This is a genomic window from Neorhizobium galegae, assembly GCF_017877135.1.
GTDB classification, from domain to species: domain Bacteria; phylum Pseudomonadota; class Alphaproteobacteria; order Rhizobiales; family Rhizobiaceae; genus Neorhizobium; species Neorhizobium galegae_A.
Genome location: NZ_JAGIPH010000013.1, coordinates 1 through 56,481 on the forward strand (window position 1 = coordinate 1; position 56,481 = coordinate 56,481).

At 61.2% G+C, this 56,481-nt stretch carries 57 protein-coding genes (1 of these 57 only partly in view); 19 read left to right on the forward strand and 38 right to left on the reverse strand.

Going from position 1 to position 56,481, the window contains the following annotated elements; genetic code table 11:
* Nucleotides 1-321 precede the first annotated feature (321 nt).
* Genes minE through minC form a run of 3 tightly spaced genes read right to left on the reverse strand, consistent with a single transcriptional unit; the run spans nt 322 to nt 2,155 of the window.
* Nucleotides 322-582, reverse strand: a complete 261-nt coding sequence (minE, locus tag J2858_RS23135) for a cell division topological specificity factor MinE (RefSeq protein WP_210107241.1) — start codon at nt 580-582, stop codon at nt 322-324.
* On the reverse strand, nt 579-1,394 hold the full coding sequence (gene minD, locus J2858_RS23140) for a septum site-determining protein MinD (RefSeq protein WP_210107242.1): 816 nt from the start codon (nt 1,392-1,394) through the stop codon (nt 579-581). Before minD ends, minE begins: the two co-directional genes overlap by 4 nt.
* 29 nt (nt 1,395-1,423) lie before the next feature.
* Nucleotides 1,424-2,155, reverse strand: coding sequence for a septum site-determining protein MinC (gene minC, locus J2858_RS23145; RefSeq protein WP_210107243.1), 732 nt, complete (start codon nt 2,153-2,155; stop codon nt 1,424-1,426).
* Nucleotides 2,156-2,623: 468 nt separating this feature from the next.
* Between minC and J2858_RS23150 the strand changes: the two genes are divergently transcribed.
* Entirely contained in the window at nt 2,624-3,112 is a 489-nt protein-coding gene (locus J2858_RS23150) for a nucleoside deaminase (RefSeq protein ID WP_210107244.1), read from the forward strand.
* A gap of 185 nt (nt 3,113-3,297) precedes the next feature.
* On the opposite strand, the gene J2858_RS23155 is transcribed toward J2858_RS23150, so the two are convergent.
* The 10 genes from J2858_RS23155 to J2858_RS23200 all read right to left on the reverse strand — a co-directional run bounded on the left by J2858_RS23155 (nt 3,298) and on the right by J2858_RS23200 (nt 13,611).
* Complete coding sequence (locus J2858_RS23155) at nt 3,298-4,908, reverse strand: FGGY-family carbohydrate kinase (protein WP_210107245.1); 1,611 nt, start codon at nt 4,906-4,908, stop codon at nt 3,298-3,300.
* Nucleotides 4,909-4,941: 33 nt separating this feature from the next.
* Nucleotides 4,942-5,670: an SDR family oxidoreductase gene (locus J2858_RS23160; RefSeq protein WP_210107246.1), complete on the reverse strand. Its 729-nt coding sequence runs from the start codon at nt 5,668-5,670 to the stop codon at nt 4,942-4,944.
* A gap of 28 nt (nt 5,671-5,698) precedes the next feature.
* The gene (locus J2858_RS23165) at nt 5,699-6,736 is read right to left on the reverse strand and encodes an NAD(P)-dependent alcohol dehydrogenase (RefSeq protein ID WP_210107247.1); all 1,038 of its coding nucleotides are present in this window, start codon (nt 6,734-6,736) and stop codon (nt 5,699-5,701) included.
* A gap of 17 nt (nt 6,737-6,753) precedes the next feature.
* Nucleotides 6,754-7,836 (reverse strand): ABC transporter ATP-binding protein, encoded by a 1,083-nt coding sequence (locus J2858_RS23170; RefSeq protein WP_210107248.1) that lies wholly within the window; start codon nt 7,834-7,836, stop codon nt 6,754-6,756.
* A gap of 53 nt (nt 7,837-7,889) precedes the next feature.
* Entirely contained in the window at nt 7,890-8,894 is a 1,005-nt protein-coding gene (locus J2858_RS23175; protein ID WP_245367199.1) for a sugar-binding transcriptional regulator, read from the reverse strand.
* 12 nt (nt 8,895-8,906) lie between these two features.
* Complete coding sequence (locus J2858_RS23180; RefSeq protein ID WP_210107249.1) at nt 8,907-9,812, reverse strand: sugar phosphate isomerase/epimerase family protein; 906 nt, start codon at nt 9,810-9,812, stop codon at nt 8,907-8,909.
* Nucleotides 9,809-10,627 (reverse strand): carbohydrate ABC transporter permease, encoded by an 819-nt coding sequence (locus J2858_RS23185; RefSeq protein WP_210107250.1) that lies wholly within the window; start codon nt 10,625-10,627, stop codon nt 9,809-9,811. The genes J2858_RS23180 and J2858_RS23185 overlap by 4 nt, the downstream gene beginning before the upstream one ends.
* Nucleotides 10,627-11,541, reverse strand: coding sequence for a carbohydrate ABC transporter permease (locus J2858_RS23190; RefSeq protein ID WP_210107251.1), 915 nt, complete (start codon nt 11,539-11,541; stop codon nt 10,627-10,629). Before J2858_RS23190 ends, J2858_RS23185 begins: the two co-directional genes overlap by 1 nt.
* Before the next feature lie 66 nt (nt 11,542-11,607).
* Nucleotides 11,608-12,159 (reverse strand): SIS domain-containing protein, encoded by a 552-nt coding sequence (locus J2858_RS23195; protein WP_210107252.1) that lies wholly within the window; start codon nt 12,157-12,159, stop codon nt 11,608-11,610.
* Between the two features lie 102 nt (nt 12,160-12,261).
* A complete protein-coding gene (locus tag J2858_RS23200) occupies nt 12,262-13,611 on the reverse strand; it encodes an ABC transporter substrate-binding protein (RefSeq protein ID WP_210107253.1) in 1,350 nt (449 codons plus the stop codon).
* 304 nt (nt 13,612-13,915) lie between these two features.
* Here J2858_RS23200 and J2858_RS23205 point away from each other — a divergent pair, with 304 nt between their 5' ends.
* Nucleotides 13,916-14,725, forward strand: a complete 810-nt coding sequence (locus J2858_RS23205) for an inositol monophosphatase family protein (protein WP_210107254.1) — start codon at nt 13,916-13,918, stop codon at nt 14,723-14,725.
* A gap of 95 nt (nt 14,726-14,820) precedes the next feature.
* Here the strand turns inward: J2858_RS23205 and J2858_RS23210 are convergent, their stop codons facing one another.
* From J2858_RS23210 to J2858_RS23240, 7 genes are all read right to left on the reverse strand, one after another.
* Nucleotides 14,821-15,690 (reverse strand): sugar phosphate isomerase/epimerase family protein, encoded by an 870-nt coding sequence (locus J2858_RS23210; RefSeq protein ID WP_210107255.1) that lies wholly within the window; start codon nt 15,688-15,690, stop codon nt 14,821-14,823.
* A 54-nt stretch (nt 15,691-15,744) separates the two neighbouring features.
* On the reverse strand, nt 15,745-16,410 hold the full coding sequence (locus J2858_RS23215; RefSeq protein WP_210107256.1) for a nucleoside triphosphate hydrolase: 666 nt from the start codon (nt 16,408-16,410) through the stop codon (nt 15,745-15,747).
* Nucleotides 16,411-16,442: 32 nt separating this feature from the next.
* Nucleotides 16,443-17,291, reverse strand: coding sequence for a sugar phosphate isomerase/epimerase family protein (locus tag J2858_RS23220; protein ID WP_210107257.1), 849 nt, complete (start codon nt 17,289-17,291; stop codon nt 16,443-16,445).
* A gap of 1 nt (nt 17,292) precedes the next feature.
* Nucleotides 17,293-18,288, reverse strand: coding sequence for an ABC transporter permease (locus J2858_RS23225; RefSeq protein WP_210107258.1), 996 nt, complete (start codon nt 18,286-18,288; stop codon nt 17,293-17,295).
* Entirely contained in the window at nt 18,285-19,301 is a 1,017-nt protein-coding gene (locus J2858_RS23230; RefSeq protein WP_210107259.1) for an ABC transporter permease, read from the reverse strand. The genes J2858_RS23225 and J2858_RS23230 overlap by 4 nt, the downstream gene beginning before the upstream one ends.
* On the reverse strand, nt 19,294-20,787 hold the full coding sequence (locus tag J2858_RS23235) for a sugar ABC transporter ATP-binding protein (RefSeq protein ID WP_210107260.1): 1,494 nt from the start codon (nt 20,785-20,787) through the stop codon (nt 19,294-19,296). Before J2858_RS23235 ends, J2858_RS23230 begins: the two co-directional genes overlap by 8 nt.
* A 113-nt stretch (nt 20,788-20,900) precedes the next feature.
* Complete coding sequence (locus tag J2858_RS23240) at nt 20,901-21,881, reverse strand: substrate-binding domain-containing protein (RefSeq protein WP_210107261.1); 981 nt, start codon at nt 21,879-21,881, stop codon at nt 20,901-20,903.
* Nucleotides 21,882-22,123: 242 nt separating this feature from the next.
* Here J2858_RS23240 and J2858_RS23245 point away from each other — a divergent pair, with 242 nt between their 5' ends.
* Nucleotides 22,124-23,191, forward strand: a complete 1,068-nt coding sequence (locus J2858_RS23245; RefSeq protein ID WP_210107262.1) for a LacI family DNA-binding transcriptional regulator — start codon at nt 22,124-22,126, stop codon at nt 23,189-23,191.
* Nucleotides 23,192-23,747: 556 nt separating this feature from the next.
* On the opposite strand, the gene J2858_RS23250 is transcribed toward J2858_RS23245, so the two are convergent.
* The 5 genes from J2858_RS23250 to J2858_RS23270 all read right to left on the reverse strand — a co-directional run bounded on the left by J2858_RS23250 (nt 23,748) and on the right by J2858_RS23270 (nt 29,721).
* Nucleotides 23,748-24,890 (reverse strand): alpha/beta hydrolase, encoded by a 1,143-nt coding sequence (locus J2858_RS23250; protein WP_210107263.1) that lies wholly within the window; start codon nt 24,888-24,890, stop codon nt 23,748-23,750.
* 100 nt (nt 24,891-24,990) lie between these two features.
* Nucleotides 24,991-25,374 (reverse strand): hypothetical protein, encoded by a 384-nt coding sequence (locus J2858_RS23255; RefSeq protein WP_210107264.1) that lies wholly within the window; start codon nt 25,372-25,374, stop codon nt 24,991-24,993.
* Nucleotides 25,375-25,417: 43 nt separating this feature from the next.
* Entirely contained in the window at nt 25,418-27,277 is a 1,860-nt protein-coding gene (locus J2858_RS23260) for a mechanosensitive ion channel family protein (RefSeq protein WP_210107265.1), read from the reverse strand.
* A gap of 5 nt (nt 27,278-27,282) precedes the next feature.
* Nucleotides 27,283-28,230, reverse strand: coding sequence for a formylglycine-generating enzyme family protein (locus J2858_RS23265; protein WP_245367212.1), 948 nt, complete (start codon nt 28,228-28,230; stop codon nt 27,283-27,285).
* Between the two features lie 24 nt (nt 28,231-28,254).
* A complete protein-coding gene (locus tag J2858_RS23270) occupies nt 28,255-29,721 on the reverse strand; it encodes an arylsulfatase B (protein WP_245367215.1) in 1,467 nt (488 codons plus the stop codon).
* Between J2858_RS23270 and J2858_RS23275 the strand changes: the two genes are divergently transcribed.
* A complete protein-coding gene (locus J2858_RS23275; RefSeq protein WP_210107267.1) occupies nt 29,707-30,759 on the forward strand; it encodes a helix-turn-helix domain-containing protein in 1,053 nt (350 codons plus the stop codon). The genes J2858_RS23270 and J2858_RS23275 overlap by 15 nt on opposite strands.
* 27 nt (nt 30,760-30,786) lie before the next feature.
* On the opposite strand, the gene J2858_RS23280 is transcribed toward J2858_RS23275, so the two are convergent.
* Nucleotides 30,787-31,743 (reverse strand): alpha/beta hydrolase family protein, encoded by a 957-nt coding sequence (locus tag J2858_RS23280; protein ID WP_210107268.1) that lies wholly within the window; start codon nt 31,741-31,743, stop codon nt 30,787-30,789.
* Between the two features lie 189 nt (nt 31,744-31,932).
* Between J2858_RS23280 and J2858_RS23285 the strand changes: the two genes are divergently transcribed.
* Complete coding sequence (locus tag J2858_RS23285) at nt 31,933-32,832, forward strand: AraC family transcriptional regulator (protein WP_210107269.1); 900 nt, start codon at nt 31,933-31,935, stop codon at nt 32,830-32,832.
* A 101-nt stretch (nt 32,833-32,933) separates the two neighbouring features.
* Here the strand turns inward: J2858_RS23285 and J2858_RS23290 are convergent, their stop codons facing one another.
* The gene (locus J2858_RS23290) at nt 32,934-33,878 is read right to left on the reverse strand and encodes an NmrA family NAD(P)-binding protein (RefSeq protein WP_210107270.1); all 945 of its coding nucleotides are present in this window, start codon (nt 33,876-33,878) and stop codon (nt 32,934-32,936) included.
* A gap of 73 nt (nt 33,879-33,951) precedes the next feature.
* Between J2858_RS23290 and J2858_RS23295 the strand changes: the two genes are divergently transcribed.
* Nucleotides 33,952-34,785, forward strand: coding sequence for an AraC family transcriptional regulator (locus J2858_RS23295; protein WP_210107271.1), 834 nt, complete (start codon nt 33,952-33,954; stop codon nt 34,783-34,785).
* Between the two features lie 50 nt (nt 34,786-34,835).
* On the opposite strand, the gene J2858_RS23300 is transcribed toward J2858_RS23295, so the two are convergent.
* On the reverse strand, nt 34,836-35,387 hold the full coding sequence (locus J2858_RS23300) for a helix-turn-helix domain-containing protein (RefSeq protein ID WP_210107272.1): 552 nt from the start codon (nt 35,385-35,387) through the stop codon (nt 34,836-34,838).
* Nucleotides 35,388-35,749: 362 nt separating this feature from the next.
* Here J2858_RS23300 and J2858_RS23305 point away from each other — a divergent pair, with 362 nt between their 5' ends.
* Entirely contained in the window at nt 35,750-36,958 is a 1,209-nt protein-coding gene (locus tag J2858_RS23305) for a sensor histidine kinase (protein WP_210107273.1), read from the forward strand.
* 133 nt (nt 36,959-37,091) lie between these two features.
* Here J2858_RS23305 and J2858_RS23310 read toward each other — a convergent pair whose 3' ends face one another.
* The 5 genes from J2858_RS23310 to J2858_RS23330 all read right to left on the reverse strand — a co-directional run bounded on the left by J2858_RS23310 (nt 37,092) and on the right by J2858_RS23330 (nt 41,516).
* A complete protein-coding gene (locus J2858_RS23310) occupies nt 37,092-38,285 on the reverse strand; it encodes an MFS transporter (protein ID WP_210107274.1) in 1,194 nt (397 codons plus the stop codon).
* A complete protein-coding gene (locus tag J2858_RS23315) occupies nt 38,285-39,139 on the reverse strand; it encodes an MBL fold metallo-hydrolase (RefSeq protein ID WP_210107275.1) in 855 nt (284 codons plus the stop codon). Before J2858_RS23315 ends, J2858_RS23310 begins: the two co-directional genes overlap by 1 nt.
* A gap of 174 nt (nt 39,140-39,313) precedes the next feature.
* On the reverse strand, nt 39,314-40,354 hold the full coding sequence (locus tag J2858_RS23320) for an MBL fold metallo-hydrolase (protein ID WP_210107276.1): 1,041 nt from the start codon (nt 40,352-40,354) through the stop codon (nt 39,314-39,316).
* A gap of 161 nt (nt 40,355-40,515) precedes the next feature.
* Nucleotides 40,516-40,794: a XapX domain-containing protein gene (locus tag J2858_RS23325; protein WP_210107277.1), complete on the reverse strand. Its 279-nt coding sequence runs from the start codon at nt 40,792-40,794 to the stop codon at nt 40,516-40,518.
* A gap of 65 nt (nt 40,795-40,859) precedes the next feature.
* Nucleotides 40,860-41,516: a hydrolase gene (locus J2858_RS23330; RefSeq protein WP_210107278.1), complete on the reverse strand. Its 657-nt coding sequence runs from the start codon at nt 41,514-41,516 to the stop codon at nt 40,860-40,862.
* On the opposite strand from J2858_RS23330, the gene J2858_RS23335 reads away from it, so the two are divergent.
* The 3 genes from J2858_RS23335 to J2858_RS23345 all read left to right on the forward strand — a co-directional run bounded on the left by J2858_RS23335 (nt 41,515) and on the right by J2858_RS23345 (nt 43,309).
* Entirely contained in the window at nt 41,515-41,733 is a 219-nt protein-coding gene (locus J2858_RS23335; protein WP_210107279.1) for a hypothetical protein, read from the forward strand. The genes J2858_RS23330 and J2858_RS23335 overlap by 2 nt on opposite strands.
* Before the next feature lie 116 nt (nt 41,734-41,849).
* Complete coding sequence (locus J2858_RS23340) at nt 41,850-42,671, forward strand: alpha/beta fold hydrolase (protein ID WP_210107280.1); 822 nt, start codon at nt 41,850-41,852, stop codon at nt 42,669-42,671.
* Nucleotides 42,668-43,309 (forward strand): response regulator transcription factor, encoded by a 642-nt coding sequence (locus J2858_RS23345; RefSeq protein ID WP_210107281.1) that lies wholly within the window; start codon nt 42,668-42,670, stop codon nt 43,307-43,309. The genes J2858_RS23340 and J2858_RS23345 overlap by 4 nt, the downstream gene beginning before the upstream one ends.
* A 2-nt stretch (nt 43,310-43,311) precedes the next feature.
* On the opposite strand, the gene J2858_RS23350 is transcribed toward J2858_RS23345, so the two are convergent.
* Nucleotides 43,312-43,665, reverse strand: coding sequence for a response regulator transcription factor (locus J2858_RS23350; protein WP_210107282.1), 354 nt, complete (start codon nt 43,663-43,665; stop codon nt 43,312-43,314).
* A gap of 577 nt (nt 43,666-44,242) precedes the next feature.
* Here J2858_RS23350 and J2858_RS23355 point away from each other — a divergent pair.
* The 7 genes from J2858_RS23355 (at nt 44,243) to J2858_RS23385 (ending at nt 49,941) form a co-directional block, all read left to right on the forward strand.
* Nucleotides 44,243-44,869: a hydrolase gene (locus J2858_RS23355; protein ID WP_210107283.1), complete on the forward strand. Its 627-nt coding sequence runs from the start codon at nt 44,243-44,245 to the stop codon at nt 44,867-44,869.
* 52 nt (nt 44,870-44,921) lie between these two features.
* Complete coding sequence (locus J2858_RS23360) at nt 44,922-46,799, forward strand: amidohydrolase (RefSeq protein WP_210107284.1); 1,878 nt, start codon at nt 44,922-44,924, stop codon at nt 46,797-46,799.
* Between the two features lie 13 nt (nt 46,800-46,812).
* Nucleotides 46,813-47,262 carry a DoxX family protein gene (locus J2858_RS23365; RefSeq protein ID WP_210107285.1) on the forward strand — a complete coding sequence of 150 codons (450 nt, stop codon included), beginning with the start codon at nt 46,813-46,815 and terminating at the stop codon, nt 47,260-47,262.
* A gap of 20 nt (nt 47,263-47,282) precedes the next feature.
* Nucleotides 47,283-47,480, forward strand: coding sequence for a hypothetical protein (locus J2858_RS23370; RefSeq protein WP_210107286.1), 198 nt, complete (start codon nt 47,283-47,285; stop codon nt 47,478-47,480).
* Nucleotides 47,477-47,995 (forward strand): Dps family protein, encoded by a 519-nt coding sequence (locus J2858_RS23375; RefSeq protein ID WP_210107287.1) that lies wholly within the window; start codon nt 47,477-47,479, stop codon nt 47,993-47,995. Before J2858_RS23370 ends, J2858_RS23375 begins: the two co-directional genes overlap by 4 nt.
* A 214-nt stretch (nt 47,996-48,209) precedes the next feature.
* A complete protein-coding gene (locus J2858_RS23380; protein ID WP_210107288.1) occupies nt 48,210-49,187 on the forward strand; it encodes an alpha/beta fold hydrolase in 978 nt (325 codons plus the stop codon).
* A 73-nt stretch (nt 49,188-49,260) separates the two neighbouring features.
* Entirely contained in the window at nt 49,261-49,941 is a 681-nt protein-coding gene (locus J2858_RS23385; protein WP_210107289.1) for a YoaK family protein, read from the forward strand.
* Between the two features lie 15 nt (nt 49,942-49,956).
* On the opposite strand, the gene J2858_RS23390 is transcribed toward J2858_RS23385, so the two are convergent.
* From J2858_RS23390 to J2858_RS23400, 3 genes are all read right to left on the reverse strand, one after another.
* Nucleotides 49,957-50,838, reverse strand: coding sequence for a helix-turn-helix domain-containing protein (locus tag J2858_RS23390; RefSeq protein ID WP_245367217.1), 882 nt, complete (start codon nt 50,836-50,838; stop codon nt 49,957-49,959).
* 35 nt (nt 50,839-50,873) lie between these two features.
* Nucleotides 50,874-51,779 (reverse strand): helix-turn-helix domain-containing protein, encoded by a 906-nt coding sequence (locus J2858_RS23395; protein WP_210107290.1) that lies wholly within the window; start codon nt 51,777-51,779, stop codon nt 50,874-50,876.
* Between the two features lie 241 nt (nt 51,780-52,020).
* On the reverse strand, nt 52,021-52,725 hold the full coding sequence (locus J2858_RS23400) for an alpha/beta fold hydrolase (RefSeq protein WP_210107291.1): 705 nt from the start codon (nt 52,723-52,725) through the stop codon (nt 52,021-52,023).
* A gap of 271 nt (nt 52,726-52,996) precedes the next feature.
* On the opposite strand from J2858_RS23400, the gene J2858_RS23405 reads away from it, so the two are divergent.
* On the forward strand, nt 52,997-53,890 hold the full coding sequence (locus J2858_RS23405; RefSeq protein ID WP_245367219.1) for a glyoxalase: 894 nt from the start codon (nt 52,997-52,999) through the stop codon (nt 53,888-53,890).
* Nucleotides 53,891-54,022: 132 nt separating this feature from the next.
* On the forward strand, nt 54,023-55,780 hold the full coding sequence (gene poxB, locus J2858_RS23410) for a ubiquinone-dependent pyruvate dehydrogenase (RefSeq protein WP_210107292.1): 1,758 nt from the start codon (nt 54,023-54,025) through the stop codon (nt 55,778-55,780).
* Between the two features lie 63 nt (nt 55,781-55,843).
* Here the strand turns inward: poxB and J2858_RS23415 are convergent, their stop codons facing one another.
* Nucleotides 55,844-56,481 carry the 3' end of an ATP-binding protein gene (locus tag J2858_RS23415; RefSeq protein ID WP_210107293.1) on the reverse strand. It continues 2,005 nt past the right edge of the window, so only the last 638 of its 2,643 coding nucleotides appear in the window; the start codon falls outside the window, past its right edge; the stop codon is at nt 55,844-55,846.

Consider the following 56,481-nt stretch of genomic DNA (forward strand, 5'->3'; position numbering starts at 1 on the left):
GGGCTTATAGATCCACCACCCCCAAAACGTCAACACTCAAAAATCATAAATCTCACAAAATCTCGCAAGACATTGATTTTATAGGGGAAATTTCGACACAACAGCGACATAACCCTGCGGGAGGCGGAAACAGGCACCGGAGACGCCGGCGCAACAGGCCGGATACGGGTAAGCGAGCGGGGCGTTGGACCTCCAAGGCTGAATATCGGGGCGCCCCCCCTCCCCGTCAACGCCTTCCTAGGGTCTAGCCGCCATCCGGAAACGGAAAAAGGCCACCCGCGAACGAATGGCCTTTTGCAGAATTTTGGTCGGATTGGGCGGTCAGGCGGCGATCAGGCCGGCATCCCGCGGGATTTCCACATCGATCTCCAGGATCGACACGTGCTCGTCGCGGTCCACCTTGACGCGCACCTTGTCGCTGTCGACCTGCACATGCTTGGCGATGACGGCCAGAATTTCCTCGCGCAGGATCGCGACAAGATCCGAACCGGCAGAGGCGCGCTCATGCGCGAGCAGCAGCTGCAACCGTTCCCGCGCCATCGGCGCCGAGACCTGCTTGCGGAAAAGCTTGAAAATGCTCATGCGGCTCTCCGTGCGAAAATCTTGCTGAGGATGCCGCGCTTCTCGCCCGGCATGGAAACCGGCAGCGCTTCGCCGGCCAGACGACGGGCCGCTTCGAAATAGGCCATGGCAGGAGCCGAACGGGCGTCGGCCAGCGTCACCGGTGCCCCGATATTGGAAGCGCGCAGCACATCCGAGCTTTCCGGAATGATGCCGAGCAGCGGGATGGACAGGATTTCCAGCACATCCTCGACCTTCAGCATATCGCCGCGTTCGGCGCGGTTGGCATCGTAGCGGGTGAGCAGCAGATGCTTTTCCATCCGCTCGCCACGTTCGGCCTTCAGCGTCTTGGAATCGAGGAGCCCGATGATGCGGTCGCTGTCGCGCACGGACGAGACTTCCGGATTGGTAACGACCACGGCGACATCGGCATGGCGCATGGCAAGGGTTGCGCCGCGCTCGATACCGGCCGGGCTGTCGCAGATGACCCAGTCAAAATAACGCTTCAGCTCGCCGATCACCTGCTCGACGCCTTCGGCCGTCAGGTTGTCCTTGTCACGGGTCTGCGAGGCCGGCAGCAGGAACAGGGTTTCCAGCCGCTTGTCGCGGATCAGCGCCTGCGGCAGCTTGGCGTCGCCCTGGATGACGTTGACCAGATCGTAGACGACCCGGCGCTCGGCGCCCATGACGAGATCGAGATTGCGAAGCCCGACGTCGAAATCCACGACGACGACCTTTTCATTGCGCTGCGCAAGCGCGGCTCCAAGGGCTGCTGTCGAAGTGGTCTTGCCTACCCCGCCCTTGCCTGACGTGACGACGATTACCTTGCCCATCTTGCTCTCCTGTTCTTGCCGCATGCGGCTCACATCAGTTTTTCGGCGATGATCGCGTCGCCCTCGAGCCATAGCTGGACCGGTTGTCCATGAAGCTCGGGGGCCAGATCCTCGGCCATTTTGTAAACACCGTCGATCGCCACCAGCTCGGCTTCGAGCTTGCGGCAGAAGATGCGGGCCGATGCGTTCCCCACCGATCCCGCCATGGCCCGCCCGCGCAGCGCGCCGTAGATATGCACCGAGCCGCCGGCGATGATTTCCGCGCCCGAGGCCACCGAGCCGACGACGGTCACGTCTCCCTCGGTAAAGATGATCGATTGCCCGGACCTGACCGGTTCGCGGATCACCAGCGATTGCAGCGTCTGCCGGGGCTCTGCGATCTCGGGCCGGTTGTCGGCCTTCGCCGTCTCAACAGGTGCCTCCTGTTCCGGCACCTCGACATCGCCGGCCGGACGCCCGCCCTTCAGTGCCGGCGGCATGCCTGGGCCGATGGCGGAATGACGCGCCCCTTCGATGCCCATGATGCTGACATTGCGCTCGCCAAGGGCTGCGATCAATTCCTTCATCTGTGCCCGGTCGAGGCCAAGGTCAGTGACATCGAGCACCACCGGCCGGCCGAGGAAAAACCCGGCCGAGCGCTTCGCCAGATCGTCAAGGCGCGTCAGCCAGTCGTCGAGCGGCATGTCCGGAGACAGGACCACCGCCAGGAATGAGCGGCCTTTGATGCGGATGGAGCGGGCGTCTGTTAGCACTTTGGTCATCTACGTAAACAAATCGTTGATCATGCCTAGCGCCGGCATGGTTAACAAAGGGTTAACGATGGAGCATGGGCGAAGCTTGCGCAGACCTGCAATCCTTGCGGGCTCCCTTGATTTCATGAGGAAATTTCGCGCAAGCTTCGGGTTAACGATCGAGTGAACCCTGCCGGCTCGGGACGAAAGCCTTGTATGGCAGGGGGTTGGAGCTGCCTGTGTCATCGTAACAACAGACGGGACGCAATCACGTCCGCAAGCGCCTCTGCCACCGCATCGTGCCTTCTGTCTGATGCACGATGGTCAAACGAATCGCGGGGCGACCTTGTGGCGCGCTCAGCAGGCCGAGATCCTCTGCCTGCCACGGCCGTCCGTCGTGTTGCGTTTTTCCGAACGATACGGGCGAGAATTGGTGCTTGTCAGGGGTGTTCTTCTCGCGCAGGTTTCCCCCGAAACAATGGAGGCGGGAGCGACGGCATGGCGCAAGACACACCAGCTGGCTGGGATCACGACGGCTTCCTACGCCAGGCATTTGCCGTGGCGATGCGGGCAAGAGAAGCTGGCAATCATCCGTTTGGTGCCATCCTCGTCGGTCCGGATGGGGTCGTCCTGATGGAACAGCAAAATGCCTATCACCCGAACCATGACATGACGGGCCATGCCGAGCGGGTGCTGATGACGCGCGCCTCGCAAGCCTATCGGCCGGATTTTCTGGCGCACTGCACGATGTACACGTCCGCCGAGCCCTGCGCGATGTGTGCTGGTGCCGCCTACTGGGCGGGCATCGGCACCGTCGTCTTCGGCCTTGCCGAAAGCGACCTCAAAGGCATAACCGGCGATCATCCGGAAAATCCGACACTCGACCTGCCCTGCCGCATGGTGTTCGACGCCGGTCAGCGGCGGGTCAACGTCATCGGCCCGCTCCTTGCCGAAGAGGCGGCCAGACTGCACGAGGGCGTCTGGTAAAAGCCTTAGCCAAGGGCTATATCGCCCCGCTCCTTCAGATACGCAGCTGATTTTTTTGACGCGCCGGGCGCAGTGTCGCGGCAAGGTGCAGATGTCCATCACGAACGCCAAACGGAACCGGGAAACGGTCAGCCAGCCTGGCGTTCGTGCGTGTCATCGCCTTTGCTTACCTGGGGGAAGCGACGTCAAAAGTCCCGCATTTTCCGCAGTTCGAGTTGCAGAGTGCAGAAGGCGGAATAGCGGTTCTTGTGGGTTGTCCGTATCTGTCCGACAGCGGGCTGGTAGACGCGGCCCGGCCGGCTCAAGGCTTGCATCGCCTGCTTCAGATCAGCAAAGCTTTTCGCCGCCGTAGCACCCAGCAAGGCTGCGCCCATGAGAACAGGCTCAAGGGTCTGGGGCGCGATCACCGGCTTGCCGCTGGCATCGGCAAGAAGCTGCCGGGTGAAATCATGCTGACCAGCACCGCCGCTGATGATGATCTGCTGCACGTCTGCGCCTGCCTGCGCCTGCGCCTCGATGATCTGGCGCAGGCCATAGCCGATGCCGCAGACGCCGGCGACGTAAAGCGCGATCAGGCTGTCGAGATCCCGTTCCATGCCGAGGCCTGCAATCGCGGCACGTGCGGCGGGATCTGCAAATGGCGCGCGATTACCGAGAAACTCCGGCACGACATGAAGCCCCCTGGCAAGGGACACTGCCTCAGAGGCGTCGGCCTGCTTTGCAACCGCCAGATCCGCCAGCATCACCGGAAGCGGCACGCCCAGCGCGCGCGCCCGTTCGCTAGCCTCTGGGAAAGCCGGATGAAAACTCACCAGTTGATCGATCGCCGCACCGGCGGCGCTCTGTCCGCCTTCGTTCAACCAGAGGCCAGGAACCATGGCCGAGAAATAGGGTCCCCAGACACCGGGCACGAATTTCGGATCGGTGGTCGAGGTCAGCGTGCAGGAGGACGTGCCGAAGACGTAACCCATGTTGAGCTCAGGCGTCCCGCCAATGCCGACCGTGCCGATACCGCCCGCATGGGCGTCGATCATCCCGGCGGAAACCGCCGTTCCGACAGGCAGGCCAAGATCGTGCGCTGCAGCTTCCGTGAGGCCCTGCCCGACCGGCGTACCAGGCTCGACGATCTCCTGTCCGATCCGGGAAAACGCCTCGTCGGCCAGTTCGCTGAGGCCGATCTGGCGGAAATAATCCGGGTCCCAGCGACGTTCATGGGCAAGGTAGGTCCATTTGCAGGCAAGCGTACAGGTGGAGCGCGCAAGGCTTCCCGTCGAACGCCAGGTCAGGAAATCCGCCAGATCGAAGAATTGCCAGGCGCCGGCAAACGTGTCCGGCCGATGTTCCTTCAGCCACAGCAGCTTGGGCGTCTGCATCTCGGGAGAAATACGACCTCCGACATAACGCAGGACGTCATGACCCTGCGCATTGATCCGCTCCGCCTGCCCGATGGCTCTGTGGTCCATCCAGACGATGATATCGCGTTCCGGCCGCTCCGAGGGGCCAACCGCCAGGGATTTGCCCCCCTCACCCAGCACGACAAGCGAGCAGGTGGCATCAAAGCCGATGCCCACGACGCTCTGCGAGGAAATCCCGGCCGCCTCCACGGCAGCCCGCACCGAATGGCACACGGACTGCCAGATATTGGCGCTCGACTGCTCAACCATATGCGCGTGATCGCGATAGATCTCGATGTCGCGCTTGCCGGTTCCAAGGCATTGGCCTTCTTCATCGAAGACACCGGCGCGTGCACTGCCCGTGCCGACATCAACCCCGATAAAATACCTGGAACCACTCATGCCCTACTCCTTCGGCGACTCACTGCAGTTCCGCTATAGATCGACGCTATTGGGCAAGATCACAAGATCCCGAATGACCACATTGCGTGGACGAGACACCATGAAATGAACCGCCTCGGCCACCTCCTGCGGCTGCATGAGGCTGCCATTGGCGAGAGCCTCCTCCATTTTCTCCTTCGGCCAGTCATCGAGAAGCGCGGTCACCACAGGCCCTGGAAGAACGGCACCGACGCGCACGCCATGCGGTGACACCTGGCGGCGGGTGGTGTGCACGAAGGCCTGCACGGCAAACTTGGACGCCGTATAGATCGGCTCCCAGACCACCGGCACGACACCTGCCACCGAACTGGTAAACAGGATATCGCCGCTTTTCCTGGCGATCATATGCGGCAGGACCGCGTGCACGCTGCGGAAGGCGGCGTTGATGTTGAGGTTCAGCATGCGGTCCCAGACGTCGGGATCACCCTCTGCCACCGCGCCGCCCACATAGGCACCGGCATTGGCGTGAAAAATGTCGAGGTCTCCGGCGACATCCAGAATCCGCGGCAAAAGGCCGGAAACCTGCGGACCATCGAGGAGATCGACAACCAGCATGCGGCTGCGCTCGCCAAGCTCGGCACACAGCGAGCGCAGCTTGTCTTCTGCCCTGTCGATGAGCACGACCGTCGCGCCCTCGTCTATCAGCTTGCGGGCACAGGCAAGTCCGATCCCCGACGCTGCCCCTGTGATCGCCGCGACCTTGCCGTTCAAACTACTCGTCATGATGACACTCCCGTCGAGTTCGCCGCCTTCAATCGATAAGCCGAATTTGCAGCTTCACATCGTCCGCCAGGCCCTTCGCCGCCCGCTCGAAGGCCACGATGCTCTCGGAAAATGCATAGGTGTCGGTGATCAGCGGCTTCAGATCGACCTTGCCGGAGGCGATGAGGTTGACCGCGCGGTCAAAATTGTTGGCATAGCGGAAGACGGTTTCGATGCGTGCTTCCTTGAAGATCGCGGCGGGAATATCAAAGGCCACCGGCTCGACCGGCAGGCCCACCAGCACCAGCGTTCCGCCCGGACGCAGGAGATCGAAAATTCCCGCATAGGCCTTCGGGCTGCCGCTTGCCTCAAACACGATATCGGCACCCCAGCCATCCGTGGCGTCGGCAACGGTTTGCGGGAGCGACGTCTGCGTGATGTCGACGGGCGTAATGCCGGCATATTGCCCTGCGATGGCAAGCTTGGGAGCACTGAGATCCGATATGATCACCCGTGAACAACCGCCGGCCAGGGCGGCAATGGCCGTCATGATGCCGATCGGACCGCATCCGATCACCACGGCCACGTCTCCAGGCGTGATGCGGGCGCGGGTTGCCGCCTGCATGCCGACGGCAAAGGGCTCGATCATCGCGCCTTCGGCAAAGGAAACGTTATCGGGAAGCTTGTAGGTAAAGGCTGCCGGATGCACCACTTCCGGCGTCAGCACGCCGTGGATGGGGGGCGTTGCCCAGAAGCGTACATCCGGGTCGACATTGTAGAGGCCGAGCTTGGAGGCGCGCGAGGCCATGTTGGGGACACCCGGCTCCATGCAGACCCGGTCGCCCACCTTCAGCGTCTTTACCGCGGAACCGACTTCGATGACCGTACCGGCTGCTTCGTGGCCGAGAACCATCGGCTCTTTCACCACGAAAGACCCGATGGCCCCGTGGGTATAGTAGTGCACGTCACTACCGCAGACGCCGACCGTGTGGATGGCAATCTTCACATCCTCGGGACCAACCGCGCGGGGCAGATCGATATCGCGAATGGCCAGTTCACCTTTGCGTTCCAGAACTAGAGCTTTCATGTTTTTCGTTCCTGAGGTCAGAGTGCCAGCCCATCCAGCGTAAAGAGATAGATGTGGCGGGGGTCTATTCCAGCCGTGATCGGGCCGCCGGAGTGAAGCTCCGGCCTGCCGTTGGCGAGGATGATCACCGTCTCATCGCCTGTGCGGGCATAAATCTGCGTCGAGCCGCCCAGGTTTTCCGCAAAATCCGCCGTCAACCGCAACAGCGGCGTTGCGGAAGCCACATCGAGATGTTCGGGGCGAAGGCCGACGGTCAACGTATCGCCGGGACGAACCTTGGAGGCCGAGCCCTGAGCCAGAGAAAGCGTGCCGCCTTCGAAAGCGGGATGTTCAAGCTGAAGGCTCGATGCATCGGCACCCGAAACCTTCGCCGTCAGGAAGTTCATTTTCGGCGAACCGATGAAGCCGGCAACGAAGGTATTGGCAGGGCGATCGTAGAGGTCCGTCGGTGACCCGATCTGCTCCACAAGACCGGCCCGCAGGACGACGATGCGATCCGCCAGCGTCATGGCCTCGACCTGGTCATGCGTCACATACACCATGGTCGCGCCCAGCTTGCGGTGAAGCTTGGCAATTTCGACGCGCATCTGGCTGCGCAGTTCCGCGTCGAGATTCGAGAGCGGCTCGTCGAACAGAAAGATCTTCGGATTGCGAACGATGGAACGGCCGATCGCCACGCGCTGGCGCTGGCCACCGGACAGTGCACGCGGCTTGCGCTCCAGAAGCGCCTCGATCTGCAGAATGCGGGCGGCCTCGCTCACCCGACGCTTGATCTCGTCCTCCGGCAGCTTTGCCATCCGCAGGCCGAAGGCCATGTTCTCGAACACGCTCATGTGCGGATAGAGCGCATAGGACTGGAAGACCATCGACACTTCGCGCTTTGCCGGCTCCTCGTAGGTCACCACCTTGCCATCGATGGAAAGCGTGCCGGAGGAGACGTCTTCAAGGCCTGCGATCATGCGCAGCAAGGTCGACTTGCCGCAGCCGGAAGGCCCCACGAACACGACGAATTCCCCCTTGGAGGCGGATATGTTCACACCCTTGATGACGCTCAGCTCTCCAAACGTCTTCTTGATGTTGTCCAACTGCAGGAACGTCATGCTCTTTCACTCCCAATCACGTCGTATCCCGGCAGGGCGCGGGACAAGTTCTTCTATTGGCTATCGTTTCGAGGGGGATGCGCCGCATCCAGAAGGGCACTGGCGCATTTTTCGTCCGTCACCAGACGCTTGATGTAACCGCCGCGCAGGATGGCGCGGATGATATTGACCTTGTACCAGCCGCCGGAGGCGAGAATGGAATGGCGCACCGATTTCAGCTGCTCCGGCGAGACGGACAGCACGCGCTCGTTGAGGGGATGGTCCACCGGCTTTCCCTCGCCATCGAGGAAAACGCCCAGCAGATCTCCCACGGCACCGGCCGCCAGGATCCCCTCGAGGTTCTCGGAAACCGTCGGTGTCTGCACCAGAAGCGAACGGGCGGTCATATCGCCGCAGGAGACCAGGGCGACATCCACCGAGCGGGCCCGGCGCATGGTCTCGCGAATGCCGTGATGGGAGAGCAGTGCCTCCCGGCTCTCGGCGGACGGGAAATAAAGCGGCGCTGTGAGATAATAGCATTCCGCCGAAATCGCCCGCGCATAGCCTGTCGCGACCTCGAACGTGCTGGAGCCCGACCCGCGCGTCAGCCCGCCCATGATGGAGGTGACCCAGCTGTTGGGAAGCGGGCGGGGCGTCAGACGTTTCAGCCCGGCCGTCAGAGTCTTGCCCCACCCGACCCCAAGACCCATGCCGTCTTCCAGAAGCCTGTCGAGCATGCCGCCGGCTGCATCACCGACAGCACGCTGGTTTTCCAGATCGTCGGCGAGCGTGGGAACGACGCAGACGTCCTCCAGATGAAACCGTTCGCGGAGCCTCTGCTCAAGCTCAATGCACTTGGCCATGGGCAGGCGGATATCGACGACCACCGAGCCGTCGTTTCGCAGCTGGCCAAGCGTCTTGTTGACACGCAGCCGCGTCAGACCGAGCTGGTCGGCGATCTCCTGCTGGGTCAGACCGCCGATGAAATACAGCCAGGCGACGCGGGCGCGGATCTGCTGCGCGTCCATGTCCTCAAGGATTGCATTGCTGTTGTCTGATCCCTTGGCTGCCATCGTCATTCGTCTCCTTGATCAGGCAAAAGCCTGCTTGAGAGACAGGACCGATGCCTTGAGTGCGTCCAGTATGGATTTGCTATCCCGTTCGAAGGGATAGAACACTTCAAGGAATACCGGAGATTGTGCAAGCCCCGTGCGAGCCAAGAGGTTGCGGGCCTCGATCGGATCCACCCTGCCCGCCTCGGTAAAATCCCAATGGCGGTCGAACTGATAATCCGTCTGCTGAATATGCACGGCGGTGATGGCGTCGGTCAGCCCGGCAAACCACGGCTCCATGGTATCGGCATCGGAGCCGTAAAGCGGCTGGAAGGTCCCGTGGCCCCAATCGACGCAGAGGCTCCACGGCGTTGCGCTCCCGGCCACGTCCGTCATCATCTGCCGCGCCTGATCGACCGTCCACGGCCATTCCCGGCGCATCGGCGTCGGCTCGACATAGAGTTCGCTGAGGCCTGCGGCCTTTGCCTTGTCACCAAGCCGCAGCATGCGTTCGACCAGGCTTTTATAATCGCGCTCGTCGATGCTGGCAGCCTCGCTGCCATCCACGCGGGAGGCGATTGCCCCCAGCGGCCCGCCAACCCGGGCAATGCCCGCTTCGGCGGCAAATCCATAGGCGCGTTCCATCCATTGTTCGGCGTAATCACGCACCGCTTCATCCGGATGGAGCAGCTGGTTGAAGGTGTAATGGGCAAGGCCGATGAAGGCGCTGTGAATGGTGATGCCATGGTCACCTGCGGCGTTGCGTATGTCGCGCGCATGCCGGGAGACGAGAGGCGACGGCCACATGGGATCGAGAAGATCAAACGAGAACTGGATGAGGTCGAGGCCCAACTGGTCGCGCACAACGGGCGCCCAGAGTTGCGGCGTCACCCACCGTTTGACGCAGAAGGACAGATTGATGCCGAGCGGGTTTGCACTGCTCATTTGGTCGCTCCCATGGTGAGGCCACGCACCATGTGCCGCGATACGATCAGTGCAAAAATGGTGACGGGCAGAACGATGACCGTGCCGGTCGCCATGATCTTGCCCCAGGGCAGTTCATAGCCGGACATGAAGCTGGTCGCGACGACGGGGGCTGTCTGCACGTCGCGGCGTGTGAGCACGAGCGCGTAGAGCAACTCGTTCCAGGAGAAGATGAAGGAGAAGATGGCCGAGACCGCGATGCCCGGCGCGCCGAGCGGCAGATAGATCTTGCGGAAGATGGTGAACTGGTCGGCCCCATCCAGACGTGCGGCCTGTTCCAGATCCGGCGGAATGGATTTGAACTGGTCCGTGCAGATCCACACCACGATCGGCAGGTTGAACGTGAGATAGATCAGGATCAGCACGAGATGCGTATCCAGCATCTTCAATTGCAGCGCCAGGATATAGACCGGCAAGGCCAGAACAATCGGGCTCGTCATGCGGTTGGAGATGAACCAGAACCAGAGATCGGATTTGCCGCGAAATTCATAGCGGGCCAATGCAAAGGCGGCCGGCGCACCGAGGAGGACGGCAAGGGCGGTCGTCGCCGTTGCGATGATCAGCGAATTGCCGACAGCGCCCAGGACCTTGGAATCCGCAAAGATTTCCCGGTAATGATCGAGCGTCGGCGCAAACACCCAGACGGGTGGCGATGCGAGGATATCCGCCTGCGTCTTGAAGCTCGCCGACACCATCCAGTAGAACGGAAACAACGTGAACAGGATAACCGCGGTCAGCCCGATGGCGTGGAGGATCTTGCCCGAGGAGAAGCGCATCAGTTGACCTCCTTATAGAGTACGCGGATGTAAAGACGGCTGATCAGGATGGTGATGATGAGGAGCAGGATGGCCTGAGCCGAGGCCGTTCCAAGATCAAAGACGCGGAAGCCGACACGCTGGATGTAGACGGACACCAGATCGGTTGCCGAACCGGGACCGCCGCGGGTCATGACGAACACCATGTCGAACAGCTTCAGAACATCGGCCGAGCGCAGGATGAGAAGCGCGGTCAGGCCCGGCATCAGGTAGGGCAGTTGCACATGTTTCAGCATTGCCCATTTGGAGGATGTTTCCAGACGCGCCGCTTCCTCGATTTCCCCCGGCACCATCGAAAGGCCGGCGAGGAAGATAAGGGCGCAGAACGGTGTCCACTGCCAGATATCCATGATGACGATCGCAGCAAAGGCACCGGTCTGGGAGCCAAGCCAGTCCAGGGCACCGATACCGAAGAGATCAAGAAACCAGTTTGCGACGCCGAAATCACGGTTGAAGATGAGGCGGCCGATGAGACCGACCACGGCATAGGTGGTGGCAAGCGGCACCACCAGCGTGACGCGCGCCAGCGACTTCAAGAAGCCCATGCCCGGCTTGTGCAAGAGAAGCGCAATTACCAGACCCAGCGCGATCTCGATCGGCAGCACCGTGACGTAAAATTGCCCGGTGAGAAACAGAGAGGCCCAGAAGGTGCCGTCCGTCAGCACGGATGTGTAGTTTTCCAGGCCGACAAACGGGAAGCCATCCCGCGGGCGCGCGATGTTGTAGCGCCTGAACGACGTGACCAGCGCAAAGATGGTGGGATAGATGCCGATGATAAACAGCGTGAAGACAGCCGGCGCCAGAAACCAGAACGGTGTCCATCGGCCGTAACCGCGATTGGGTCTGACCTGGGGTGGCGGCGTGATGCTCGTCATCGACTTATCCTGTTCATGCCCTGATGGAAGGGGTGCGGAGCCCATGAGGGAGCCGCGCCTGTTTTCTCATTCCAGATTGGTATGGTTGGCGCGCATGGCAGCAGGCGTCACGCCGAGCGTGTCGCGGATGCCCAGCACCAGCAGTTCGAAGGCAACATAAAGCGCGCCCTCGTAAAGCGACCCCATGGGCAACACCGAGGTGCCGGCACCTTGATCATTGGCCATGGTCTGTGCCGGCACATGCAGCACGAGATCTGCGCGGGCTGCAGCGGCACCGGCCGGTTGTGCCGTCACCACGAGAACGCGGGCACCGGCAGCCTTCGCCACTCCCATCAGCGCCGAGACCGTGGAAAAGTCGCCGGGGCCTGCCGAAACGATCAACAGATCGCCCTTGCCAAGCGGCGGGGTCGTCATATCCCCTACCACCGATGCGTTGAGGCCCAGATGGAACAGGCGCATGGCGAGCCCCTTGATCTGGAGCCCCTCGCGGCCCACCCCATAAAGAGCGATACGATTGGCCGTGGCGATCGCATGGATTGCCGCGTCGAATTGGCTGCCATCGATACCGGCGAGACAATCGCCAAGTTCCGCCAGCGCCTTTTCATGAAGATGAAGCATGATGTGGTTCCGCAGGATCCAGAGAAGGCAGCAGATGGTGGCGACGGAGCGCCACCATCTGCCTTAGCAAACACCCTGGGAGGTGTCGGAGGATGTCAGGGGTTACTGCAGCAGCTTCTTCTTGCCGTCGTAGTAGCCTTCCTTCTTCAGGATATCTTCCATGCGGGTGCCGATTTCCTTGGAGCCTGCTTCGACAGACACCTGGCCCAGCATGATCTTGGAGCCCCATTCGGCAACCACTTCCGAAATGGCCGGCCATGCCGGGAAGCGCGGACGGAATTCCGGCACGCCCTTCTGCCAGGAAGCAACCATGGGCTCTACGAACTTGTACTTCGCCTTGATGGCCGGGTCGTTATAGACCGACATGCGGCCGGAGACGCCGCCTGCTTCCACGTAGGACTTGGCAATATCCTCCGAGGTGGCCCACTGGATGAAGAGCCAGGTGGCTTTCTTCTGCGCTTCGGAGGCCTGTGCTGCGACCGCCAGCGAGAAGCCGCCAAGCGCCGGCAGACGACCGGCGGGACCGGCCGGTTCAGGACCGACGGCCAGGCAATCGCCGAGCTTGGATGTCGCCGGATCGACCAGCGTGCCGTAGAAAGCCGACCATTCGGTGATCATCGCGACCTGGCCCTGGGCCAGCGCGTTGACGGCTTCTGCATGGTCGAAGCTGACGATGCCCGGCGGCATGTATTTCATCAGGTCCTGACGGAAGTTGAGGCCGGTCTGGCTTTCCTTGCTCATCAGGTTCGACTTGAACTGCTTGTCGAGCAGCGAGCCGCCGAACGGCCACAGGAAGCGCATGAAGCTGTCAGCCGACTGGGTTTCGCCGCGCAGCGATTGCAGCGCATAGGCATACTGGTTCTTCGAAGCGTCCGTCAGCTTGGGGGCGTAGACCTTCATCAACTCGTCCCAGGTGGCCGGCGGCTTGTCGAAACCGGCTTCCTTCAGCTTGCAGGAATTGTAGAACAGCAGGCCGGAATAGTTGTCGAAGGGAAGGCCGTAGGTCTTGCCGCCCCAGGAGCCGAAGGCATCCAAGAGAAGCGGGAAGAAGCCATCCAGCTTCAGGTTCGGGTCGGTGATCGACTTGTCCTTGGTGTATTTTTCGATCGGATCGATCCAGCCGTTTTCGGCAAACTCGCCGATCCAGACCAGGTCCACCAGCGCCATCGTCAGGTCGCCCTGCGAGGTGAAGTTCAACACTTCCTTCTCGCGGGTGTTTTCGTAAGGGACGATTTCGTAATTGACCTTGATGCCGGTCTTCTTCTCGAACTCCGGCAGGAGCTTGATGATGGCGCGGTAGCCGGGGCGATCCAGGAAGATGCCGCTGATTTCGGTGCCCTTCAGGGGCTTGGCCGCATCTTCAAGCCAGTCTGCATGGGCGACAAGCGGCATGCTCGCAGTTGCCGCCGTCAGGGCCAGCACGCTTGCGCAGATTTTCAACAGACGTTTCATTCCACTCCTCCTATGGTGAAGGCGGCCTCCCCGGCAGCCCTGTTCAATCTTCAGACAAACGGGAGCCGTCAGGCGCGCCTCAGCGCCTCCATCCAGCACACCCAAAACCGTCTTCGTGCCCGCAAACCTACCAAAAGACACAGCTTCGCCGCCCGCACTTCACATGCGTATATTGCGCTACATCAATGTGTTAGGCCCGTTAATCCTCCCGGCGGGACGCATTATCGATACATCTGTATTTTTACATTTGCAATAGCATTGATTGCCGATTTATGCTGTCTCGACGTCAGGGAGGGAGGTCACCATGAACCATCAGCACGGCAATTCCAGCGAACTGGCTGCCCGCGCAGCGCTTGCCGAACGGATGGCGCGTGCGGCAGGGGAAATGGCGCGCTCATTCCTGGCGCATCCGGAAAAGCTGGAATGGACCGAAAAGGCATCCTCGCAGGATATCGTCAGCGCCGCCGATGAAGCGACGGAAGCCTATCTGCGCGCGACGATCCAGCAACACTTCCCCGCCGACGGCATCGTGGGCGAAGAAGCGGGATCAACGAGCGGCAGTTCCGGCTACGATTGGGTGATCGATCCGATCGATGGCACCATGGCCTTTCTGGTCGGCCAGCCGAACTGGACGGTCTCGGTGGCCGTGATGCATGCGGGTGAACCGGTGATCGGGGTGGTTGCGGCCCCGATGTTCGACGAGATCTATGTGGGGCGGTCAGGGGGAGGCGCAACGCTGAACGGCAAGCCGCTCTCCATCAATCCGGACTGGACGATCCGTTCGACGACAGTCGGCTTTGGCGGCACAGAGAGAGCCGATCCGCGACAGGCCGGTGGTTTCGTCACCCGCCTTTATCAGGAGGGCGGCGTCCTCTTCCGGGTCGGGTCGGGCGCCCTGATGCTGGCCTATGTCGCGGCCAACCGGTTGGCCGGCTACTACGATCCGACCCTGTTCTGCTGGGACTGCATGGCCGGGATCGTTCTGATCCGCGAGGCTGGCGGATTGGCCGAATTTGCCGGCAGCCTGACGGAACCGGGAGAGATCTGGGCCGGAAACAAGCATGTCTTCGACGACCTCAAGCGCATCAGCGTAGCGCGCGAAGACGATCGGTGACGGATCGCCTGAAAAGGTCGCGTTGCCCCTGCGCAAGCTTGGCTCTTCTTATCGGAAGAACCAGTCTTGCGCAGGAACGGATTCAGGCCGGCAAATCAGCCGCCGAGGACGAATCTCGAAAACGCCAGCGAATTGCGTGCATCCTCATCCATCCGGGCTTCGTCGGCCCCATTGCTCAGGTCACGCCAGACGCGGATGTCGGAACCGATCGTGCCACCGGTCTTGACGAAGGGCTCCATCACGACTGCGCCGGTGTAGTTGATCTCGCGAAGCGCCGCGCCGATCTCATGCCAGGGCATGCGGCCCTTGCCGGGAACGCGGCGATTGCTTTCGCCGGTATGGAAATGGCCAAGAAGCGGGCCTGCGGTGCGGATCGCATCGCCAAAACTGTCTTCCTCGATGTTCATATGGAACGTATCGAGCATGACCTTGACGTTCGGCTTGCCGACCTGCTTGACGAAGGCGACGCCTTCGGCGGCCGTGTTCAGAACGTGGTTTTCGAAGCGGTTAAGCACTTCGATGCACAGATTGATGCCGAGATTGTTGGCGAAATCGGCAATGCCGTGAATGCCTTCAACACCGCGCGCCCAGTCGCCTTCCTTGTCCACCGGCTGTGAATAATCGATCGGCCAATAGGAATGCAGGGCGCCGCCGATCGTCTTGATATCCAGCTTGGCAACATTGGTGAGCGTCTTTTCAAAGAACGCCTTGCCGGCTGCACGAACATCCGCATCAGGGGACGACAGATACTTGCTCTTCGAAGGACCAATGCCGGCCGTCAGAATGATGTTGTTGTCGATGGCGCTCTGCTTGATGGTGGCGAGCTCGGCATCGCTGTACTCATTGATATGGTGCGCAGCCACCTCGATGAGGTCGAAGCCAAGCTTGGCGACCTTCTCGACGTAAGGGCCGAACTTCGCGCTCCATTCATGCTCCCAGTACGAATAGTAAATTCCGTGTTTCATGGATGACTCCCTTTGATAGTGACGCCCAAGGGGCTGCCGGACGTTGAGGCAGGCTCAGGCGCTGTTATTCACGCGCAGATCGGGCTCTGCGCTGTTTGACATGATGAAGAGCCCGTTCGGCAGGTCGTTCTTCTCGACCTTCTGGGCGATTTCCTCTGCGGGCAAACCGAAGCCGCGCCAGCGCTCCTGAAGACGACGGCGCAGTTCATCGACGTCAACGTCAACGAAAACGGTGAGGTCGAAGATCGGCTTCAGCCGGTCCCACGGCGCCTGCTGCGCCAGGAGATAGTTGCCCTCGCAGACGATGATCTCCGTCGATTGCGCAATAAGCCGGCCGCCGGCCCGCGCGATCTCGATCGACCGGTCGAAAACGGGAACGGCGATGACATCGTCTTCATTGGCCTTGAGACGCTGCAGCATATGGCGGAAGCCATGCGCATCGAAGGTATCGATGGCGCCCTTGAAGGGCCGCCGACCCATCTCGTTCAGCACGGCATCGTCGTAATGATAGCCGTCCATGGGAAAGAGCGCGGCTTGCGCGCCAAAATCTTTTCCCAGGAGATCGACGACATGTTCGGCCAGCGTCGATTTGCCAGAGCCCGGCGCACCGGCAATGGCGACCAGAATCCGCCGCCGACCGAACGCATTGAAGCGCTCGAAAGAGGCCTCGGCGATGGCCTTTGCCGTTGCCGCGATCCCAGTTGAACCCGTATCAGCCATTGAATACCTCCTCGCTATCTGTCCGGCCCGGCTCACGCCAGCCCGTACTGAACCGCCTTGTTGCGCAGGAATGAAAGGCCATCTTCGAAGACCTGTTCGGCATCGCGGGCAACCGGACGCCATGTGGAGATGGCGCCCGCCATCTCGGTCGGCATCGCCGCAAAACTCTCCAGCGTCAGCGCACCCTTGAAGCCGATGGCGGCGAGTGCCGCGAAGATCGCATCCCACGGCACGTTTCCGTAGCCCGGCGTTCCCCGGTCGCTCTCCGACATATGCATGTATTTGAGGTGGTCACGGGCCGCGATGATGCCGTTCGCAACGCCCTTCTCCTCCATGTTCATATGGAAGGTGTCGAGGTGGACGAAGACATTGTCGAGACCGATCCGCTCGACCAGCGCAACGGCCTGGGCCGCGGAATTGACGAGATGGTTCTCATAGCGGTTGACCGCTTCGATGCCGAACTGAAGTCCGAGGCTTTTGGCGTGTGTCGCTGCAGCCCCGAGCGCACGCGTCAGGTTGTCGTATTCCGCTTCCGTCGGCGGAAAACCGGTCCGCTCGTTGGTGCCGCCATAGGTGACGCCGGTCAGCGCCTCGGCGCCCATCGCGGCCGCCGTGTCGAGGGCTGACTTCAGGTGCTCGATTGCCGCATCCGGACGCCGCGAGGGCCAGGCATGCTCTGGCATGACCAGCGAGCAGGCAGCGCGAAGCGCGTGCTTTTCCAGCAGGCCGCGGCTGTGTTTGGCATCGACGGACGGAATATCGATCAGAGGGATCTCGATGAAATCCTGTTTGTAGCGGGCGGCACCTTCGATGGCGCGCTCTGCCCCTGCGTGGTCCCACACCGTGGTCCACATCATTGCATGTATGCCAAGTCCCTGCACGTCAGGCCTTCTTTCTCGTGAAAATGCGATAGTGGGATGCCAGTGTGCGCGCAGCCATGACAACGATCATCAACACGCCCCAGAGAGCCGTCGCAAGGTGCTGGTTGGCGCCCATCAGGTTGAGGCCGGACGACAGAAGCTGCAGGACGACCAGGGCGACGAAGACCGGCAGCACCCGACCGAACCCGCCGAACGGATTGACGCCGCCCAAGAAGGCCGCAAGCACGGTAATCAGCAGATAGGATTCGCCGTGGCCGACGCGCACCGAATTGAACCGGGCAAGCATGATGATGCCGGCAACTGCGCACATGATCCCCGACAGCGTGTAGACGAGGACAACGATCTTGCGCGTGTTGAGGCCGGAATAGTCTGCCGCGTCCATGTTGGAGCCGATCATCAGCAGGCCGAAGCCGAGCTTGCTGCGCGTCAACAGGACATGCCAGACGGCCACGCAGACAAGGAAGATCAGGAGCGGGATGGGAAGGCCGAGAAACGATCCATGGCCGATGGGCGCGACATAGGCGGGAAAGCCCGACACGTCGCCGCCACGGGTGAGGAACTCGCCGAGCCCCCGCAGAAAGATCATCATCGACAGGGTGACGAGGATCGGATGCGCGCGGGTATAGGCGATGGCAGCACCGGTCAAGGCGCCGGCAGCAGCGCCGGTCACAAGCGCGGCCACACAGGCGAAGACGAAGGCGCTCAGCGGAGCGTCCGCACCACCATGCGCCTGCAGCACCCATGCCGCCGCAAGTCCCGAAAGATTGGCGGTAAAGGTGATCGACAGGTTGATACCGCCGGTCAGAAGCGGCAGCAGCATGGCAAGCGTCAACAGGCCGAGTTCGGGAAGCTGGAACGCAACCGACCCAAAGGTCCCGAATGACAGGAAATTATCCGCTGCGAGGCCAAAGATCAGCATCACGGCGATAAATGCAATCACCGGGCCGCCCATATCCGCGCCGAACGTGGCATTGAACTTCTGGACAAAGGTCTTCATGAGCGCTGGCTTCCTTTGCGTGCGGAGCTTTTCAGGGCATCAGGCAGGAGTTTGTCGAAGCGGGCCGACGAGAGCGTGATGGCTGCAAGGATGATGGCGCCGACAATCATCTTGAAGGCAAAGGGAGAGACGCCCATCAGGTTGAGGCCGTTCTGGGTAATCGAGACCAGAAGCACGCCAAGCACGCAACCCAGCACCGAACCCTTGCCGCCGCCGAGACGCGCCCCGCCAAGGACGGTCGCGGCCAGAACATCAAGCTCGCGGCCATAGAGGGCGTTCGGCACCACTTCCTGCGCGTAATGCGCCTGCATGAGCCCGGCGATACCCGCCATCAGACCCATCCAGCCAAAGGAGATGTAATGCATGGCACCGATATTGATGCCGAAGCGACGGGCACCTTCCGGATTATCGCCGAAGGCATAAAGCTTGCGGCCGGTCGTCGTGCGCGAGATCATGAAGGAGGTGGCAATGCAGCAGAGCACCATCACCACCACCGGCAGCGTGAGTTCCACCCAGGAGCCATCCGCCATCTCGTGTTCGTAAAACACGACACGGTTGGAGAGCCAGTCCGGCAGGTTGTAGATCGACACGCCCTTGGTGAAGAACATCAACAGGCCAAAGAAGATGTTGAAGGTCGAGATGGTCGCGACGATCGAAATGATCTGCAGGCGATAGACCAGAAAGGCATTGATCAGCCCAAGGCCAATGCCGACCACGCCGGCAATGATGAAGCCTTCGGCCCAATTGCCGCCGCCGAGTGCTGCAAGCGCGAGAACCGCAACATATTGGACGACCGAGGCGGCGACGGCGAAGGAAATATCGATGCCGCCCGAGATCAGCACAACCAGCAGTCCGACCGCGAAGATGATGTTGACGGCCGAGACGTTCAGCACGTCAAAGGCGTTGGAGATGGTGAAAAACCGATCGGTGCCAAAGGACAGCCCGATGCAAAGCAGGACCATCACGGCAAGCAGGGTAAATTCGGTCGTATGACCTGAGACGAGCCTACGCATAGACGGCGGACTCCAATTCTGTAAGCGAGATTTGACGCGGGTCGTAAACCGCCTGGAAGCGGCCTTCCGCCATGTGGATGACGCGGTCGGTGTTGAAATAGACTTCCGGCGCTTCGTCGGAAATGACGATGATCGACAGACCTTCGGCTGCCAGCTTTCGGACGATCTCGAAGATGCCGGCGCGCGCGCCGACATCGACGCCGACGGTCGGGGCATCGAGGATCAGGATCTTGGGGCTGATCGCCAGCCACTTGGCAATCGCCACGCGCTGCTGATTGCCGCCTGAAAGGGTGCGGATCGGGTCATCCGGCGTGCCGATCTTGACGCCGAGTTCCGAGATCCAGCGCGAAACGACCTTTGCCTTTCGCGATGGCGAAATGAGGCCACCCGACAGGATACGGTCGAGCGACGCCATGACAAGATTGTCGGCGATGGACTGCGGCTGATTGAGGCCGAGCGACAGTCGGTCCTCGGAAAGATAGGCAATGCCCGCGCGGATCGCATCGCGGTTGGAGCCGAAGCTGACCGCCTTTCCCTCCAGCAGGATCTCGCCGGAATGGGCGGCGCGCATGCCGAACAGGGTGAGCGCCAGTTCCGTGCGGCCCGCCCCGAGAAGGCCGGTGATGCCGAGTGTTTCGCCGCGCTTCAAATCGAAGGAAACATCGCTGAATTCGCCATGGCGCGTGAGGTTGCGGACCGAGAGAACGACGGGTGCGTCGTCATGATCGGTGGCAATCACGGCATTGTCGAAGTTGCGGCCGGTCATCAATTCGGTCACGCGGGATTGGGTCATGCCTTCGACCGGATAGACACCGACGAGCGAGCCATCGCGCAGCACTGTCATGCGGTCGGAGATTTCCAGCACCTCCGCCAGGCGGTGAGACACGAAAACCACGGCAACACCGGAAGCCGAGAGATTGCGCACGATCTCGATCAGGTAATCGGTTTCCGATTGCGTGAGAGACGCCGTCGGCTCATCCATGAAGACGAGGCGCGCTTCGCCCACCAGCGCACGGGCAATCGCCACGATCTGGCGCTGGGCGATCGGCAGATCTTTCAACGGCTGATGGATATCGAGATTGACGCCGAGACGCGCCAAGGCCTTTTCCGCCGCAGCGTCGATGGCGCGCTTGTCGATGAGGCCGTATTTGCCGTTCACGGCAAGCTGGAAACCGATGTTTTCGGCAACAGACATTTCGCCGAAAAGCGCCAGGTCCTGCCAGATCACCTGAATCCCTAAGGACTGGGCGAGTGTCGGCGTCATCGCGGCAATCGGCTTGCCGTCGAACAGGAACTCGGCGCCCTCTTCCGGCTTGTAAACGCCGGTGATGACCTTGATGAGCGTGCTCTTGCCGCAACCGTTTTCACCGGCCAGACAATGGACCTCGCCCGGATTGACCTCGAAGGAGACGCCTTTGAGGGCACGCACGCCGCCAAAGGTAACCTTGATATCTTTCAGGGAGAGAAGCGGATGTGCGCCCGACATAACGTGTACTCCGTCTGACCACGCTTGCCGTGACCATTCGACTGTCTTGTTTTTATTGAAAATGGGGTCGCGCGGACGCTGTCGCCCGCGCGACCCCTGCAGCTCCGGGAGGATCAGAGCCCCATCGACACCAGTTTGTCGATGCTTTCCTTGTCGATCTTCAGAAGCTGATCGACGATGATGGTGTTGCCTTCGGGCGTAATGGTGCCGAGACCGTCGATGGTCTCACCCGCCTTCGGTGCCTGCCCCTTGGCAATGCGGTCGGCAAGCGTCACGAAGACTTCGCCGGCCTGCTTCGGGTTCCACATGAAGCCGCCCGTCAATGCGCCGCTCTTGATCAGCTTGGCGCCCTGCCCCGGCGAGAACGGCCCGACGACAAAGACCTTGCCGTCCTTGCGGCGCTCTTCGACGGCGCGTCCGGCGCCGATCGGACCCTGCGACCCAAACGCCATGAAGCCTGCGAGATCCGGGTTGGCCGACATCAGGTCGAGCGCCGTGGAGCGGCTCTTGTCGAGATCTTCGGCAACGCCGTAACGGTCACCGACGAGCTTCATGTTGGGATAATTGGCCTTGATATAGGCGATTGCCGCATCGGCCCAGGCATTGTGCAACGGCACCGTCAGCGAACCGACGAACACGGCATAGGAGCCCTTGCCGCCCATCTTTTCGGCCAGAAGCTTGCCGTGGGCCTCACCGAAACCCTTCGCGGATGCCAGTTCGAAATCCCAGTCCGCACCCGCCTGCTTCGGCGATTCGTGCGTGATGACCTTGATGCCCGCGGCCTGCGCCTTCATCAGCACCGGCTCCAGCACCTTGGAGTCGTTCGGAACGACGCCGATAAAATCAACCTTCTGAGCGATCAGATCCTCGATGGCGCGAACCTGCAAGGCCGGGTCGGCACTGGTGGGGCCCACCATGAAACCATTGACCCCGAGCTTTGCGCTCTGCTCCTTGATGCCGGCTTCCATGGCGTTGAACCACGGAATGCCACCAATCTTCACGACGACGCCAATCTTGGTTTCGGCAGCGAATGACACGGTGGAAGTAAAGAGCGCCAGCGAAAGGCCAAGCGCGACTGACATAATTCTCTTCATGGGGTCCTCCTCTTCAAAACTATCCCTGACGCGTAAAGACATGCCTGCAAGAGCTCGCGCCCTGGCGTTGGATCTACGATGCCTGTCACAGGCCCCTCCAGCGTCGCTCCTCAAGCGAACCACCTGCACAATCGATATTTCTAGGTTGCACAATCGATGGTGCACGCACATTATCACCAAGCGGGCTTTCGTCAAGAGGGGCTGGCATCTACAACGTACAAGACGGGGGAGGTGATTCCGGCATGACTGAGAAGGAACAGAGGAAGGCAACGATCTACGACCTGTCGGTCAAATCGGGTGCGTCGGCCTCGACGGTGAGCGCTGTGTTGAATGGCACCTGGCGCAAGCGGAGGATCTCGGAAGAGACGGCCAACCGGATCATCTTGCTGGCGCAGGAGCACAAATACACCGCAAACCAGCAGGCCAGGGCGCTGAGGAGTTCCCGGTCGGGACTGGCGGGACTGCTTCTGCCCATCTACGACACGCGCTTCTTTTCCACGATGGCGCAAACGTTCGAGGCGCAGGCGCGCAAACGCGGCTTGATGCCGGTGGTGGTCGCGGGACGACGCGATCCGGAAGAAGAGCGCCGGACCGTCGAATCGCTTGTCGCCTATTCGATTGATCTCCTGTTCATCGCGGGCGCAACAGATCCCGATGGCGTTCACAAGGTGTGTGCGCGGGCAAACCTGCCGCATATCAACATAGACCTTCCGGGGAAACTCGCCTCGTCCGTCATTTCCGACAACCGGCAGGGCGCCAAGGCGCTCACGCTGGCAATCATTCGGCATGCCCAGCAGGCAGGCCCTCTGACGGCCGACGATGTCTATATGTTCGGCGGCCGCGACGACCATGCCAGCCGCGAACGCATCATCGGCTTTCACGCCGCAAAGGCCGAGATCTTCGGAACTTGCCTCGGCGACGACATGGAGAGCACCGGCTATTCGCCGAGCATCACGGCCCTTGCCTTCGAGCGCTTCTACGAACGCCACGGCCTCCTGCCGCGGTGCTTTTTCATCAATTCATCGGTCAATTTCGAAGGGCTGCTTCGCTTCATGAGCAAGCACGACGGCGAAGTTTTTGGCGATATCGTCGTGGGTTGCTTCGATTACGACCCCTTCGGCTCCTTCCTTCCCTTCCCCGTGTACATGATCCGGCCGAACATTTCCGAGATGCTGGAAAAAGGGTTTGAACTCTTGGACTCAGCAGAAGATGCGCCCCGCATCGTCCTCATCGAACCGCAGCTTGTCCTGCCCCGCACGGCGCTCGAAGGACCGCTGGACGAGTTGAAGGATAGCGTCACATCCGTTTAGAATGTTGCGCAGACCGCTGGGACGAGCTCAAGACGGGCCAAGGCTCAAGGTCGGCTATAGGACCGCGTGAACCTGACTGGCGACGTCCGATTGTAAACGTCGACCTTATCGTTGACTGCTCTTTGACATTGTTCGAACAATCAGGCACTTAAGGGCAAGAGGTTCCTCCGCATGCGCGGAGATAGACCCAGGCAGGAGCCGAGGCTTGCACCGCGCAAAATGGTTCCTCCGCATGCGCGGAGATAGACCCGTATGGCTGACCTCGTAGCCGCGCCCGAACGAGGTTCCTCCGCATGCGCGGAGATAGACCCTGGACACGGTTGGAAACCGGTGCGGCAATTATGGTTCCTCCGCATGCGCGGAGATAGACTCGTCGTTGTCAGTTCCGGTTGAAATCTGCTGTGAAAGTGTCCGGTTGTCTGAGGTGTTCCGGCTCCCTCCGTAGGACAATCGGCTGCGGCGCGTCCCGGAAAGGCGCGCCTCCTCTATTTTCCGAGAATCGAAGCACCTTCCCAGAAGCCTTAAGGCCTGCGCCCGGCCACCCCTGCCCCCGATGTCACGGGCCTGGCTGTCCAGCCTTGGGCAGCAGCAGCAAGGGCGAGGTGAGCGTGGCGCTCAGTGTGTCCAGCACGAAGGTTCCGGGGCTGCGTTTGACGCCGGACGAATCTGCCTCGACCGGCGCCAGGATGGGCGCGAGAGCAGAGACCTGGGCGAAGCGGTTGTGGTTGAATTGATCCTTTGTCGAGAGCGCGGATATATCGATGATCTCGAGCTTGCCGAGGTCGGCTGCCTGTTTGACACGCGGATCACTGACATCGAGCGCACCGATGCGCCGCCGCTGACCCGCCAGGAGACGCGAAACGGCGAGTGCTCGATCGTCTTTGGAGACGAGCACCGTCATCGGTGGGGAGAGTGAACCGATCACGGCGAGTTGCGATCGGAAGACCTGCACGTCGATATCCGGCGCCGCCAGAAACACCGTGAGCTTTGTAAAAATTGCCGATTTCTGCGAGAGGCGCAGCTGCCGGAGCGCCTCGGCGGACAGCCATCCGCCCATGCTGTGGCCAATCAGTGTTACCTTGCGCACCGCCGGGTTGCGGCCGAGGTCATCGAGCAGTTGGCTCAATCCGTCACGCGAAGCGGTGGCGGCATCCTTGTCGGCAAGATAGCCTGTCACGCTTGCCTCTGATGGCCAGGAAAAGAGGATGGGGGTCCGGCTGCCATCGTCGGAATCGGCGTTGATCTGCGCAAGGCGGAACAGAGCCTCTTGGAAACTCGTGTTGAAGCCGTGCACGAAGACGCCCACCTGAGATCGGCTCCCTGTCTGGGCAAGGCTGATCGCTTTATGAAAACTTGCCGGATCGAGAACCTTCTGCTGGATCGTCACGAAGCTTGCGGCAGGATCAGGCGTGCCTTCCTTGGGCCATTCGATCTCGCCCGGACGATGCACCGGGGGGATCGAGATGGTGAAGGCGGCATAGTTGAGCTTGTCTGCCGTTTCATTGGTAAAGACATTGCGATCAGGATCCGGACGCGCGCGCATGGTCGCGACATAGACGGTGACCTGGCGTGTGCCGGTCACGCGGGTGCTGATCTTCGGCACGTCGAGGACTTCCGGCCCCGGGCGTGTGACGCAGGCCGACAGCATCGCGACCATTGAGAGACACACCGCAAGCCTGCCGATCATGGACATGCTCATTCTCTTAAACCTCCTGCGCGCATCGGGCCGGATCTTTCGGAGCTCATCCTTTGACGGAAACTCCATGACCGGGCGCTCTGATACGGCCTAACGCCTCGTCTCAATGCGGTTTGCAATAATCCCAATAGCCCCGGTTCTGCTGTGGGCTGGACCAGTACCAGCATAGCTGCGGACTGGGCGCAGGCGGCACGCTGGAGGCAACGATGATCGTCCCCAAGACTACGCCGGCAACCACGGCACCGTAATAGGGGCGCCGCACCCAGGGGCGAACCGGCCGGACCACGACGACCCGCGTGTGATGATGATGGACGACACGCGCCTCATCGGCGCAGAACACGCGCAGGCAACCACCGCTTGCCTGGAACGCCGGATCCTGGAGTAGTGGCGAAAACAGGGGGGCGGCCGATACCGGAGCGGCCAGAGCCTGGACGACGCACAATCCGAGGAGGATCGAACGCGTCCCACGTCTTTTTCTGTTGATCATGCGTTCTTTCTCCGGACCGTTTGAAACTTTAGCGAGGTATGGGTCATGCGGCATCGCCATGCGGCGGCGTCTCATTGAGGAGCGGCTTCGGCACGGCTTTGATGCCATGTTCCTGAAAACCTTTTTGCACGGCGGCCAGCACGGCGCGGCGGATCAACCAGGGGCGACCGGGCCGGGCCTTGAACTTGCCGCGAATAACCAGCGTGCCATCCTCCACCAGGGCGATCCCCTGGCTCTTGAAGGGCTCGATCAGGTCGACGGCGATGGCCGGATCCGTAGAAATCTCCTGGCCGATCTTCTTGAAAAGCCGCCGCACTTTCTCGATGTCCGTATCGAAGGCAACGCGGAAGGCCAGCTTTTCAATCATCCAGTCGCGGCTGTAGTTCTCGACCTTGTCGATCTGGCCGTAAGGAATGGTGGTGAGAGCGCCGCGATGGTGGCGCAAGGAGACGGAACGGATCGATATTTTCTCCACCGACCCCTTCGACCCTGAGATTTCGATGTATTCTCCGAAGCGGAAGGCATCATCGATCAGGAAGAACAGCCCCGAGACGATGTCCTTGACCAGCGCCTGCGAGCCGAAACCGATGGCAAGGCCAAACACCGAAAAGCCGGTGATGATCGGCCAGACATTGACACCGAGCGATAGAAGCACCGACAAGGCAGCGAGCGCAAAGATCACCGATCGTGCGAGGCGGCTCAAGAGCGGGACCAGCGTTTCCAGTCGCGAACGCGGCGCAGCCGGGGCATCCTCGTCGCCGTCGGCCGCTGGCTCACCGGTCGCCCGGGTGGCAACACTGCCGGTGACATTCCAGAGATAGGCGGCAAGCAAGGCAATGGACGCCGCCTGCAGCGCGTCGGCGGCGACGCTCCACGTGTCGAAGCCGAGACTGGCGGCAAGCGGCGCGATCCACAACGTGCCGATGGCGGCAGAGGCGACAACCAGCACCATGAAGCGAAGGGTCTCGCGTGCCGCCGCAGCCATCACCGACACTCGTTCAGAGAGAACCCCCAGGCGCGCCCATTCCCCGATCAGGGCATCCAGATGGGGTGTCGCCACGAAGATGACGGCGGTCATCAGTACGGCCGTCGCAGGCAGCGGCGCCCCGACGGTTATCGCCGTCTGCGTGCTGGCCAGGGCGGTGAGCAGAAAGCCGATGACGATGGCCGGCCAGCGGCGCGCCAGGTGTTTGCGAAGCAAGGAGCGCGGCCGCGGTCCGGCGACCGCAAGGGCAAGCGCCCGCCGGTTGCGCCGGGCGACCAGTGAAAATAGGAGAACGCTCGGCAGCGAAACAAACAGCGTCACCAGACTGTCGGTCAGGGCAGGACCGGCCTGCCACAGGCGTAGCACCATCTGGAGACCAATCCCTGCGAGCGGCCAGGCGAGGCTGAGGGTCAGATCCCGCCGCAGCCGTTTTACCCGCGCCGGCGGCGGTTTTGCACCGCTTGCGAGCCCCGCTGTCATGATCTGGCGCAACATCATCACGAGCAGGCATCCGGCAGCGGTGATCACCGCACCCTGTCTCAAGGTCTGCCCGACCGCGCCACCCGATGCCAGCATGGAGGCTGCCGCCAGGCCCACGATCAATGCGACGAGCGTGATCAGAGGCAAGCGCAGAGCCATGCCCAGTCGAGACAATCTCGACTGGCAAAACCAGAAGACGATGATCGTCAAAAAGGCGACAGACGCGAGAAGGAAGAAGATGCCGGTTGCAGACGTCCCTGCGTCCCGCATTCTCTCCGCAAGCGCAATTGCCTGTTCGGGAACCCGATCAAGCGCTTCGATCCGCGCCGAGAAGCCGGACGTCACGCGCGTCGTCACCGTCTCCAGGGTGGTGACCAGCGCAGCCATGTCCGGCGGTGGCGGTGGCGCAGCAGCCAGCGGAAGGGCTTGGTTTGCCATGATATTCACCCGTTGAATGGAACGATCACGCTCGGACGCAGGACGCATCGAAATCCGACATGACTGGTCGTGGTGTCTATGGTCTGGGCGAGGCGGGCCGCCGGGCGGTAGCGATGGCAATAATTGGGGGCGCAAAGATGCGAACCACCCTTCAGCACCTTGCGTGGTTTTCCCAGGTAAAGCATGCTTTGATCTATGCTATCCGCCAGACTGCCGCCGCGCGGATTGTCGATGGTACAGCAGGCCTTGGCGGCCGGTTGATGCGGTCCGAACCAATCCTCGGTCCACTCCCAGACATTGCCGGTCATGTCGTAAAGACCGTAGCCATTCGCGGGAAAGCTGCCGACTGGCGATGTGCGCTCAAAGCCGTCCTCGGCGAGATTTTCCCAAGGAAAGCGACCTTGCCAGGTATTGGCCATATGCACCCCGTTGGGACTGAATTCGTCTCCCCAGGCATAATCGGCGCCGTCCAGTCCGCCCCGCGCGGCAAACTCCCACTCCGCCTCGGTCGGCAGACTTTTTCCGGCCCAGCGCGCAAACGCCAGCGCATCCTCATAGGCCACATGCACGACCGGATGATCCTCACGTCCGGCCAAGCTGCTCTGCGGACCTTCGGGGTGGCGCCAGTCCGCGCCATCGACATAGGTCCACCATTGATAGGCATCGTCGGGTTCACGCGCGGACTGCGGAGCGGTGAAGACGGCCGAAGCCGGTTGCAGGGCCTCAGGCGGAACGCCGGGATAGAGGTCCGGGTCGGCCGGGCGCTCGGCAAACGTGACATAGCCGGTCGATGTCACGAAACGGGCAAAGGCCCGGTTCGTGACAGGCGTTGCATCCATGAGAAAGGGACCGACGGAGACACGGCGCACCGGCGCCTCCTCCGGATAAAACCGGTCCGATCCCATCAGAAAGGTCCCCCCACTCACGGGGACCATCGTTTCGAGCATGGTCATGCTGCGCTTTCCCAAGGCTCAGAGCTAGTTATCAGCATCGAAGACGGCAGCAGGATCCCAGGATTTCGGCGGCGCGCCGAAGGTCAGCTTGATGGCCTCGCCCAGCAAAAGCGGTGGCGCCATCTGGGCGGACAGTTCCCGAATGCGCTCCTGGAGCTTCCTGACGATGCGGGGATAGCGTTCTGCCAGGTTGGTGGTTTCGCTCTTGTCCTTGGAGAGATCGAAAAGCTCCACCCGACCGGGCAAGGCGGCCGTCCAGATCAGCTTCATGTTGCCGTCCCGGATGGCACCGCCCATGGGATCGACATTATACACCATCTCGTGGCGCGCCGAAGGCTTGCCCTGACTGATCGTCGCCCAGGCGTTGATGCCATCGAGCGGCTTGTTTCGCCCGAGTTCGACGCCGGCAAGGGCCGCGAGCGTCGGATAGATGTCGGTGACATGGATGACGCCATCGACCTTTTCCGAGGCGATCTTGCCCGGCCAGTTGGCCAGCGCGGCAACGCGGGTTCCGCCTTCGTACAGCGTCCCCTTGCCGTCGCGGTAGGGACCGTTCTGCGCAGGCAGTTCCCCCGTCACCTTCGATTCGCCGGCGAACATGGCCGAGCGCACGCCGCCATTGTCGCTCTGGAACATGATGATCGTGTTTTCGCGCATGCCGCGCTTCGCCAGCGTCTCCACCAGCGCGCCGATGCCGTCGTCGATGATGGAGATCATCGCGGCATAGGCACGCCGCTGCGGATCCGGGATCGCGGAGTATTTGTCGAGATACTCCTGCGGCGCCTGAAGCGGCGTGTGCGGTGCCGTGTAAGCCAGGTAGAGAAAGAGCGGCTTGTTCGCATCATGCGTATCGACGATCTTCAAAGCTTCCTTGCTGAAGAGCAAGTTGTCGACCCCCTCTTCCTGAAGCGGTTCATTGTCGCGATACCAGTCCTTCACGCCATGAGAGGCATGTTCGAAGTGGTCGATCTCGCCCACCAGGGCGCCATAGAAGCTCTCGAAACCGCGCTGTGTCGGCCAGAATTCCTTCTTCGCATGGCCGAGGTGCCATTTGCCGACCATGGCGGTGCGGTAGCCGGCATCCTTCAGCATCTGCGGCAGAATATACTCGTCCGTTGCCAGCCCATAGCTGCCGCCGCTCGGGATGACACCCGTCTGCAGGCCGTAGCGCAACGGATAGCGGCCCGTCATAAGGGCTGCGCGGGTCGGCGTGCACATGGGCTGGGCATAGAACTGCTCCAGCCGCGCACCATTGGCGGCCAGCGCGTCGATATGCGGCGTGCGGATATCAGAACCGTGGTAGCCGACATCCTTCCAGCCAAGGTCGTCGGCGACCACGTAAATGATATGGGGCGGCTTCTCCGTCGGTTTTGCCTCGGCCTGCGTTCCGATCCCGAGCGTCGCCAGGGCAGAGGCGGGCGCGGCACCACCGATCGCCAGGCGGCTGATGGCAAGCGCTGCTCCACTCAGAAGGGTTTGGCGACGGGTCAATCCTTCATCATCGCCTGCTTCCGGCTCATTCACCATGCCGAACAATCATTTAGCCGAAGAGCTTATCTGACCACTGACGAGCTGTGCGATGTGGCGTCCCGCACGAGTCTGGAGATCGACTGCCTCTCAGCAGCCGATCAGCTCTCGCACTTCCACCAGGTCGGCCGCCCGGGCCGGTGGGGGCTCGATTGTCTCGAACTGGCGGCCCATGTGAGGGCGGACGGTGCCATCGAAGACGGTGCTGTCGCTCTGGTCTTCATCGAGCGCTCGTGCGGCTCCAGCATCGCAGGCATCCCGCTCAACGATAATGTTGTCATAAGCTTGCCGCCTGGCAGCGAGATACGGGCCAGCATGCGCGCCGGCACGATCTATCGCGGCATCGTCGTGCCCGTGACGGATTGGCTGGACATTCAGCACCAGACGGTCGGCTTCGTTACGTCCGACACGCCAAAGCCTTCGATGTTTTCCCTGAACGGCAACCAAGGCTCGGCCCTGATAAAGGAGACATCTCTTCTTGGCGACCGACTTGAAGCAGCCCTCATTCCCGATACCTCAGATGCTGCGGCTCAACAGCGCCTGCCGCTTCCCATATCCGATTGCCTGGCGCATCTGGCGGACATTCAAGCGCACACCGAATCCCGCTACGAGGCCGTCAACAAGTCGGTTGACGCGCGTCTGCGTCAGGCCCTGCGGGCCAAGGACTTCATTCTCGCACATCTGACTGAGGACCTCTCCGTCGACAGGCTGTGCGGCGCGGTCGGTGTCAGCCGGCGCCAACTGGAATATGCCTTCAGGACCACGTTTGATTGCAGCCCCTACGACTTCATCCAGTCCGTCCGCCTGAACGAAATCCGGCGGCAATTGCAGCGCGCCGATGGCCGAACCGTCACCCAGATCGCTCTGGACAACGGCGTCCAGCACCTCGGCCGTTTTTCCGCAGCCTATCGCAACCTGTTCGGGGAACTGCCCAAGGAGACGGCGCGCCAGAATTTGACGGCGCTGGCACGACATTATAAGGCCGGTTACAGAAAGGGTTGAGGCGTCAGACGTTGACGGCGCTGTGCCTCATGCCCTTCTGGACGGCCGGGACACGACATGTCCGAGCGACGCAGCCGGGCCATCAAGAGCCGTACGGCTCTTCATCCAGGCGTTCGGATCGACATCGAGAGCCGTCTGAAGCCAGGCGAGTGTCAGGCGTCTCATGGCCTCCAGTGCATCGGGGCTTTCCGTCTCCGTTTCCTTCGCGTCGAGACCCGCGATGCCGCCGAGCCCGTGGCCGACACCACGCAGCGTCAGGAGATCGCCGTTTGCGCCTGTTGCGTCGTGGAAAGCATCAGCATACCATTCTGGGCCGCGTGTCGTGAAACGGGGGTTATCCTCATCACCGCAGACGACGAGGATCGGGCGCGCAATGCCCGAAAAGTCGAGATCGAAGAACGGGAAACGCGCGGCGTTTTCTTCTGTCAGGTCGGCTCCGCCCCGGCCGGGCGCAGCGAGCAGGATACCGGCTGAAATCCGCGGATCGGAGAAATCCTCGCCATGCAACGTCGCACCGAGCAGGAGCGAGACCGTGTGACCGCCGAAGGAATGGCCAGCCGCTGCGATCCGCGTCCTGTCAAGGCGCCCCGCGATGCCACCCGCCTGCTGCTCCACCGCGTCCAGATGGTTGAGAATGGTCTTGAGTTCTTCCACCCGTTCGCGCCAGAAGAAGGGTGCACCCTCGCTATCTGCAGCCAGCCCGCCGACGCGGGAGCTGGCATGGGTGGGCTGGATGACCGCAAATCCACGTTCTGCCCAGAACTGTGCCACCGGCGCATAGCCGTCCTTGGAGGGGATATAATAGGACGGACCGTAGCCGTGAGACAGAAGGACTACGGGAAGCCCGCTCCCGCTCGCTGGCGCCGTCAACCGCAATTCCAGCGGCTGTCGCCCCGCCATCTCAAGGCAGATGGGGGTATAAGCGACGGTCAGCGCCGCCTCCGGCGTCGGAATGTGCCGGGCGAAGTCGATGAGATTGTTCATAGGGGAAAACTCCTGGACGGATTGTGAAAGGCAAATTCCAGCGGCCGCTGGATGTGCAGCGTTGAAGAGGGACTGCCGGACGGCAGCCGCCAAATCCTGCGGCGTCGTGAACAGGGCATCAGGATGGACGTTTCGTTCCGGACATTCTATGTTCAAATATCCACTATCCTTTAGCGAAAGTCCGATTTTGTGAGCGATCCCTTCGCAGATGTTGTTTCCCTGCTGAAGCCCAAGCCCTCCATTGCCAAACAGGTGACCGGAAGCGGGCGGTGGCTTGTGGAGCGCACGGAGCTTGGCAGCCCCTTCTATTGCGCGATTGTCGAGGGGGAATGCCATCTCACCATCTCGGGCAGCCCCCCTCTGCTGCTGACGACCGGTGACTTCGTGCTCATCCCCGAAGCCTATTCCTTCACCATGAGTAGCCTTGAACCACCGCCGCGCGGAGCGCTGCCAGAGCGGCTGGAAACCAGTCCCGGCGTCTTCAGGCTTGGCGATGCCGATGCGACCGCCAATGTCCGGGCGATGATCGGTCACTGCGCGTTCGGTTCGGACGACAAGGCAATCCTCGTTTCGCTGCTGCCGGACCTTATTCATGTACGCGGCGCCGAAAGGCTCATGCGTCTGGTCCAGATGATCAACGAGGAGACCGGCGCTCAACGGGCCGCGCGCGAGATCGTGCTGTCGCGTCTGCTGGAAGTCCTGTTCATCGAGGCCCTGCGATCCGCGGGCGGCGCTGATGCCACGCCGGGCCTCCTTCGCGGCATGGCCGATCCGCACCTTGCCCCGATCCTCCGGCGCATTCACGAGAACCCCGCCCAGAGCATCAGTGCCGAAAGCCTCGCAAAGCATGCCGCCATGTCGCGCTCCACCTTCTACGCCCGCTTCCAGCGCGAAATCGGTGTCACACCCATGGACTATGTGACGGGCTGGCGCATGGCGCTCGCCAGACAGCTTCTGCGAGAGAAAGTCGCGACGGCTGACATTGCCGAACAGGTCGGCTACGGCTCGGTCAGCGCCTTCAGCGCAGCCTTCAGCCGCCACGCCGGCATGCCACCCGGCGCCTATGCGCGGATCGATGCAGCCGAGTAGGATGACCTACATACCGCATTTCGCGGCGCCCGTTCGGCAGGCTGCATGAAGAGAGGCTGGGGATGTTCGCAGGCAGTCGGGGTAAACTGCCTGCGAAGGGGTCAATCCTTGGCGCACCAGAGAGCAAAGGTCTCCGGCTCATCCTCCAGAGGTGCAGCGTTTGCGTGGTAACTCGGCTTCCAGACGTTGCGGATGAACGCTTCCATCGTCGTCGGCAGGTGCGGGCGGCCCTCGTGCTGCCCGTGGAAGGTCACGAGGCCGCTGTTCATCGCATCCGCCGTCAGCACGTCGTCCTGCCATCGCTCCGGCGTCCCGAACCGCACGAGAAACACGGTTTTCACCTCTTCGCGCCGGATGTCGATCACGCGATAGGCGACAGGCTTGCCGATCTCGGCACCGATGATCGCGACGAGGTCATGCATGGAGACGTCCTGCGAACCGACCTCGAGAGCCACGCGGTGTTGCCCTCTCGGATGTGTCAGTTCCCGCGCTGCCAGCTCCGCAATGTCATCGATGGCGACCCATGGCATCTTCACATCCGGCAGGCAGGACCAGCCGATGCGGCCATATCGGGCGATCGGCCTTATCCATGCAAAGGTGTTCTCCATGAACCATGCCGCACGCAGGTGTACCAGATCGATGGATGTGAGCTCGTTGAGCTTCGTCTCGAGCTGGTGAAAACTCTCGAAATGACCGGTCTTCGCCTCGACCTCGGAGCCCATCGATGTCAGGCTGAGGACGTGCTTGACGTCCGATGTCTTCAGCGCATCGACAAAACGCTGCGCCACGGCGCGGTAGTGACCCTCGATATTGTTCCAGTCCGTCTTGACCATCAGAAAGGCGGCATCCATGTCGCGGAAGAAAGCATTGAGTTCTCCCGTCCCATTGTCGAAGCTCCCGATGAAGGGCTCTGCGCCCAGCGAAACCAGTTCGTCCAGCGCCGATCCCCCTCTCGACAGCGCCCGTACCTGATGCCCTTCGCTCAGAAGCATTCGGGTGAGCTTGGCTCCGATGCGTCCCGTGGCACCAACGACAGCAATTTTCATGATCTACTCCGTTCATGGTTGATCATGGGAGGTTAGACCATTGCAGACCCACCGAATTTGGAGATAATGCCCCATGATCTCCAAAACGGGCCAATCTTCCGCTGAACGTCGCGACTGTTATGATGAGTTCGATCCCGACACTCTGGATCGCACCGCCTTTGCCGTCCGCCTCGACTTCAGCCAGTACAAGGACGAAGTTCCCCTGCATAAACATCGGCAGGGACAGCTTGTCATGGCTCTGCATGGCGCCGTTACCTGCAGGACGGAAAATGCGCTCTGGATCGTTCCGCCGCAGTGCGGGGTCTGGATCCCGGGCGGCATTCTTCACAGCAACCAGGCCACGTCCAACGCCGTGCTGTCCTACCTGTTCGTCGAGCCGGGTGCAGTACCGCTGCCGATGGATTGCTGCACCCTTTCCGTCTCGCCCCTGCTGCGCGAAATGATCCTGCGCCTGGCGGACGTCCCTGTCGCATTCGGCGGGAATGACCATATCGACCGTATGGTCAGGGTCATGCTGGACGAACTGGCACAGATGCCGGTAGAGGCGCTGTCGCTGCCTGCATCCCATCATCCCAAGATTGCCGCGATCACCGCTGCCTTGACTGAGGACCCGAGCGACCGCCGTACACTTGCCGACTGGGCGGTTCATATCGCCTTGAGCGAGCGGTCCCTCAAGCGGCTGATGGTCGAGGAAACGGGGCTGACATTCGGCCAGTGGCGGCGCCAGTTGCATCTCGTCATCGCCCTGCGCGAGCTCGCCAGCGGCGCCTCGGTGCAGCGGGTGTCAGGCGATCTCGGCTACGAATCGCCGACCGCCTTCATCGTCATGTTCAAGAAGGCACTCGGCACCACGCCCGCCCGCTATTTTTCAAATCGATCTGCCGGCCGGCCCCTGCGTTCCGACTGAATGCGGGTTGATATCGGTTGCTCGCGCAAGCCCGCTATCCCCGAACTCAATCAATGACTCGTGCTGAAGCGGCGCCAGGCGCTGGGCGTTTTGCCTGTTGCCTTGCGAAAGATGCGGGAAAGATGGGCCTGGTCCGAGAGGCCGCAGTCGAGCGCGATCTCGCTCAAAGAGGCCCGGCTGCTGGTCATCCGGTGCTTGGCATGCTCCACCCGGCGGCTGATGATGTAGTTGTGCGGCGACATGTCGAAGCTGACCTTGAAGGCTGCGGAGAAGTAGCTCGTGCTCAGCCGAACCAGGCGCGCGAGTTCGTCGAGCGATATCGTGGTGGCAAGATTGTCCTCGATATACTGCCGAACCCGATTTTCCTGCCAGGGTGCCAGCCCCCCGGTCGCGGGCCGCTTGCGGGGAGCCTCACTGGCAGGATACGGGCGCAGAAGGGTGGATGCCTGCTTCATCAGGTCGATTGCGACCGTCTCGTCGCTGTCGACAAGAGTGATCGCATGCATCAACAGGCGGGAGACTTCACTCGAGGATTCGACGAAGAGATTGTCGAAAGCTGCAGGCTTATCGTGATTGGAAACAGCGTTGGTGCCGAGAAACATGCCGACCTCCTGAATGAACCTTGAAAGCGTTTGGCTATGAGGTCATTCTGGCTCGATCAGCTGACTGCGGAAATTGTCCATCAATTGGCTTTTTCTAAACGCCAGTCGTAGCGGGTCATACCAATGTATGATTGATCTCCGGATCGAGGGCAGCTGAACCCGTGTGACCCGTGGTTTCGGGATAGGCTGCGCGGACTATTCTCACCCTTTGGATCGTTCGCTCGTTTTTGGATGATCCGGGGCCATATCGTCGCCCGAAGCTTTCAACTGCCCGCCGGAGACTGTATCGTTCAACGCAAGGCTGCAATCTTGCTGTCAGCATGGATTGCTAGGGACGCGCTGTAACGGTTGTGGAACGGGACATGGAGAGCGGAAATCTGTCACGGGGCGCTTTTTCTCTTGCTCCGCTGGCGATGGTCAGACTGGATCTGCGCAAGACGCGTGATCTGGTTGCGGACTGGAGCATACCTCTGGAGAGTGATCGAAGCTACGACCATGCCTGCGTCTGCGCCCTGACCAACAGCGCCGACATTCTGGACCTCAACAGTGCCGCCCAATCCATCATCGCGCTGGATGGAAAGGCAAGGCCGGACCGCTTGTCCCACATCATTCCCGAAAAACTGCAAAAGACCTTCGCGAAAGGGCTTGTGGCGCTCCTTCAGGGAAAAAGCTTTTCCATGGAAGGCACGGTAAAGTCCGCCGACGGGGCTGATTTTCCGGCCCACATCGCAGGGTGGACGGATATCCAGACCCACGAACGGGACCAGATCATCATCGGCATCACCAAGCTCGATCACCCCCTTGGCAGCAATAACACCGACATCCTTGCCGACCTTGCCCATGCGGCGAGAATCTCGATGCTCGGCGAGATGACGGCATCGATCTCGCATGAAGTGAACCAGCCGCTGGGATCGATTGTCACGAGCGCCGAGGCGGGGCTGCGCTGGCTCAGCCACGACAAGCCGGATCTCGAAGAAGTTCGCTCGCTGCTCGAACGGATCGTTGCAAGCGGCAGGCGGGCCGGCAACATCATATCGGCCTTGAAGGGTTTGGCGCGCAATGCAAAACCGGAACGGGAAACTGTCGATATAGCCGGCCTCATCGACGAGGCGGTTCTCATTCTTCGCTCGGACCTTAATCGCCGCCAGATCGGCTTGCGTGTGGAGATTGCGCCCGATCTGCCACCCGCCTGGATTGACCGGACGCAGGTGCTTCAGGTCATCGTCAATCTGGTCAGTAACGCGGCCCAGGCGATGTCGGACGGTCAGGCCTGGAACAGGACGCTGGCGATCAGAGCGCGGGAGAACCGGCAGAAGATTGTGCTGGAGGTGGAAGATAGCGGACCCGGGGTAGACCCGCAGGTGCGCGAACGCCTGTTCGAGAGCTTTTACACCACCAAGCCGACAGGCATTGGAATGGGGCTGGCAATCTGCCGATCGATCATCGAGGCCCACGACAGCAAGATCGAGCTGCAGTCGTCGCCCTATCTGGGGGCGCGCTTCAGCTTTACGCTTGCCACCGGACCCGATGCGGACACGGCGGCTTCGCCGGACAGCACCGACGCTGCGTAAGCCATGGATGTCCACCTTGTCGCGGTGGCCCCTGATCTTATGGAAGAATCGACTTACCGTTTCAGGATCATGAAACTTTGAGACAGGCGCGGGCAGAAAAAAGATCGCCCGCACCGGTTCACATGGCTCTTTGTCAGCGTTTCGCAGGCGTCTTTCGCCGGACGAGATCCAGAAGAAGTGTTAGCAGAGCAAGAACGGCGATGGTGACGACGCCGATGTCGACGGCCGTGGTCAGCGTGTAGAGCGTGGCGATCTCTCCGAGCGACAATGCGACCACGGCCTGCGCAAGGTATGCCACCAGAAAGAGCGCAGAGAGTGTTGCCGCCCGGTGGGTGACGGGCAGATGCCCATTGATCAGGGAAAGGCCGCCAAGCAGCAACCAGCTATAGGCAGCGCCGGCGCCAATCTGGGCAAGCCTGTAGAGGCTGAGCGAGTGCTCGACCGCCGCAAGGGCAAGGAGCGCCGAGGAGGCGATGGCCGTCACGCCACCCAACACGATCACTTTCGCTGCGCTCAGTTTGCGGGCCGGAATGGTGGCAAGCGCAGACGCAAGGGCAAACAGGGCGATCGTTCCTCCGTTGACCAGTGCATTCGAAGAGGCAACGACATCGCGCGCGACCTGGGCGCCGAGGGAAAGCACCATGGCGCCCAGAACATAGGCCCCGGTGACCGCTGCGGTGGACGCGACGAAGACCGCAAACACGCCGTTCGGGATGGACGGCACCCTGGGCCGCCAGTGGCCGGCAGCCCGTGATGCGGTGTGATTTGGCATGAACCACGTCACGGCGATCAGGCAGAGAAGAACGGCCGTCAGGACGGCGAAATTCAACCTCAGCGGAAGCGGCGCATACTGGATGAGTGCGCCGCCGACGAGGACAGCCGCCATCATTCCGAAGCCTTGCGCGGCCGCTGTCGCACTGCCCGCCTGACCGACCCGATGCGGCGGGCTGAATTCAACGACTGCCGCGGCCGAGGGACCGGCAGAAAGCCCGACGCCCACGCCCATGAAAGCGCGACCGAAGAATATCCAGTGCACGTCCGGCGCCACCGCGAAGATCAGCGATCCCAATGCGGAGAAGGCAAGCCCCGCCAGCATGGTCTCTCGTCTGCCGATGTGGTCGGAAAGGTTTCCGAACAACACCAGCACAGCCACGACAAAGACGGGATAGACCGCGAATATGGCGGTCGTCGTGAACGTGGTGAGATGCCATTGCCGGGCGTAAAGGGGATAGGTCAAAGCGGGCGCGGCACTGGTCCAGATGGTGTGCGCAACAATGGCCGCCGCGGTCAGGAAGCTAGCCTGGCGCCCGAGTACCCTGCGTGACATCACCTTTCTCCCGCAGCACTGGTGAACGCGTAGGCATCCCCGGCCTTCTGAATCCTGCCGACGCCCGGATAGGTCCAGTGAAAGCCAAGCAGCTTGGCGTTCTGGGCTGCGGCCTGATCGAGCAGAGCCCGGCGCGTCACCTTTGCCTTGGCAGGATCCATGTCGAAGCCAAAACTCCAGTCGGGATGCTCGAAGGAAACGATCTCGCTCGAGACGGCATCCACGGTGATGATCAAGGGAACATCCCCGTCGAGCACGACCGACAGATGGCCGGGCGTATGTCCAGGCGTTGAAAGGACATGCATGCCCGGTACGATTTCGTCACCGCCCTCCAGGAAAATGACCCTGTCCTGCAAGGCGGCCAGATCCCGGCGGGCACCCTCGACGAAAGGCTGCACTTCTGCAGGCAAAGCGGAGGCGGCCTCGCCCATCCAGAAATCCCACTCGGCCTTGCCGACAAAGTATTTTGCCTTCGGAAAGCGCAGACTTCCGTCGTCTCTCAGCACGCCCCAGATATGGTCAGGGTGCGCGTGAGAGAGAAGCACGATCGTCACCTCGTCGGCACGGACACCGACACGCTCCAGATTTTCCTCAAGCATGCCTTCGGTGGGCTGGAAGCGCTTGCCGGCACCGACATCCACCAGGATGACCTCCTCGTCGTGGACGATGAGGGGAATGTTCGATTGAGCGTGGGCGGTGTTGTCGCGGCCATCGAGGCGGGAGACGATCGTTGCTCTTTGCGCATCATCCGCTTCGGGCGCAAACAGCTCGCCGTTCAGCACAATCGGGCCATCGGATAGCACGGTGATATCGAATTCGCCGTGGCGGAAACTGTGAAAATCAGATTGGGTCATCTGCAAACTCCAGGTGTTGATGGAGCTTCATGTCGGTCCATCGAACGTGTTTTGAAACTGACATTATTGATGATCTTCCGTTCATTTTTGAACGGAGGGGCGCCGTGTGCTCCTGGCAGCGGATCCGTTCCCCTATGCCCATAGGGTGGGCAGGATTTTCCCTGCCTCCCCGCCTCAGGGTTTGGCGGCCGGGCCTTCGTAGTTCGCAGGGATCCAGAAGAAGTGCCCCTGGGAGGCGCTGACATGTCCGAGGCCGGGGAAGGAGATGTGCGCCGCGCCGATCCAGTAGCCGTTGCGCGCGGCGTCGGAGAAAATCATCTCGCGTTCTTTCTCGGCCATCTGGGCATCGCTGTCGTAAGCCAGCGTCACGGAGGGGTTCGGAAACTGCACGGCGGCGACGTGAACGACATCACCCCACATCAGCATCTTCTGCCCCTCGCTCTCGACCATGAAGAAGCTGTGGCCAGGCGTATGCCCGGGGCTCGCAATCGGCGTGATGCCCGGTGAAAGTTCCTGGCCATAGGCGAAAGGCTTGAATTTTCCCGCCTCGATATAGGGCCTGAGCGAGGCCTTATCGCCCTCGAACATGGAATTCAGAAGCTTCGGCGCTGCCTGCTCGTTCTTGTCGTTGAGCCAGTAATCGGCGTCGACCTCGCTCACCCGGACGACCGCGTTGGGGAAAGCCATCTTGCCGTTGGGCGCGATGCCGCCGACGTGGTCTGCATGCAGATGCGTCAGATAGATCTCATCAACCTGATCGGGTGAGTAGCCGGCGCTTTTGAGATTATCGATGAGGTGACCGCAGCAATCGCCGTAAAGAGAACCGGCACCGCTGTCGATCAGGATCAGTCTGCTTCCCGTGTTGATGAGGAAGGCGTTGATCGATCCCTGGACCGGCACGGCAAGCCTGCTTTCCGCAAGCAGTGCATCGGCCTCGCCGGGCGCCACCTGATCAAGCGGAACCGCGCCTTTGTTGCCGACCACCTGGGTCAGCACCGTGTGAACCGGAAAAGGGTGCGTGCCATCCGAAAGCACGGTGATCTCGAACCCACCGAGCATCATCCGGTAGAAGCCGGGTGCCTGGGTTCCGACAATGGGCGCTGCCGCGAGAGACGGCGTTGCCATCGTCATGGTCAGCGTCGCGGCGGTCGTCAGGCAAACCGCGGCGAGCGCCAACAGGCGCGACCGCACAGGCAAGGCAGATCTCGCAGACATCTCTGTTCTCCATGTTTTGCAGCGGCGCTTGCCCGGCCCTCGGCCGGCTTTTTCCGCGGCTGCAGAATGTGTGGTGCAACGATGGTCAAAGCCCGCTGGCGGCGATGTCGCTTCGGCATCGACCGATGCTTCGGCAATGTCCCGGTTGCCCTTCGGGACAATCAGGTGTCGATCGTGTTGCGCTTCGAGGAAACATCGGCGCGACTGGTGCCGCCAGGGAGATGCCCGAACATGTGCGGCTTGATCTGGTAGAGCCAGGACACGGCAGCGGGTTCCTTGCTCCAGAGCGTGCGGGCGAACGGAATGAGCTGTTCGCCGACCAGAATGCCGAGAAGGCCGACAAGCGCGATCACCGGAGGGACCGGCGAACGGACGTTCAAAAGGCTGTAGATGATGCCGACCAACAGGCCAGCGCCGAGCGAGAGGATGTAGATTTTCATGGACAGGATCTCCGTCATGGCCAGGAAGCCGCTCCATCGGACATGGAGCGGCATTCCCGATTGTTTCAGTGGCTTTCGGACGCGTTGAACATCGTCTTTGCGTAGATGATGCCGAGGCCGTAAGCCCCGCCGAACTTCTTGGCCACACCCGTCGTCATGTCGTAGGTTTCCGTGCGTGCCCAGTCGCGTTGCAGTTCGAGCATGTACTGAAGCGAGGTCATCGGTTGTGCGCCGATCTGGACCATGCGGTCCATGGCGCGGTTGTGAGCCTCTTCGGTGACGTCACCGCAGGCATCCGCGATCACGAACACTTCAAAGCCCTGTTCAATGGCGGAGAGTGCCGGACCGACAATGCACACACCGGTCCACAGGCCGGTCAGAACGATCCGCTTCTTGCCGATCCGGTTGATCTCTTCGATCACGGCCGCGTCTTCCCAGGTGTTCATCGAGGTGCGATCGAACAGCTTCTGCCCCGGGAAAGCCTCGGTGATTTCGTTGAACATCGGGCCGGAGAAGCTCTTCTCGGCAACGGTCGTCAGGATGGTGGAGACGCCGAAGCCCTTGGCGGCATTGGCAACGAGGGCCGCATTGTTGCGCAGGTTGACGGCATCGATGCTCTTGGTCGCAAAGGACATCTGCGACTGAAAATCGATCATGAGAAGCGTGTGGTCCGTCGGCGTCAGAAGCTTGGAGCCGGGCGTCGCAGTGGCATGAGCGGTCATGAGTGTTATCCCCTTGGATGATGCGAAATTGCATGGGGGCAAGATGCTGCAGATCGCCGGCGCATTCTTGTCGCATAAAGAGGTGGTTTGGATGATCTTGCGGAGAGCGATAATCCGGATCATCCTGCGGCTTCGATCCTCACTCGGTCGACAGACCGGAACAGCCCCGTACAACACTTCGACGCGCGATGCCGTGCGGCGCACGCTGATTTTTTGAACGTTTGTGCTGCAATTTGGCGATTGCACCCATTAAAAACCACAGCCTCTGGCGGTCCGGGGCGACAACTGGTAAAGCTTTATTAATCCACTGAAATTGAACATCGGGGCTGTCAAATGCCAATGCTGACTGTTCGCGACAACACGCGACTCTATTATAAAGATTGGGGAAGCGGCCGCCCGGTTTTGTTCAGTCACGGCTGGCCCTTGAATGCCGACATGTGGGAAAACCAGATGATGCATCTTGCGTCGGAAGGTTTCCGGGTCATCGCACATGACCGCAGAGGCTTCGGCCGGTCCGACCAGCCCTGGCACGGCTATGACCCTGATACGTTCTCCGAAGATCTGGCCGAGATCATCAACGCCCTCGATCTTAAGGATGTGACCCTCGTCGGTTACGCAATGGGTGGCGGCGAAATCACGCGCTATATCGGCCGGCACGGCACCGAGCGCATCTCGCGTCTTGTGCTCATCGGCGCCACCACCCCGAAACTGGCCTGGAGCGAAGATTATCCGAACGGCGTTCCCGAAGCTGTCTTCGAGGGTGTGAGAGCCGGATTGCGCGCGGATCGGGCGGAATTCATCCGCGGCTTCTCACGCCTGTTCTTCGGGGCAGACAAAGAGGGGGCGACTGTTTCCGAAGGCAGCATGATGCAACTGCACCAGATCGCGATGCAGTGCTCCCTGAAGGCGGCGCATGATTCGATCACGGCTTGTGCCATGACCGACTATCGCGACGACATACAGAAGTTCGACATTCCAGTCCTCATCATTCACGGTGAAGACGATGCTTTCGTTCCCTTCCGTGCGACCGCTCAGCAGGCGATCCAGCTGATGCCGAACGCGGAATTGAAGGTGTACGAGAACGCTCCGCACGGGCTTCTGTTCACGCACAAGGATCGTCTGAACAGCGATCTCTTGAACTTCCTTCGCCAATGACCGCCGCCGCGACAGAAGAGGCCGTCGTTTTCATCGTCGAGGACGATGAGGAACTGCGATTGTCCCTCGACAGCCTCTTCCGCTCGGTCGGCCTGAAGTCGAGCATGTTTGCGAATGCGCGCGAATATATGGATGCCAGGAAGCCTGACGTGCCGGCATGCCTTGTCGTCGATGTTCGTCTGCCGGGACTGAGCGGCCTGGATTTTCACGATCAACTGATGAAGGCGGGTTCGGCGGTTCCGGTCATTTTCATGACGGGACATGGCGATATTCCCATGAGCGTCAGAGCGATGAAGGCGGGTGCGGTCGATTTTCTGCCAAAACCGTTTCGCGACCAGGACATGCTGGACGCCGTCGCATCTGCCCTGGAGATCGGCCGCAACAGACGGCAGGGCGAGCTTGAGCGTCTGGCATTGCGCAAACGCTACGGGGAACTCAGTCTGCGCGAGCGGCAGGTGATGACCCTTGTCACCACCGGATTGATGAACAAGCAGGTTGCCGGAAAGCTCTCGTTGAGCGAGGTCACCGTCAAGATCCATCGTGGTTCCGTCATGCGCAAGATGGGCGCAAAGACATTGGCAGACCTCATCAAGATGGCCGAGCTTCTGGAACTCCACCTTGACCCTGAGAATGTCTGAGATCAGCCGCGGACGGACCGGCTGATCGTCTCCAGAAGATCGTCCAGCCCGAACGGCTTGGTGACAAGGACGGCGGCTCCCGCAGCGACCGCTCTTTCAGCAAGACCCTGTTCAAACCGCCCGGTCATCAGAATGACAGGCAAAGACGGCCGGAGCTTCTTCAGAAGCGGAACGAGGTCGAGACCGGACATCATCGGCATGTGGATGTCACTGATGACGCAGCTGAGGCGGCCAATATCGTCCGACAAGAGAAGGGCTTCGGCCGAGGAGAAACACACCGCCATGTAGCCCAGGGAGCGGATCAGACTCGCCAGTGCCGCAGGAATATCCGGATCGTCATCGACGATCCCAATCAATGGAATGTCCTGCATCCTTTTCCCCAGTCTGCATCTGGACGATGCACTGTTCTTAATGTCGCGCGGTGGGATAGCACATGCCATGTCTCCGCCACCGAAAGCCTGATGCTGCACTAAAACCACGCGCCCAGAGGCTTGCTGCACAGGGCAGAAGGTAATGACTAAACACTAACAGGTCGTCGATATTGGATTTTCTAACGGTCCATGGACGTTTGTACTGACACTTTCGAAGCGAAAGGGTGCCGCAAGACCCACGTATGCTGGAACCATCCCTGCGTATGATTTCCTTCGTGGCGAGTTCCGGTATCCTTCACTCGTTGCCTCGTCGAGAGGCGGTAGCGACCCCTCCCACGCTACCGATATGCTTCGGCTCCCCCTCACCGAAGCAGCGGACATGATCCGCCTGGCCGCTCAGTTCCGCCCCTAAGCGGCCATTTTTTGACCGTAAGCCGGACGCGCCGGGACGGACAATTCATTCGCACCCGCTTTTCGTCAAATTCAGCACATCCGTTCAAGCCACCGCCCCAGCTCTGGCTTAGCTCTTTGCCTCAAGCAATCTGCATGCAGGAGCCACAGAATGACGAACCCACCGCTGCTTACCCCCGCCGACGTCACCCTGCTGATGGTTGACCAGCAAGCTGGTCTTGCCTTCGGGGTGGGATCGATCGACCGGCAAATGCTTGTCAACAACGTGATCGCCCTTGCCAGAACCGCAAAGACATTCCAGCTTCCGGTGGTCGTGTCGACCTCTGCCTCCAAGGTGTACAGCGGGCCGCTGATGCCATCGATCAGAAGCGTTCTCGGGGACGTGCCGTCGCTCGAGCGCCGGAATATGAATGCGTGGGAAGACAAGGCCGTTCGTGATGAGATCGAAAAGACCGGACGTCGCAAGCTTCTCGTGTCCGGCCTTCTGACCGAGGCCTGCGTGTCTTTCCCGGTCCTGTCGGCCTTGGCCGATGGTTATGAGGTGTCCGTCGTTGCCGACACCTGCGGCGGGATAACGCCGGAGAGCCATGCGCTTGCCCTTCGCCGCATGGAAGCTGCCGGCGCGACGATGACCTCGTGGCTGCAGGTGCTCCTCGAACTGCAACGGGATTGGACCCGCAAGGAAACCTATGACGGAGCGCGCGACATCGTTGAAGGCCACGCGGGCGGTTACGGCATAGGCCTTGCCTATGCGCGCGACATGATCCATCCGGTGTGATGGCCGTCAACAACCGCCCTCTTCTACAGACATTTTGAATCGGAGACCTCTGATGACCGCCGACATCATCCTACACAACGGACTTTTCACCACGCTCGATCGCAGCAATCCGACGGCAACTGCCGTTGCGATCAAGGACGGCCTTTTCCTCGCCGTCGGGCAGGATGCCGAGATCATGGCGCTTGCCGCTCCTGAGACCAAGGTGATCGATCTGAAAGGCAAGCGAGTGCTGCCCGGCCTCATCGACAACCACACCCACGTCGTGCGCGGCGGCTTGAACTTCAACATGGAACTGCGCTGGGATGGCGTGCGCTCGCTGGCCGACGCCATGGACATGCTGAAGAAGCAGGTGGCGATCACGCCGGCGCCGCAATGGGTGCGGGTCGTCGGCGGCTTTACCGAGCACCAGTTTGCCGAAAAGCGCCTGCCGACGATCGACGAAATCAATGCGGTGGCACCCGATACACCGGTTTTCCTGCTGCATCTCTATGACCGTGCGCTGCTGAACGGTGCCGCGCTGCGCGCTGTCGGCTATACCCGCGACACGCCCAATCCGCCCGGCGGCGAGATTACCCGCGACGCGAACGGCAATCCGACCGGTCTGCTGCTTGCCAAGCCCAATGCCGGCATTCTCTATTCGACGCTCGCCAAGGGGCCGAAGCTGCCCTTCGATTACCAGGTCAATTCCACCCGCCACTTCATGCGCGAACTGAACCGCCTCGGCATTACCGGCGTCATCGATGCGGGCGGTGGCTTCCAGAACTATCCCGACGATTATGCCGTGATCCAGAAGCTCTCGGACGAGAACCAACTGACGGTGCGGCTGGCCTACAATCTCTTCACCCAGAAGCCGAAGCAGGAAAAGGAAGACTTCCTCAACTGGACATCCTCCGTCAAATACAAGCAGGGCAACGATTACTTCCGTCATAACGGGGCCGGCGAGATGCTCGTCTTCTCGGCCGCCGATTTCGAGGATTTCCGCCAGCCCCGCCCGGAAATGGCGCCTGAGATGGAAGGCGAGCTGGAAGAGGTGGTGCGCGTGCTTGCGGAAAACCGCTGGCCCTGGCGTCTGCACGCAACCTATGACGAGACCATCTCGCGGGCGCTCGACGTGTTCGAGAAGGTCAACAAGGACATTCCGCTCGAAGGGCTGAACTGGTTCTTCGACCATGCCGAAACGATTTCCGAACGCTCCATCGACCGCATCGCGGCCCTTGGCGGCGGCATCGCCACCCAGCATCGCATGGCCTATCAGGGCGAGTATTTCGTCGAACGCTATGGCCATGGCGTCGCCGAAGCGACGCCACCCATTCGCCGTATGCTGGAAAAAGGCGTCAACGTCTCGGCCGGCACGGATGCCACGCGCGTTGCCTCCTACAACCCCTGGGTTTCGCTCTCCTGGATGGTGACCGGCAAGACGGTGGGCGGCATGCAGCTTTATCCGCGCGCCAATTGCCTCGATCGCGAGACGGCGCTGCGCATGTGGACGGAAAAGGTCACCTGGTTCTCCAACGAAGAGGGCAAGAAGGGCCGCATCGAGAAGGGCCAGTTCGCCGACCTCGTGGTGCCGGACAAGGACTTCTTCTCCTGCGCCGAAGACGAAATCTCCTTCCTCACGTCCGAGCTGACGATGGTGGGCGGCAGGATCGTCTACGGCGCCGGCGATTTTGCCAAACTCGATCAGAACCCTGTCCCGCCGGCCATGCCCGACTGGTCGCCCGTCAGAAAATTCGGCGGCTATGCGGCCTGGGGTGAACCGGAGGGTGCCGGCGCCCGGTCTCTGCGCCGCACGGCCATCGCCACATGCGGCTGCGCGAGCGATTGCGGGGTTCACGGCCATGACCATGCAGGCGCCTGGACATCGAAGCTTCCGATCGCAGATCTCAAGGGCTTCTTTGGCGCCCTTGGCTGCTCCTGCTGGGCCGTGTGAGGAGGATGCAGTCATGGTAACTCATCGATATGCATCGGCCGAAAAGGGGCTTGCACGGCGTTTCGCCGGCGCCAGGAGCATCCAGTTCATTGCTCTCCTTGCGCTTTGCTCCGCCTATATCCAGGGACCGCTGACGAAGCTTTTCGACTTCCATGGCGCGCTCGCCGAGATGGATCATTTCGGGCTGCAGCCTGCGCTGTTCTTTGCGATCGCGGTGATCCTCTTCGAGCTTGTCATGTCCGCAGCCATTCTCATCGGCTTCTTTCGCTGGGTGGCAGCGCTGGCCCTCGGCGTCTTCACGCTTCTCGCAACGTTTCTCGCCCTGCGCTTCTGGGAATTGCCGCCCGGCATGGAGCGGACGATGGCGATGAACGGGTTCTTCGAACACCTTGGTCTGGCCGGCGCCTTCCTCCTCGTCGCCTGGCACGATCTTCGGTCGAGGATGCGTCTCTCAGGCGGTTAACACAACGTGGAGTGAAGGACATGGCACCTAAAATTCGCGACGGCGTCGAGACACTGCCGGAAATGGAAGACCTGGACCTCGAACTGCCCCCCACGCCGACCAGGCACCAGGACGAACTGCTCGATGAAGCTTTGCAGGAAACATTTCCTGCAAGCGATCCGCCGGCCAGCGGCCGGATGGAAGGAACTCAAAACGCAACCCAAGGAACGGTCCAATGAATGATGATATCAAGGCGCGCCGCGCCGCTTCCCTGAAGACCCCGACAGGCCTCGGCGTCGATGCCACCCGGGACATCTCCGCAGGCGCAACGACGCTGCTTGCGGACGTCTTTGCCCTCTATCTGAAGACCAAGAACTTTCATTGGCACATGTCGGGAGCAAACTTCCGCGACTATCACCTGCTGCTGGACGATCAGGGCGACGAACTCTTTGCGATCACGGATCCGCTGGCCGAGCGTGTCCGCAAGCTCGGCGGCTCCACGCTGCGCTCGATCGGCGACATCTCCCGCCGGCAGCGGATCAGCGATAACGACGCCGATTTCGTGCATCCCCATGAGATGCTCGCCGAACTGCGCGAGGACAATGGCTCGCTGGTGGCAAGCATGCGGGCACTCCACGACGTCTGCGACGAGCACGGCGACGTTGCGACAGCCAGCCTCCTCGAGAACTGGATCGACGAAGGCGAAAAACGCGTCTGGTTCCTGTTCGAGATCCTGCGCAATACCAACAGTTAAGCTGTTTCAGACCGCTGAAAAAATTCAAAGCCACGCGACCGCCCGTCGCGTGGCTTTTTTTTGGCGTCAACAGCGCCGGAGGCTGTTTGACCAGCAGTGCCAACGCCTTGGCATTGTTCAAAAATCGTCGGAACCAACAAGATGGGCAGGGCGGCTGCCGCTACAACTCATCTCACGGCGGTCGATCTGCCGCCAAGTCACCAGGGGGCCACCGATGGCAAACGATTTCGACTTCTCACTCTCCCGGCGCCAGACGCTCATCGCCGGCGCGGCATTTTCCGCTGCGATGGCAGTTCCGGATCTCGCATTCCCAAAATCAGCAACCCAGACCGCACAAGGAAACTTTGAAATGACCGACGGCTTCGTGAAGACCAAGGACGGCGTGAACATCTACTACAAGGATTGGGGTCCGAAGGACGCACAGCCGATCCATTTCCACCATGGCTGGCCGCTCTCGTCCGACGACTGGGACGCCCAGATGATCTACTTCCTGCAGAACGGCTTCCGTGTCGTTGCACATGATCGCCGTGGCCACGGCCGCTCGTCGCAGGTTGCCGAAGGCCATGACATGGACCACTACGCGGCCGACGCTTCCGCCGTCGTGGAGCATCTGAACCTGAAGAATGCCGTCCACATCGGCCACTCCACCGGCGGCGGCGAAGTTGCCCGCTATGTCGCAAAGTTCGGCCAGCCGCAGGGTCGCGTGGCAAAGGCCGTCCTCGTCAGCGCCGTTCCGCCGATCATGCTCAAGACGGCCTCCAATCCGGGCGGCCTTCCGATTGAAGTATTCGACGGCATCCGCAAGGGCGTCGCGGAAAATCGCGCCCAGCTCTTCCTCGATTTCCCCACCGGCCCGTTCTACGGTTTCAACCGTGACGGCGCCAAGGTCTATCCCGGCGTGATCCAGAATTGGTGGCGCCAGGGCATGATGGGCAGCGTCAAGGCCCATTATGACGGCATCAAGGCTTTCTCCGAAACCGATCAGACCGAAGACTTGAAGAAGATCACCGTGCCGACGCTCGTCATGCATGGTGATGACGACCAGGTCGTTCCGATCGCCGATTCCGGCGAGCTGTCCGTCAAGCTCGTGAAGAACGGCACGCTCAAGGTCTACAAGGGCTATCCGCACGGCATGCTGACAACCCATGCCGACGTCCTCAACCCCGACCTGCTTGCCTTTATCAAGGCGTAAGTCGAGGTAAGATCGCCCGCTCGCGCCTCTATGCGAGCGGGCTTTTCACGTCCAGCAAGCGTCGAGGAATGCGATGACAAGATTGCCTCTTTCCGTATTGTTGAGTTTCAATGGCGGCTATGTCGACACGGCCGGCTTCCTCGCCCTGCAGGGCCTGTTCACTGCGCACGTGACCGGCAACTTCGTCACACTCGGCGCCACGCTTGTCACAGGCGGTTCCGACGCCCTGCCGAAGCTTCTGGCGCTTCCGGTCTTCTGCCTGGTCATTCTGATTGCGCGGATTGCCGCCCTCCTGCTGCAGAAGGCTGAACGGCCGGTCCTCAAATTCCTGCTGGCGGCCAAGGTGATCCTGCTTTTTGCAGCAGCCATCTTTTCGGTCGCGCATGGCCCCTTCAGCACCGCCACCACGATTGCAAATCTCGTGATGGGCATGACGCTGGTTTCGGCGATGGCCATCCAGAATGCCCTGCACCGCGTTCATCTCGCAAAATCGCCGCCCTCGACGCTGATGACGGGCACGACGACGCAGATCATGCTCGATCTCGGCGAGATCATGGTCGGCCAAAAAGGCGAAAGTTCTGCACTGGCGCTCACGCGCGTGAAGCGGATGAGCGTCGCCGTCGCGGCCTTCGCGTTTGGCTGCGCCTGTGCAGCCCTTGCGACCGCAACGATCCCTTTGTGGGCGTTTGTCATCCCGGCGGTTGTCGGCGCACTGTCCTTTGCGGCACGAATCGCGACGCCCGAAGGTGATTGACGGGTCGGTTTCGGTTCACGCCGGCCGGTTTTCTCGGCGCCACTTCCCGGGTGTCTTGCCGGTTACGCCTTGAAAGATGCGGGTCATATGGCTCTGGTCGGAAAAACCGCACTTGACCGCAACCCCGAGAATGGTGTCGTCCAGCAGGAGCAGTTCTTTCGCCTTGGCGACTCGATATTCCGTCAGCCAGCGATAGGGGCTCTTGCCGAACGTATCCTTGAACGCACGGGTAAAGTGGCTCCGGGATAGCCCGCACGTGTCGGCAAGCTGGGTGATCGAAACCTGGTCGAATGCCATGGTCGTCAGGAATTCCAGCGCCCGCTTCTCTTGCCAGGGAGCAAGCAGCCCGCTCTTTTTTGCCGGAAAATACTGACCGCCATAGGTCTGCGCGAGATGCGTCAGAAGTACGATGCTGATCTGCTCCAGGAACATCTGGTTCGGTTCCTGCTTGCTCAAAAGATAGGGCGAAATCGCCTGCGCAAGGCCCAGGATCACCTCATCCCGTGTTCCGGGCTTGCAGTCGAAGCCATCGAATTGCGGCCTCCCCAAGTCCTCCAGGAAGGTTCGGATGAAGGGCAGCGGAATGTTGAAGCGGATGTTGTCGAAAGGCGACAGATGATGGCACTGCCATTCTTCGCGCAGGTCGGTAATCGCAATCGCGCCCTTGGGATGGCCGCCCTCGAAAACGAGCCGCCCGTTTCGCCACAGACGGTGCAGCCGGAAGTCGGCCAGCTGGATGATCACCGAGACGGCATCCTCACGCTTGCTCGGTGGGGCGATCGGCAGATCATGGCCGTCATAGCTCAGCCGCATGACCTTTATGGCCGAGGCCTTGAGCGACCAGCTTGTCACTCTGGCCGAAAACGATGTCGAGGCGCTGTTGGTGTTCGTATCCAAGGCGTTCTTTCCGGGCCAGCCGCAGCTGGCCCAATTCAATGGAGCTGACGATCTCTCCAACGGGCGGGCGTGGTGCCCACTTCCCTGGAAAAGACCTTGGTGAGATGGCTTTGATCGACGAAGCCGCAGGCGCGGGCGATCTCCCGGATCGAAAGTTCGTGCTCGGAAAGAAGCGTCTTTGCAGCGCCGACGCGGGCCCGCGTGATCCATTGACGCGGCGTCAGGCCCGTCACATTCTTGAACCCTTGCGCAAAATGCGCGGCCGAAAGCCCAATCACCGCGGCGATCTCGGCCACGGTCAGCTCACGACCCAGGTTCTCCTGCATAAAACCCTTCGCCGCCATCTCGCGGTCGGCCTGGAGAATCGTGGCGTTCTTCGATGTCACGACGTCGAGGCAATCCTGCAGAAGATGCGTGCAGACGGCGATCGACAGGTGACGCAACAGCGGGTCGATCGTCGCGGGATCCCGCTCGAACAGGGAGAGGACCACCGAGGCGAGGTTGCTCACCACCTTGTCCGGTTCCGCCCTGCGACAGCGGAGTGTTCTCGCGACCCCATCCGGGAAGCTCGCGCGCGCAACCTCCTGGATCAGCGCTTTCGGCAGGTAGATCGCCAGCGCGACGAGATCGCGATGGAGGACCGCGCAGGCGCCTTCCATGAGATCGACAACGCAGAGCGAACCCTTGACGCACCAGCGCGGTGGCGCCAGGCGGCCGTTGCTCAGCACATCCGAGTGGATCGTATCCTCAAGATAGACCATCACGAGGTAGGCGTCGGAACGCGGGATCGTCACCCTTGCTTCGACATCCTTCGTCACGGTCCGCACGATTTTACTGACCGTGATGGGCGCGGAAGACAGGGGCATCGCCTCCAGAAAAGGCGCCTCCGGCATTCCGAAGCAGCCCCCGAGCCAATTGCCGTCATGAAAGTCGAGACTCAATCTTGCCTCCGAAATGGACTTGTTGGCGCGGCGACCGGGCACCGTCAGGATATATCGGTCATTTCATTGCAAGCATGGGTGGTTTGATCAAGATAGATCGCACGACATGCCTCTTGCGGGGCGGCATCCGGGCACGGGCCTCTTCATAAACGCAAGAAGGCGCCGAGACCAGCAGTCTTGGCGCCTTTGCCGTGTTCGGCCTTCACCGGACAGACCAAAAGCCGGTCCGGAGCGGCGACCGTCAGGCGGTCTCGACCGCAGCCACAGCATCGAGGATCACACCGGTGACCGCTTCCGGCATGGAAAGCAGCGACAGGTGGCTCGCGGCAAGTTCCGTCGTCTTGGCGCCCATTGCCGCTGCAAGTTCCCGCTCGAGGTCAACGCTCACCACACGGTCCTGCGTGGAGACGATGTACCAGGTCGGCCGCGACGCCCATGCGGGCTCGGTCACCTTGTCACCGAATGTGCTGGCGGCAAGCGGGGGCTGGAGGACTGAGAGCACCCGCGCTTCCTCCTTTGGAAGATCCTGCCCGACATCGTTGACCCAGCCTTCCTCGGAAAGCGTCAGATAGCCTGCACCATCGTTCCTGATCTGCGAAAGGCCGGGAGGTGCAGGGTATCTGCCGACCTGGTCGCCTACGGTTTCACCGGCTTTGGGCGCAAAAGCCGCGACGTAGACGAGGGCCTTCACCTTGGGATCGTTGCCGGCTTCGGTGATGACCGCACCACCCCAGCTGTGCCCGACAAGAACGACCGGGCCTTCAACGGAATTCAGGATGCGCCGGGTCGCAGCCGCGTCATCGGCCAGCGACGAGGTCGGGTTCTGCACCGCGACGACGGAAATCTCCGCCTTCAGCAGCAGCGGGATCACTTTTTGCCAGCTTGAGCCATCGGCCCATGCCCCATGAACGAGGATGACGGTTGGATTTGCGGAAGTCGATGTCATTTGCTTTTGCTCCTGGTGGGGGTCGAATAATGAGGAGCTTAGGCGGGCACGGAAGGATCGGTCTTGTTGTATCAGACCATGTTTGGACGCCAGCACTGCGCCGCATCCGTGCCGGCTGCGAGGCACTGATCGAGCCGAATGGCAAGGCCTGCGGCACTCTTCGCGGAGCCGCTGAAAACGACAAAACGTCATTGGTCCATCCAAGCGGAGCGGACGAACCACGCTGTAGGATCGGAACCATCACACCTTGGGCCGATCTACAGGAGCCGCCATGCACCCCCGAATGTCGTTTCTCGCGCTGCCTTTCGTTGCAGCATTCACCCTTGCATCCAGTGCCGTCGCGAGCCCTGCGATCCCGCCGGTTGCTGTCGCACCGCAATACGATACGACACATGTCTATGTCGCGCCCGAACAGGTGGACAGCTTCGTCCAGGCGTTTCTCGGCACGTTTGGCGGCAAGTCCACCCCGCAGGTGGTCGCAACCGTGACGCCGACGCCGAGCAGCACGACGAGCCAGTTGCTTCAGACGCCCGTCGGCACGGTTTCGCTCTTCGGCTTCAAGACCCCGGTTCCCTATCCATTCGGGCTTGAACGCAACGGCTATCTCGTGCGGGACATGGATGTTGCCGTCAAGGCTGCCCGGGACGCCGGCGCCAGCGTGCTCGTCGAGGCTTTCCCCGATCCGATCGGCCGCGATACCGTCATCCAGTGGCCGGGCGGCCTCAACATGCAGCTATACTGGCACACCAAGACCCCCGATTACAAACCGTTCGAAACGATACCGGAAAACCGCGCCTATGTTTCGCCGGATGCCGTCAGCGAATTCCTCAAGGATTTCCTCTCCTTCTCCGGCGGCAAGATCGTAGCTGACGACAGCAATGCGTCCGCGGCCGAGATCGGCAAGCCGGACGAGAAGTTCCGCCGCATCGAAGTTCAGTCCGATTTCGGACGCATGCTCGTGCTGGTGTCCGACGGCCACCTCCCCTACCCCTATGGCTATGAGACCACCGGCTATGAAGTTTCAAACCTTCAGGACACCTTGGAAAAGGCCGGGAAGTTCGGGGTGAAAGTCCTCGTCCCGCCGCATCGCGTCGGCGGCCGAGAGGCATCCCTCGTGCAATTCCCCGGCGGATACATCGCCGAAATCCATGCGGTGTCGAAGTGACATCACAGGAATAGGCTTGAAGTCGAGAGAGGTCGGGAGGTGGCGGCTGCGGGCCGCCGCTTTCCTGACCATCGGCTCCCTTCTCGTAAGAAAGCAGTGTTGACCCGGCCCGGACCGGTTCCATTTGATCGAATGAGATTTGCACCAGAAAAGGAGCGCGAAGTGGCATCGAAGGTCGCAGACGTCTTAACCGAAATCCTCCATACGGCGGGTGTCGAACGGATCTACGGGGTCGTTGGGGATAGCTTGAACGGCCTGACGGAGTCGCTCCGGAAACGGGGTGACATCGAATGGATCCACACACGCCACGAGGAAACTGCAGCATTTGCCGCCGGGGCTGAAGCCCACCTGACGGGCAAGCTCGCCGTCTGCGCAGGCAGTTGCGGACCGGGCAACCTTCACCTGATCAACGGGCTGTTCGATTGCCATCGCTCGCGCGTGCCGGTGCTTGCGATTGCCGCGCAAATTCCGTCGGCCGAAATCGGCCGGGGCTACTTTCAGGAAACGCATCCCGAACACCTGTTTCGAGAATGCAGCCATTACTGCGAGCTTGTCAGCCAACCCGAGCAGCTTCCCGCAGTCATCGAAACGGCCATCCGCGCCGCCGTCGGCAAACGCGGCGTTGCCGTCATCGTCATCCCGGGTGATGTGGCCCTTTCTGATTTCACCGCGAAAATCTCCAAGGCACCTACACTTTCCGTGGCGCAGCCTGCCGTCGTGCCGTCAGCCGCGCAGATTGCCGATCTGGCCGAACTCCTGAATGACAGTTCGAAGATAACGCTGCTTTGCGGTCGCGGCTGCGAAGGCGCGCATGCCGAGCTGATCGCCTTTGCCGATCAGCTCAAGGCGCCGATCGTCCACGCGCTTGGCGGCAAGGAACATGTCGAATTCGACAACCCGTTCGATGTCGGCATGACGGGGTTGATCGGGTTTTCGTCCGGTTACAAGGCAATGCTCGAGTGCGACACGCTTGTGATGCTGGGAACCGACTTTCCCTATCGGCAATTTTATCCAACCGACGCCAAAATCGTCCAGGTGGACTTACGGGCCGAAAACCTTGGCCGCAGGACGACGCTTGATCTTGCCATTGTCGGCGATGTCAAATCCACGCTGTCTGCCGTGACACCTTCTCTCAAGCAGCGAACCGATGACCGCCATCTCTCGGACTGCCTTGCGGCCTATAAAAAGGCGCGCGAGGGGCTGGATGACCTTGCCACCGGGCGAAAGGGCGGAAAGATCCATCCGCAGTATGTCGCCCGCCTGTTGAGCGAGCACGCCTCCGACGATGCGGTCTTCACCTTCGATGTCGGAACGCCGACGATCTGGGCGGCGCGGTATCTGAAGATGAACGGGAAGCGGCGAATGATCGGCTCGCTGGTCCACGGATCGATGGCCAATGCTCTGCCTCAGGCGATCGGCGCACAGTCTGCCTATCCGGACAGACAGGTTGTCAGCATGTCGGGAGACGGCGGGTTTTCGATGCTGATGGGCGATTTTCTGACGCTCGTGCAGCAGAATCTGCCCGTCAAGGTGGTCATCTTCAACAACTCGACCCTCGGCTTCGTTGCCATGGAGATGAAAGCCTCCGGCTTCCTGGAGACTGGCACCGACCTCAAGAACCCGGATTTCGCAGCGGTGGCGCGCGCAACCGGCGTCCACGCGATCCGGGTCGAAGACCCGGCGGACCTCGAAGCGGCAGTGCAGGACATTCTGGCGCATCCCGGTCCGGCGCTGCTCGACGTTGTCACCAACACGGAAGAGCTATCGATGCCGCCGAAGATCGAGGCAGCGCAGGTGAAAGGCTTCGGTCTCTGGGCGATCAAGGCCGTCATGAACGGCAGAGGCGACCAGTTGCTTGATCTGACCGTCTCGAACTTCCTCTCGCGTTAAGACAGGAGCGGGCCTGGTATCATGAGCGATCAGGCCCGCCTTCGCCACGCCGCGCAGACACCTCTAGTGGGACCCTGAGCCGCCTTGCGTCAGTTCGATGCGTCTCATCCAGGCTGCGGCACCCTGCCGTTCCGCCATCGCATAGGCAGTGGCGAGAGCCTCCCCGATCTGTCCCTCTGACTTCCCCACGGATTTAAGAGCTGCGATCCGTAGCAGTTCGGGGCCGCACCAGAGGCTGCCTTCCACGTCCTGCCGGGCGAAGAGATCGTCGCTGCAAGCGTGCGGGCTGATGGCCGCGAACACTTCCGCCTGCATTGCGGTGGCATCCCTGGGACACGCCGTTTTGCCCTCCAGAATGGCCGCAAAGCCGTCCGCCCAGATCTGCCAATGGCGCAGGCCCCTTCGCGTCGTGCGGCTCATCAGATGACCGTTCCACTCCCGCGCAAGCGCAAGCTCGCCGCACCATAGCGCAACCGGAATGCATCCGATCGCCAAGCCGTAGCAAATTGACAGGTCGTGATCGAGCAAGAGGGCGTCAGCCGCACAATCCTTAGCAAGCGCAAGCGCTCCATCGGCATCCCCCTGCAACCAGGTCATGCGCATGAGCAATGCCAGCACCGCTGTCTTCCCATCCACCTGGGCATGGTTTGTGTGGTTGGCACGGACGGGCGCATCGTCACCGGCAATCACCTTCATCAACA

Bases quoted from the DNA above. Each gene is read 5' to 3' on its own strand.
- J2858_RS23325 (WP_210107277.1), bottom strand. From the start codon at position 40,794: ATGAAAATCTACATCCTCTCGCTCGGCGCTGGCCTGTTGGTCGGCATC.
- J2858_RS23300 (WP_210107272.1), bottom strand. From the start codon at position 35,387: ATGTTTCTCGGCACCAACGCTGTTTCCAATCACGATAAGCCTGCAGCT.
- J2858_RS23370 (WP_210107286.1), top strand. From the start codon at position 47,283: ATGGCACCTAAAATTCGCGACGGCGTCGAGACACTGCCGGAAATGGAA.
- J2858_RS23170 (WP_210107248.1), bottom strand. From the start codon at position 7,836: ATGACGTTCCTGCAGTTGGACAACATCAAGAAGACGTTTGGAGAGCTG.
- J2858_RS23245 (WP_210107262.1), top strand. From the start codon at position 22,124: ATGACTGAGAAGGAACAGAGGAAGGCAACGATCTACGACCTGTCGGTC.
- J2858_RS23190 (WP_210107251.1), bottom strand. From the start codon at position 11,541: ATGACGAGCATCACGCCGCCACCCCAGGTCAGACCCAATCGCGGTTAC.
- J2858_RS23385 (WP_210107289.1), top strand. From the start codon at position 49,261: ATGACAAGATTGCCTCTTTCCGTATTGTTGAGTTTCAATGGCGGCTAT.
- J2858_RS23305 (WP_210107273.1), top strand. From the start codon at position 35,750: ATGGAGAGCGGAAATCTGTCACGGGGCGCTTTTTCTCTTGCTCCGCTG.
- J2858_RS23240 (WP_210107261.1), bottom strand. From the start codon at position 21,881: ATGAAGAGAATTATGTCAGTCGCGCTTGGCCTTTCGCTGGCGCTCTTT.
- poxB (WP_210107292.1), top strand. From the start codon at position 54,023: ATGAGATTTGCACCAGAAAAGGAGCGCGAAGTGGCATCGAAGGTCGCA.
- J2858_RS23380 (WP_210107288.1), top strand. From the start codon at position 48,210: ATGGCAAACGATTTCGACTTCTCACTCTCCCGGCGCCAGACGCTCATC.
- J2858_RS23330 (WP_210107278.1), bottom strand. From the start codon at position 41,516: ATGACCGCTCATGCCACTGCGACGCCCGGCTCCAAGCTTCTGACGCCG.
- J2858_RS23405 (WP_245367219.1), top strand. From the start codon at position 52,997: ATGCACCCCCGAATGTCGTTTCTCGCGCTGCCTTTCGTTGCAGCATTC.
- J2858_RS23400 (WP_210107291.1), bottom strand. From the start codon at position 52,725: ATGACATCGACTTCCGCAAATCCAACCGTCATCCTCGTTCATGGGGCA.
- J2858_RS23310 (WP_210107274.1), bottom strand. From the start codon at position 38,285: ATGTCACGCAGGGTACTCGGGCGCCAGGCTAGCTTCCTGACCGCGGCG.
- J2858_RS23340 (WP_210107280.1), top strand. From the start codon at position 41,850: ATGCCAATGCTGACTGTTCGCGACAACACGCGACTCTATTATAAAGAT.
- J2858_RS23185 (WP_210107250.1), bottom strand. From the start codon at position 10,627: ATGCGCTTCTCCTCGGGCAAGATCCTCCACGCCATCGGGCTGACCGCG.
- J2858_RS23215 (WP_210107256.1), bottom strand. From the start codon at position 16,410: ATGGCTGATACGGGTTCAACTGGGATCGCGGCAACGGCAAAGGCCATC.
- J2858_RS23155 (WP_210107245.1), bottom strand. From the start codon at position 4,908: ATGAGTGGTTCCAGGTATTTTATCGGGGTTGATGTCGGCACGGGCAGT.
- J2858_RS23265 (WP_245367212.1), bottom strand. From the start codon at position 28,230: ATGACCATGCTCGAAACGATGGTCCCCGTGAGTGGGGGGACCTTTCTG.
- J2858_RS23165 (WP_210107247.1), bottom strand. From the start codon at position 6,736: ATGAAAGCTCTAGTTCTGGAACGCAAAGGTGAACTGGCCATTCGCGAT.
- J2858_RS23255 (WP_210107264.1), bottom strand. From the start codon at position 25,374: ATGATCAACAGAAAAAGACGTGGGACGCGTTCGATCCTCCTCGGATTG.
- J2858_RS23375 (WP_210107287.1), top strand. From the start codon at position 47,477: ATGAATGATGATATCAAGGCGCGCCGCGCCGCTTCCCTGAAGACCCCG.
- J2858_RS23230 (WP_210107259.1), bottom strand. From the start codon at position 19,301: ATGCGTAGGCTCGTCTCAGGTCATACGACCGAATTTACCCTGCTTGCC.
- J2858_RS23295 (WP_210107271.1), top strand. From the start codon at position 33,952: ATGATCTCCAAAACGGGCCAATCTTCCGCTGAACGTCGCGACTGTTAT.
- minE (WP_210107241.1), bottom strand. From the start codon at position 582: ATGAGCATTTTCAAGCTTTTCCGCAAGCAGGTCTCGGCGCCGATGGCG.
- J2858_RS23355 (WP_210107283.1), top strand. From the start codon at position 44,243: ATGACGAACCCACCGCTGCTTACCCCCGCCGACGTCACCCTGCTGATG.
- minC (WP_210107243.1), bottom strand. From the start codon at position 2,155: ATGACCAAAGTGCTAACAGACGCCCGCTCCATCCGCATCAAAGGCCGC.
- J2858_RS23345 (WP_210107281.1), top strand. From the start codon at position 42,668: ATGACCGCCGCCGCGACAGAAGAGGCCGTCGTTTTCATCGTCGAGGAC.
- J2858_RS23200 (WP_210107253.1), bottom strand. From the start codon at position 13,611: ATGAAACGTCTGTTGAAAATCTGCGCAAGCGTGCTGGCCCTGACGGCG.
- J2858_RS23315 (WP_210107275.1), bottom strand. From the start codon at position 39,139: ATGACCCAATCTGATTTTCACAGTTTCCGCCACGGCGAATTCGATATC.
- J2858_RS23160 (WP_210107246.1), bottom strand. From the start codon at position 5,670: ATGACGAGTAGTTTGAACGGCAAGGTCGCGGCGATCACAGGGGCAGCG.
- J2858_RS23250 (WP_210107263.1), bottom strand. From the start codon at position 24,890: ATGAGCATGTCCATGATCGGCAGGCTTGCGGTGTGTCTCTCAATGGTC.
- J2858_RS23365 (WP_210107285.1), top strand. From the start codon at position 46,813: ATGGTAACTCATCGATATGCATCGGCCGAAAAGGGGCTTGCACGGCGT.
- minD (WP_210107242.1), bottom strand. From the start codon at position 1,394: ATGGGCAAGGTAATCGTCGTCACGTCAGGCAAGGGCGGGGTAGGCAAG.
- J2858_RS23195 (WP_210107252.1), bottom strand. From the start codon at position 12,159: ATGCTTCATCTTCATGAAAAGGCGCTGGCGGAACTTGGCGATTGTCTC.
- J2858_RS23210 (WP_210107255.1), bottom strand. From the start codon at position 15,690: ATGAAACACGGAATTTACTATTCGTACTGGGAGCATGAATGGAGCGCG.
- J2858_RS23235 (WP_210107260.1), bottom strand. From the start codon at position 20,787: ATGTCGGGCGCACATCCGCTTCTCTCCCTGAAAGATATCAAGGTTACC.
- J2858_RS23260 (WP_210107265.1), bottom strand. From the start codon at position 27,277: ATGGCAAACCAAGCCCTTCCGCTGGCTGCTGCGCCACCGCCACCGCCG.
- J2858_RS23320 (WP_210107276.1), bottom strand. From the start codon at position 40,354: ATGTCTGCGAGATCTGCCTTGCCTGTGCGGTCGCGCCTGTTGGCGCTC.
- J2858_RS23335 (WP_210107279.1), top strand. From the start codon at position 41,515: ATGAGTGTTATCCCCTTGGATGATGCGAAATTGCATGGGGGCAAGATG.
- J2858_RS23205 (WP_210107254.1), top strand. From the start codon at position 13,916: ATGAACCATCAGCACGGCAATTCCAGCGAACTGGCTGCCCGCGCAGCG.
- J2858_RS23360 (WP_210107284.1), top strand. From the start codon at position 44,922: ATGACCGCCGACATCATCCTACACAACGGACTTTTCACCACGCTCGAT.
- J2858_RS23280 (WP_210107268.1), bottom strand. From the start codon at position 31,743: ATGAACAATCTCATCGACTTCGCCCGGCACATTCCGACGCCGGAGGCG.
- J2858_RS23180 (WP_210107249.1), bottom strand. From the start codon at position 9,812: ATGAGCAGTGCAAACCCGCTCGGCATCAATCTGTCCTTCTGCGTCAAA.
- J2858_RS23290 (WP_210107270.1), bottom strand. From the start codon at position 33,878: ATGAAAATTGCTGTCGTTGGTGCCACGGGACGCATCGGAGCCAAGCTC.
- J2858_RS23175 (WP_245367199.1), bottom strand. From the start codon at position 8,894: ATGACGATGGCAGCCAAGGGATCAGACAACAGCAATGCAATCCTTGAG.
- J2858_RS23225 (WP_210107258.1), bottom strand. From the start codon at position 18,288: ATGAAGACCTTTGTCCAGAAGTTCAATGCCACGTTCGGCGCGGATATG.
- J2858_RS23150 (WP_210107244.1), top strand. From the start codon at position 2,624: ATGGCGCAAGACACACCAGCTGGCTGGGATCACGACGGCTTCCTACGC.